The 56675-nt window shown below is 69.8% G+C and carries 49 protein-coding genes and 4 pseudogenes (2 of these 53 running past the window's edge); 25 read left to right on the forward strand and 28 right to left on the reverse strand.

Features of this window, described 5'->3' with window-relative positions:
• The 3 genes from ACFY0T_RS35550 to ACFY0T_RS35560 form a co-directional block, all read left to right on the forward strand.
• Positions 1–486, forward strand: partial view of an ABC transporter permease gene (locus tag ACFY0T_RS35550; RefSeq protein ID WP_388880227.1) — the final stretch only. Its footprint begins 525 nt before the window's first position; the window shows 486 of its 1011 coding nt (coding positions 526–1011); its start codon lies beyond the left edge, outside the window; the stop codon is at positions 484–486.
• Between the two features lie 27 nt (positions 487–513).
• Positions 514–1563 (forward strand): substrate-binding domain-containing protein, encoded by a 1050-nt coding sequence (locus ACFY0T_RS35555; RefSeq protein WP_388880230.1) that lies wholly within the window; start codon positions 514–516, stop codon positions 1561–1563.
• A 94-nt stretch (positions 1564–1657) separates the two neighbouring features.
• The gene (locus ACFY0T_RS35560) at positions 1658–2872 is read left to right on the forward strand and encodes a Gfo/Idh/MocA family protein (RefSeq protein WP_388880233.1); all 1215 of its coding nucleotides are present in this window, start codon (positions 1658–1660) and stop codon (positions 2870–2872) included.
• An 18-nt stretch (positions 2873–2890) separates the two neighbouring features.
• Here ACFY0T_RS35560 and ACFY0T_RS35565 read toward each other — a convergent pair whose 3' ends face one another.
• Both ACFY0T_RS35565 and ACFY0T_RS35570 read right to left on the reverse strand, forming a co-directional pair.
• Positions 2891–4447, reverse strand: coding sequence for a sigma-70 family RNA polymerase sigma factor (locus tag ACFY0T_RS35565; RefSeq protein WP_388880236.1), 1557 nt, complete (start codon positions 4445–4447; stop codon positions 2891–2893).
• Between the two features lie 109 nt (positions 4448–4556).
• Positions 4557–6008, reverse strand: coding sequence for a hypothetical protein (locus ACFY0T_RS35570; protein ID WP_388880239.1), 1452 nt, complete (start codon positions 6006–6008; stop codon positions 4557–4559).
• Between the two features lie 585 nt (positions 6009–6593).
• Here ACFY0T_RS35570 and ACFY0T_RS35575 point away from each other — a divergent pair.
• The gene (locus tag ACFY0T_RS35575) at positions 6594–6866 is read left to right on the forward strand and encodes a hypothetical protein (RefSeq protein WP_388880242.1); all 273 of its coding nucleotides are present in this window, start codon (positions 6594–6596) and stop codon (positions 6864–6866) included.
• A gap of 72 nt (positions 6867–6938) precedes the next feature.
• On the opposite strand, the gene ACFY0T_RS35580 is transcribed toward ACFY0T_RS35575, so the two are convergent.
• The 4 genes from ACFY0T_RS35580 to ACFY0T_RS35595 all read right to left on the reverse strand — a co-directional run bounded on the left by ACFY0T_RS35580 (position 6939) and on the right by ACFY0T_RS35595 (position 9292).
• Entirely contained in the window at positions 6939–7319 is a 381-nt protein-coding gene (locus tag ACFY0T_RS35580) for a hypothetical protein (RefSeq protein WP_388880245.1), read from the reverse strand.
• Positions 7320–7649: 330 nt separating this feature from the next.
• Positions 7650–8222 (reverse strand): YceI family protein, encoded by a 573-nt coding sequence (locus ACFY0T_RS35585; RefSeq protein WP_388880248.1) that lies wholly within the window; start codon positions 8220–8222, stop codon positions 7650–7652.
• 43 nt (positions 8223–8265) lie between these two features.
• Entirely contained in the window at positions 8266–8748 is a 483-nt protein-coding gene (locus ACFY0T_RS35590) for a MauE/DoxX family redox-associated membrane protein (RefSeq protein WP_388880251.1), read from the reverse strand.
• A gap of 331 nt (positions 8749–9079) precedes the next feature.
• Positions 9080–9292 carry a hypothetical protein gene (locus ACFY0T_RS35595; protein WP_388880254.1) on the reverse strand — a complete coding sequence of 71 codons (213 nt, stop codon included), beginning with the start codon at positions 9290–9292 and terminating at the stop codon, positions 9080–9082.
• A gap of 138 nt (positions 9293–9430) precedes the next feature.
• Between ACFY0T_RS35595 and ACFY0T_RS35600 the strand changes: the two genes are divergently transcribed.
• The 3 genes from ACFY0T_RS35600 (at position 9431) to ACFY0T_RS35610 (ending at position 12130) form a co-directional block, all read left to right on the forward strand.
• Positions 9431–9841 (forward strand): hypothetical protein, encoded by a 411-nt coding sequence (locus ACFY0T_RS35600; RefSeq protein ID WP_388880257.1) that lies wholly within the window; start codon positions 9431–9433, stop codon positions 9839–9841.
• A gap of 529 nt (positions 9842–10370) precedes the next feature.
• Positions 10371–11342, forward strand: a complete 972-nt coding sequence (locus tag ACFY0T_RS35605) for an ATP-binding cassette domain-containing protein (protein WP_388880260.1) — start codon at positions 10371–10373, stop codon at positions 11340–11342.
• Positions 11339–12130 (forward strand): ABC transporter permease, encoded by a 792-nt coding sequence (locus ACFY0T_RS35610; RefSeq protein WP_388880263.1) that lies wholly within the window; start codon positions 11339–11341, stop codon positions 12128–12130. The genes ACFY0T_RS35605 and ACFY0T_RS35610 overlap by 4 nt, the downstream gene beginning before the upstream one ends.
• On the opposite strand, the gene ACFY0T_RS35615 is transcribed toward ACFY0T_RS35610, so the two are convergent.
• The 8 genes from ACFY0T_RS35615 to ACFY0T_RS35650 form a co-directional block, all read right to left on the reverse strand.
• On the reverse strand, positions 12111–15278 hold the full coding sequence (locus ACFY0T_RS35615; protein ID WP_388880266.1) for an ATP-binding protein: 3168 nt from the start codon (positions 15276–15278) through the stop codon (positions 12111–12113). The genes ACFY0T_RS35610 and ACFY0T_RS35615 overlap by 20 nt on opposite strands.
• A 657-nt stretch (positions 15279–15935) precedes the next feature.
• The gene (locus ACFY0T_RS35620) at positions 15936–16727 is read right to left on the reverse strand and encodes an MBL fold metallo-hydrolase (protein WP_388880269.1); all 792 of its coding nucleotides are present in this window, start codon (positions 16725–16727) and stop codon (positions 15936–15938) included.
• 60 nt (positions 16728–16787) lie between these two features.
• Positions 16788–17585: an alpha/beta hydrolase gene (locus ACFY0T_RS35625; RefSeq protein WP_388880272.1), complete on the reverse strand. Its 798-nt coding sequence runs from the start codon at positions 17583–17585 to the stop codon at positions 16788–16790.
• Positions 17586–17603: 18 nt separating this feature from the next.
• Positions 17604–18434, reverse strand: coding sequence for an alpha/beta fold hydrolase (locus ACFY0T_RS35630; protein WP_388880275.1), 831 nt, complete (start codon positions 18432–18434; stop codon positions 17604–17606).
• A gap of 19 nt (positions 18435–18453) precedes the next feature.
• A complete protein-coding gene (locus tag ACFY0T_RS35635; protein WP_388880278.1) occupies positions 18454–19278 on the reverse strand; it encodes an alpha/beta fold hydrolase in 825 nt (274 codons plus the stop codon).
• Between the two features lie 95 nt (positions 19279–19373).
• Entirely contained in the window at positions 19374–22121 is a 2748-nt protein-coding gene (locus tag ACFY0T_RS35640) for an AAA family ATPase (protein WP_388880281.1), read from the reverse strand.
• A 154-nt stretch (positions 22122–22275) separates the two neighbouring features.
• Positions 22276–22497 carry a hypothetical protein gene (locus ACFY0T_RS35645; protein ID WP_388880284.1) on the reverse strand — a complete coding sequence of 74 codons (222 nt, stop codon included), beginning with the start codon at positions 22495–22497 and terminating at the stop codon, positions 22276–22278.
• 140 nt (positions 22498–22637) lie between these two features.
• Entirely contained in the window at positions 22638–22964 is a 327-nt protein-coding gene (locus tag ACFY0T_RS35650) for a transposase family protein (RefSeq protein ID WP_388880287.1), read from the reverse strand.
• Between the two features lie 110 nt (positions 22965–23074).
• Here ACFY0T_RS35650 and ACFY0T_RS35655 point away from each other — a divergent pair, with 110 nt between their 5' ends.
• The 4 genes from ACFY0T_RS35655 (at position 23075) to ACFY0T_RS35670 (ending at position 26178) form a co-directional block, all read left to right on the forward strand.
• On the forward strand, positions 23075–23668 hold the full coding sequence (locus ACFY0T_RS35655) for a YdeI family protein (protein WP_388880290.1): 594 nt from the start codon (positions 23075–23077) through the stop codon (positions 23666–23668).
• Between the two features lie 391 nt (positions 23669–24059).
• On the forward strand, positions 24060–24869 hold the full coding sequence (locus ACFY0T_RS35660) for a leucine-rich repeat domain-containing protein (RefSeq protein ID WP_388880293.1): 810 nt from the start codon (positions 24060–24062) through the stop codon (positions 24867–24869).
• 152 nt (positions 24870–25021) lie between these two features.
• Positions 25022–25456, forward strand: coding sequence for a hypothetical protein (locus ACFY0T_RS35665; RefSeq protein WP_388880296.1), 435 nt, complete (start codon positions 25022–25024; stop codon positions 25454–25456).
• Positions 25457–25692: 236 nt separating this feature from the next.
• A complete protein-coding gene (locus ACFY0T_RS35670; RefSeq protein WP_388880298.1) occupies positions 25693–26178 on the forward strand; it encodes a 2'-5' RNA ligase family protein in 486 nt (161 codons plus the stop codon).
• A gap of 19 nt (positions 26179–26197) precedes the next feature.
• On the opposite strand, the pseudogene ACFY0T_RS35675 reads toward ACFY0T_RS35670, so the two are convergent.
• Positions 26198–26389, reverse strand: a pseudogene (locus ACFY0T_RS35675) (ATP-binding protein); the annotation flags it as partial.
• 78 nt (positions 26390–26467) lie between these two features.
• Positions 26468–26612: pseudogene (locus tag ACFY0T_RS35680) on the reverse strand (IS110 family transposase); the annotation flags it as partial.
• A gap of 506 nt (positions 26613–27118) precedes the next feature.
• On the opposite strand from ACFY0T_RS35680, the gene ACFY0T_RS35685 reads away from it, so the two are divergent.
• From ACFY0T_RS35685 to ACFY0T_RS35695, 3 genes are all read left to right on the forward strand, one after another.
• A complete protein-coding gene (locus ACFY0T_RS35685) occupies positions 27119–29530 on the forward strand; it encodes a SpoIIE family protein phosphatase (protein ID WP_388880647.1) in 2412 nt (803 codons plus the stop codon).
• Between the two features lie 998 nt (positions 29531–30528).
• Positions 30529–30969: a peptidoglycan-binding protein gene (locus ACFY0T_RS35690; RefSeq protein ID WP_388880301.1), complete on the forward strand. Its 441-nt coding sequence runs from the start codon at positions 30529–30531 to the stop codon at positions 30967–30969.
• Between the two features lie 172 nt (positions 30970–31141).
• Entirely contained in the window at positions 31142–31387 is a 246-nt protein-coding gene (locus ACFY0T_RS35695) for a response regulator transcription factor (RefSeq protein WP_388880304.1), read from the forward strand.
• A 431-nt stretch (positions 31388–31818) separates the two neighbouring features.
• Here ACFY0T_RS35695 and ACFY0T_RS35700 read toward each other — a convergent pair whose 3' ends face one another.
• The 5 genes from ACFY0T_RS35700 to ACFY0T_RS35720 form a co-directional block, all read right to left on the reverse strand.
• Positions 31819–32400, reverse strand: coding sequence for a tyrosine-type recombinase/integrase (locus tag ACFY0T_RS35700; protein ID WP_388880307.1), 582 nt, complete (start codon positions 32398–32400; stop codon positions 31819–31821).
• The gene (locus tag ACFY0T_RS35705) at positions 32358–33212 is read right to left on the reverse strand and encodes a carbohydrate ABC transporter permease (RefSeq protein ID WP_388880310.1); all 855 of its coding nucleotides are present in this window, start codon (positions 33210–33212) and stop codon (positions 32358–32360) included. The genes ACFY0T_RS35700 and ACFY0T_RS35705 overlap by 43 nt, the downstream gene beginning before the upstream one ends.
• 2 nt (positions 33213–33214) lie before the next feature.
• On the reverse strand, positions 33215–34222 hold the full coding sequence (locus tag ACFY0T_RS35710) for a carbohydrate ABC transporter permease (RefSeq protein ID WP_388880313.1): 1008 nt from the start codon (positions 34220–34222) through the stop codon (positions 33215–33217).
• A 65-nt stretch (positions 34223–34287) separates the two neighbouring features.
• A complete protein-coding gene (locus ACFY0T_RS35715) occupies positions 34288–35631 on the reverse strand; it encodes an ABC transporter substrate-binding protein (protein WP_388880316.1) in 1344 nt (447 codons plus the stop codon).
• A gap of 96 nt (positions 35632–35727) precedes the next feature.
• The gene (locus tag ACFY0T_RS35720) at positions 35728–36747 is read right to left on the reverse strand and encodes a LacI family DNA-binding transcriptional regulator (RefSeq protein ID WP_388880319.1); all 1020 of its coding nucleotides are present in this window, start codon (positions 36745–36747) and stop codon (positions 35728–35730) included.
• A 181-nt stretch (positions 36748–36928) separates the two neighbouring features.
• Between ACFY0T_RS35720 and ACFY0T_RS35725 the strand changes: the two genes are divergently transcribed.
• Positions 36929–38278 carry a mucin-1 gene (locus tag ACFY0T_RS35725; protein WP_388880322.1) on the forward strand — a complete coding sequence of 450 codons (1350 nt, stop codon included), beginning with the start codon at positions 36929–36931 and terminating at the stop codon, positions 38276–38278.
• Between the two features lie 185 nt (positions 38279–38463).
• Here ACFY0T_RS35725 and ACFY0T_RS35730 read toward each other — a convergent pair whose 3' ends face one another.
• The gene (locus tag ACFY0T_RS35730; RefSeq protein ID WP_388880325.1) at positions 38464–40179 is read right to left on the reverse strand and encodes an IS200/IS605 family accessory protein TnpB-related protein; all 1716 of its coding nucleotides are present in this window, start codon (positions 40177–40179) and stop codon (positions 38464–38466) included.
• Positions 40172–40522: an IS607 family transposase gene (locus tag ACFY0T_RS35735; protein WP_388880328.1), complete on the reverse strand. Its 351-nt coding sequence runs from the start codon at positions 40520–40522 to the stop codon at positions 40172–40174. Before ACFY0T_RS35735 ends, ACFY0T_RS35730 begins: the two co-directional genes overlap by 8 nt.
• A gap of 275 nt (positions 40523–40797) precedes the next feature.
• Here ACFY0T_RS35735 and ACFY0T_RS35740 point away from each other — a divergent pair, with 275 nt between their 5' ends.
• Positions 40798–43854 carry a Tn3 family transposase gene (locus ACFY0T_RS35740; protein ID WP_388880331.1) on the forward strand — a complete coding sequence of 1019 codons (3057 nt, stop codon included), beginning with the start codon at positions 40798–40800 and terminating at the stop codon, positions 43852–43854.
• 185 nt (positions 43855–44039) lie between these two features.
• Here ACFY0T_RS35740 and ACFY0T_RS35745 read toward each other — a convergent pair whose 3' ends face one another.
• Positions 44040–44939: a helix-turn-helix transcriptional regulator gene (locus tag ACFY0T_RS35745; RefSeq protein WP_388880334.1), complete on the reverse strand. Its 900-nt coding sequence runs from the start codon at positions 44937–44939 to the stop codon at positions 44040–44042.
• Between the two features lie 197 nt (positions 44940–45136).
• Between ACFY0T_RS35745 and ACFY0T_RS35750 the strand changes: the two genes are divergently transcribed.
• Positions 45137–45571 carry a nuclear transport factor 2 family protein gene (locus ACFY0T_RS35750; protein WP_388880337.1) on the forward strand — a complete coding sequence of 145 codons (435 nt, stop codon included), beginning with the start codon at positions 45137–45139 and terminating at the stop codon, positions 45569–45571.
• 160 nt (positions 45572–45731) lie between these two features.
• Positions 45732–46568, forward strand: a complete 837-nt coding sequence (locus ACFY0T_RS35755) for an SDR family oxidoreductase (RefSeq protein ID WP_388880340.1) — start codon at positions 45732–45734, stop codon at positions 46566–46568.
• Positions 46569–46915: 347 nt separating this feature from the next.
• Here ACFY0T_RS35755 and ACFY0T_RS35760 read toward each other — a convergent pair.
• A pseudogene (locus ACFY0T_RS35760) lies at positions 46916–47661 on the reverse strand (site-specific integrase).
• 886 nt (positions 47662–48547) lie between these two features.
• Between ACFY0T_RS35760 and ACFY0T_RS35765 the strand changes: the two are divergent.
• The 4 genes from ACFY0T_RS35765 to ACFY0T_RS35780 all read left to right on the forward strand — a co-directional run bounded on the left by ACFY0T_RS35765 (position 48548) and on the right by ACFY0T_RS35780 (position 52404).
• Complete coding sequence (locus ACFY0T_RS35765) at positions 48548–49249, forward strand: hypothetical protein (RefSeq protein ID WP_388880343.1); 702 nt, start codon at positions 48548–48550, stop codon at positions 49247–49249.
• A gap of 630 nt (positions 49250–49879) precedes the next feature.
• Positions 49880–50095, forward strand: coding sequence for a hypothetical protein (locus tag ACFY0T_RS35770; RefSeq protein ID WP_388880346.1), 216 nt, complete (start codon positions 49880–49882; stop codon positions 50093–50095).
• Complete coding sequence (locus ACFY0T_RS35775; RefSeq protein ID WP_388880349.1) at positions 50083–50547, forward strand: hypothetical protein; 465 nt, start codon at positions 50083–50085, stop codon at positions 50545–50547. The genes ACFY0T_RS35770 and ACFY0T_RS35775 overlap by 13 nt, the downstream gene beginning before the upstream one ends.
• A 573-nt stretch (positions 50548–51120) precedes the next feature.
• Positions 51121–52404 carry a PP2C family protein-serine/threonine phosphatase gene (locus ACFY0T_RS35780; protein WP_388880352.1) on the forward strand — a complete coding sequence of 428 codons (1284 nt, stop codon included), beginning with the start codon at positions 51121–51123 and terminating at the stop codon, positions 52402–52404.
• 33 nt (positions 52405–52437) lie between these two features.
• Here the strand turns inward: ACFY0T_RS35780 and ACFY0T_RS35785 are convergent, their stop codons facing one another.
• Positions 52438–52818 carry a DUF488 domain-containing protein gene (locus ACFY0T_RS35785; RefSeq protein ID WP_388880355.1) on the reverse strand — a complete coding sequence of 127 codons (381 nt, stop codon included), beginning with the start codon at positions 52816–52818 and terminating at the stop codon, positions 52438–52440.
• 90 nt (positions 52819–52908) lie between these two features.
• Between ACFY0T_RS35785 and ACFY0T_RS35790 the strand changes: the two are divergent.
• A pseudogene (locus ACFY0T_RS35790) lies at positions 52909–53679 on the forward strand (uracil-DNA glycosylase); the annotation flags it as partial.
• A gap of 55 nt (positions 53680–53734) precedes the next feature.
• Here the strand turns inward: ACFY0T_RS35790 and ACFY0T_RS35795 are convergent.
• Positions 53735–54025, reverse strand: a complete 291-nt coding sequence (locus ACFY0T_RS35795; RefSeq protein WP_388880358.1) for a hypothetical protein — start codon at positions 54023–54025, stop codon at positions 53735–53737.
• A gap of 189 nt (positions 54026–54214) precedes the next feature.
• On the opposite strand from ACFY0T_RS35795, the gene tal reads away from it, so the two are divergent.
• Both tal and ACFY0T_RS35805 read left to right on the forward strand, forming a co-directional pair.
• Entirely contained in the window at positions 54215–55339 is a 1125-nt protein-coding gene (gene tal, locus ACFY0T_RS35800) for a transaldolase (RefSeq protein ID WP_388880362.1), read from the forward strand.
• Between the two features lie 2 nt (positions 55340–55341).
• Positions 55342–56583, forward strand: a complete 1242-nt coding sequence (locus ACFY0T_RS35805) for an NAD(P)/FAD-dependent oxidoreductase (RefSeq protein WP_388880364.1) — start codon at positions 55342–55344, stop codon at positions 56581–56583.
• A 9-nt stretch (positions 56584–56592) separates the two neighbouring features.
• Here ACFY0T_RS35805 and ACFY0T_RS35810 read toward each other — a convergent pair whose 3' ends face one another.
• Positions 56593–56675 carry the final stretch of a dihydrofolate reductase family protein gene (locus ACFY0T_RS35810; protein WP_388880367.1) on the reverse strand. 793 nt of this gene lie beyond the right edge of the window, so the window shows 83 of its 876 coding nt (coding positions 794–876); the start codon falls outside the window, past its right edge — the gene reads right to left on this strand; the stop codon is at positions 56593–56595.

The raw sequence follows: 56675 nt of genomic DNA on the forward strand, positions 1-56675 counted from the left end.
GGCGAGAAGGACGCGTACGTCCTCGGTGTGCCGCCTCTCGTGATCGTCTTCGCGGTGGTCGTCGTCATCGGCTGGCTGATCCTGAACCGCACCACCTTCGGCCGCCGCACGGTCGCCGTCGGCGGCAACGCCGAGGCCGCCCGGCTCGCCGGCATCGACGTCCGCCGCCAGCGCCTCTACCTCTACCTGCTGTCCGGACTGTGCTGCGGCATCGCCGCCTTCCTGCTGATCATCCTGTCCGGCTCCGGCCAGAACACCAACGGCAATCTCTACGAACTCGACGCCATCGCCGCAACCATCATCGGCGGCACGCTGCTCAGCGGCGGCCGCGGCACCATCACCGGCTCCGTCCTCGGTGTCCTGATCTTCACCACGATCACCAACATCTTCGCGCTCAACAACCTGCAGAGCGCGACCCAGCAGATCGCGAAGGGCGCGATCATCGTCGCCGCCGTCCTCGTCCAGCGCCGCACCGCCCACGAGTAAAGCGCCACGCCAAGGAGACACAGAAACATGGCACAGCAAGTGAACACCACCCGCAGAGGACTGCTCTTCGGCACCGCCGCCGTGTCGGCCGGCGCGCTGCTGACCGCGTGTACCTCCAACGAATCCAGCGGCTCCAAGGGCGGCGCTGCCGAACAGGCCCGCCTGGCCGACGACAAGGCCGGCAAGCACGTCACCATCGGCTTCGCGGGCCCGCAGGCCGACCACGGCTGGCTCAACGCCATCAACGTCAACGCTCGCGAACGCGCCAAGAAGTACAAGGACGTCACGCTGGAGATCACCGAGGGCTCGAACGACACGGCCACGCAGATCGGCCAGATCGAGACCCTCATCAACAAAAAGGTCGACGTCCTGGTGATCCTGCCCGCCGACGGCAAGGCGCTCACCCAGGTCGGTCTCCAGGCCATACGCGCGGGCATCCCCGTCGTCAATCTGGACCGGATCTTCGACTCCCCGCAGGCGTACCGGTGCTGGCTCGGCGGCGACAACTACGGCATGGGCCTCAACGCCGGCCACTACATCGGCGAGAAGCTCGAGGGCAAGAAGAACGCCCGCATCGTCGAACTCGCCGGACTCGACAGCCTCGAGCTGACCAAGCAGCGCACCCAGGGATTCGACGACGCCCTGAAGAACTACCCCAACATCAAGAAGGTCGCCCGCCAGGCCGCCGAGTTCACCGTCGAGTCCGGCCAGTCCAAGATGGCGGCCCTGCTCCAGGCCAACAAGCAGATCGACGCCCTGTGGAACCACGACGACGACCAGGGCGTCGGCGCCCTGCGCGCCATCGAGCAGGCCGGGCGGGTCGACTTCTTCATGGTCGGCGGCGCGGGAGCACTCTCCGCCTTCCAGGCGATCAAGGCCGACAGCAGTGTCCTCAAGGCGACCGTCCTCTACCCGCCGACCATGGCCGCCTCGGCCATCGACCTGGCAAGGGCGCTCGGACAGGGCAAGGGAATCGGCGGCATGGCCGAGTTCGAGATCCCCTCATCCATCACCCTCTACTCGGCCGTCGTCGACAAGGAAAACGTCGACCGCTACATGCCGACCGGGTTCAACTAGATCGCTCCGAGGACTCACACCCATCGTCGCCGAGGTTCGGGGCCGGTGCGCCGCACCGCGCCCGCCCCGACCGCGTCAAGGAGAACTCGCGCATATGGAATCCATCGTCGCCCGCAAGCCGCGACTCGGGATCGGCATGGTCGGCTACGCCTTCATGGGTGCCGTCCACTCGCAGGGCTGGCGCACGGCCGGCCGCGTCTTCGACTTGCCGTTCGAGCCGCATCTGACCGCGGTGTGCGGCCGAAACCGGCAGGCGGCTCGCGCCGCCGCGGACAAGCTGGGCTGGGCAGCCGCCGAGACCGACTGGCGGGACCTGATCGCACGCGACGACATCGACCTCGTCGACATCTGCACCCCGGGCGAGAGCCATGCGGAGATCGCCATCGCCGCGCTCGACGCCGGCAAGCACGTGCTGTGTGAGAAACCGCTGGCCAATACGGTCGAGGAGGCCGAGGCCATGGTCGCCGCGGCGGCACGCAACCCGGGCCGGATCGCCATGGTCGGATTCAACTACCGCCGTACACCCGCTCTCTCCCTGGCCCAGAGCATGATCGCGGTCGGCAGGCTCGGTGCTCTCCGGCACGTCCGCCTCACTTATCTCCAGGACTGGCTCGTCGACCCCGACTTCCCCCTCACCTGGCGTCTGAGGCGCGAGACAGCCGGGTCCGGCGCCCTGGGCGATCTGGGCTCGCACATCGTCGACCTCGCCCAGTTCCTGGTAGGCGAGCCGCTCGCCGGCGTCGCCGCACTGATCGAGACCTTCATCCCCGAGCGCCCCGTCCTGGCCGGCGCATCAGCGGGACTCACCACCTCCGCAGGAGGCGGCAACCGCGGCCAGGTCACCGTCGACGACGCCGCCCTCTTCACCGGCCGCTTCCCGTCCGGCACGCTCGCCTCCTTCGAAGCCACCCGCTTCGCCCACGGCCGCAAAAACGCACTGCGGGTCGAGGTCAACGGCGAGCTCGGCTCTCTCCTCTTCGACCTGGAGCGCCTCAACGAACTTCACTTCTTCGACGGCACCGCGCCCGTAGCCGAAGCCGGCTTTCGCCGCATCCTGGTGACCGAACCCGACCACCCCTACCTCGCAGGCTGGTGGCCCCCTGGCCACGGACTCGGCTACGAGCACACGTTCGTCCACCAGGCCCGCGACCTTGTTCAGGCCGTCGGCGACGGCACCCAGCCCTCACCGTCCTTCGCCGACGGGCTGCAAGTGCAGCGGGTGCTCACCGCTGTCGAGGAGAGCGCTTCCAAGGACAGCGTCTACACCCCTGTCTCCCCTTCCAAAGATGGAGAAGGACGTGCATCATGACCCACCGTTTCACCCTCTTTAGAGCTCTCCGTCGAAGAGGAAGATCAGAGACGTTGTGCTGTAGTAGTTGAGAGTGATCCCGATCGTCGGGGAGTGCGCTCCGTCCGCCAAATTCCACTCGTTGAGGCCAAGGCGTCTGCTGTTGTCGCCGATGGGGTTGAGGACCATGTCGCCGTTGTCCTGCGAGGCGCTGTAGTCCCACCATTGGCCGCGCGTGTCCTTACCGCAGTCGAGCTGTCGTACGACGGCGCCGTCGGGGAGCTGTTCGGGATATGTCAGGCACATCTTGCTCGCCGGGTTGCGGAGCTGCAGTCGGCCGACCTCATTGCGTACCAGTTCCCAAGTCTGACTGGCAGAGCCGTTGCAGGCGGCTTCGCGGGGCTGGGCTCCGAAGGCGCCGGTCGTCTCCATGCACAGGCCCGTGGACTTGATGCGCAGCCGGGTGGCGCCGTCCGCTTTCGGAAGCGTCGGCGTCGGCGTCCGGGACGGGGTCGGGACTGGAGTTGGGGTGTGGACTGGCCGGGTGACGCCGGGTGTTGGGCTCGAGGGTGACGGAGTGGACCGTGAGGGCTCGGGGGCGGTGGTGAGAGTCGGCGTGGGGGCGGGTGGCGCTGTCCGGAGGTCGTTTCCGTTGTCGCGGAGGAGCAGGAAGCCCCCTACGGCCGCCACTGCCGTGATTCCCGCCGCCACACTCGCGCCCAGCGGGTTCACTTTGACCTTCGGCAGGTGTGCCCCGGCGCTCCCCGCGCCGCTGGCCGCCGTTCCCGCCCCCGCCAGCCGGGAGGCGAGGTAGGCGGGGGCCGCCCACAGCAGCAGCGCGCCGGGCAGGACCAGACGCATGCGCTCATTGAGGTCGGTCAGTTCCAACATGGCGTGGGAGCAGCGGCCGCATCCGTCGAGGTGTCTGGCCAGATCCTTGTTGAGGCGCCGGCCGGGACGGCGTATCGCGGCCGCGAGGAGACGGCTGAAGTGCCGGCACTCTGGCTGGTCCGCGGTTTCGACGTACTCGATGTGCGCCGTGAGGTAAGCCTCACGCAGGCCCTCGCGTGCGCGGGCGGCCAGCGAACCGACGCCGCTGGGGCTGATGCCGAGTAGCGCACCGACCTGCTCAGCCGACTCGCCCTCGACGACGGTGTGCCACAGCACCGCCCTCCAGCGCTCCGGCAGGGAGCGGAAGCCACGGACGATCAAGGCGTCGTCCTCCTGACGGAGCACGTACTCCTCGCCGCCCTTCTCTGTAGGGGCGGTCTCCAGCCAGCGTTCGAAATCCGGTGACAGGTCGGTGCGACGAGCGGTGCTCGCCCAGTCAGCGGCGGTTCGGCGGACCACTGACAAGAGATACGGGCGCCACGCGAACTCGGGCCCCTGTCCGGCCCGTACCGCCTGCAGAGTGCGGGCGAAAGCCTCCGACGCCAGGTCCTCGGCGGTGTGTGTATCCCGGCAACAGGTCCTCGCGTAGGCGAGGACGGAGGGGCGGTGTCGGCGGTACAGCTCCTCCAGGGCCTGGTCCGCGCTGTTGCTGTGCAGCCCTGACGCCCGGACGGCGCGGGTCAGTTCGGCGTCAGATGCCGGCATAGGTGCGTCCCCCGGTGTTCGTTGGTCGTGTTGCGGGAGACAGTGTGGTGCCAGCAACAGGCCTTTGGAAAAGGTTATCGTGAAATAGGATCTTTTGTCGTGATCCTTGTTATCCGAAGCTCAGGGTGAAGAGCGAGACACAAGGTCCTGCATCGGTGCAGGTGACATCGATGTGCAGGGTGTGGACCCCGGTGTAGTCCTCGGCAAGGAAGATCTCGACGGTGCGTGGCTCGGGCGAAGCGCGGACCGCCAGAGTTGAGGAGGGGGTGGCCGCGTCATCGAAGCGAAGGCTGAGGTGGGTGTCAGGAGCGCTGGGCATGGCGGCCAGTTGAAGTCTGGCCAGCTTCTTCGGCGTTTCACCGAAGTCAATGTTGTCGAAGCGTAGTTGGCTGCCCGCCTGCAGAACCACGGAGCCATCGGCCACCGGGATCGCGCCCTGCTGCAGCGTGTACCCGTCGGCCCGTATTTGCTGGGTGGCATCCAGGCGTCGAGGCTCTGCGCTGGGTCGGCCGGCCTGTGGGACCGAAGTTGGTGAAGTCGTGGTCTTGATCTGATTGGTCGGCGATGGCGTGGGCGGGGAAGACCCCGGGGTACGCGTCAGGGGCGTCGGCTTACGTGCTTCGCTCCGGCCATGGGGAGTTCCGGTCGTGCCGTGGGTCGCGGCCGGGTCGGAGGCCGACGTCACCCCATCCGCGCGCTCTTCGGCGGGCGGACGTGTCAGCGCGTCGTATGACGCGATCGCCAGGCATGTTCCCACGGTCGCCGTGGCCAGGCGCATGGCGAACGGCCGGGCGATGTACGGGGTGGGACGGGACGTGCGGCGGCGCTCGGGCGGCGGCCCGGATCGCACTGCCTCGCGAAGGAATGCGGGCCGTTGGACTGGGGTCAGCAGGATTGTGCGGAGAGCGTGATACACCGGTCCGGGCCACCAGCCGAGAAGGAGTGGCGGGAGCTGGGCGCGAAGTTGGCCGTCGAGGTCGGAGAGGTCCTCGTATGCCTCGCGGCACACCGTGCAGTCCGCCAAGTGGTCCGCGACGTGCGCGCGGGCTCGCGTCGGCTCAGGGTCCTGCCCCGTTGATTCACTCTCGACCGAGGCGGCGAGGAGGGGGACGTACATGGTGCACTCGGTCGACGGGGCGACCGTCTGTTGGTGGAGCGTGAGGTAGTTGTCGTGCAGGTTCGCCCGCGCCCGGCCGGTGAGGGGTCCGTACTGCTCGCGTCTCATGCCCAGGCAGGCGATCGTCGTCGCCCTGCCCTCCCTCTCCACGATGCTGTGCCACAGCGAGGTCTGCCGGCGCTCCGGCAACATGCGGTATGCCTGGGTCAGCCGAGAGCGCTGGGTGAGCGACCAGGTGCCGCCGGTCGAGGCCCAGTGGCGGAAGTACGCATCGAACGGCCCGTCCGGCTGGTACGCCCACTCCCGTAGAGCCAGGTTGCGGGCGGTGGTCAGCAGATGGAGCCGCCAGGACCCGGCGGGAAAGGCGCCGCGGGTGGTTGCGTCGAAGACGTGCGAGAAGGTCCGCTCAACCAGATCGTCGGAAAGTCGGGGTCGTGGGCGCAAGTGCGCACATACGCGGTGACGGCACCCCAATGACGGACCACAATGGTCTGAAAGGCGCGTGCGTAGCCCCGATGGACCAGTGTGGCAAGCTCTGCGTCACCTCGGGACATAGGGCGGGACCGGAAGCGCTCCAGTGCGAACTGGGACGGCTCGATCAATCGGTCGAGCAGGGCTGTCCCCGGTCGGGGCATCGGGCGGGCTCCTATCCGTGAAATGTGACGGGCAATCAGGGCATGTGCAGGGGCCGCTGCGGCGCTTGCGGGGGACATGGAAGGGGCACGCCGCCACCCACTGAGTCCTGCTTGTTCGTGAAACGTCCTGGCGCGGCTCCTCTCGTCGGTCCCGTAGCGACCTTCACCAGGGTTTGGAGCGGGGCCGGCCTGAAGAGTCCCGCCGCTTTGCCGAGGCTTTACATTTCGTGGTGTTCGACGCCGTGGTGGCGCCCCCAGTGGTTCGCTGTCACACCCGCATCCGACGTCGTCCGGCCCAGACGTCCTGCTGCACTGCTCGACCTCGCGCACATGAGGGACCGCATGCGAGCGCAGGCAGAGTCGGGGTTGCATTCCGTATGGATGTGCTGTGAGGGTGACCGACGTGGGTGTGGCGAATCAGGCGCTTGTGGCCGCCCCAACGCAGCCGTTTCGGCGGGAGCTGACCGCGGCGACGACCTGCAGCAAGCCCGCCGAGCCGGTCGCGACCCGGCTTGCCGACGCTGCCGGCCGCCAGTGCGTCGAGGCGACGCCTTCGGTGGCAGTGACGCCCGCCCTCCTCCGCCAGGACGGCGGCGCGCACGATGTCGGAGTCTCGCCCGGCGGGTCAGGACGCCGGGCGAGACGTGCGAAGGGCAAGGACGGCTGAGGTCACCGCGGCTTCCTGCCCGGGGCGTTGGTGCCCCGGCAGGACCCGCCGTCCGTGCAGCGGTGGGGTTGATCATGAACTCCAGCAGGCCCAGCTGCCGGGGGTGTTGATGTCGGCGGCCCTGGAGAAGGCACTCTGCACGTAGGGGTAGGTCTGCGTGCGGGCGTCATCCATGCTCATGGAGACGTGCTTGCCGTTGGGGGGCACACAATGCCAGTCGCCTGACGTGGCGCCGTCGAGGCTGACCCCGCCGGTGTTGCCGATCGACTTGCAGTAGCCGTTGAGGTCGAGCCCGCCCTTCTGCTGGTAGGCGGGGGCCTTGGTCAGGGTGACGGTGGTGCTCGTGGCTCCGCGATCCTCGGGCAGAGCGGCGGTAATGTCGGTGGCCGTCAAGCCGGGTGGCGACCACGCGTCATAGGTCGTGCGGATCGCGTTGCCTTGGATACGCAGCATGATCACAGTCCGATTTGGACCATCGATATCTGCCAGAGCGAAGGACTGCCCACCCGAGTGCAAAAAGCCTGATCGTCGAACAAATGCGTCCTCGAACCGGCGGCCTGAGCGTGGCGGGTTGGTTTCAGGGCGTGTTTCCGGGCGAGGCCACGCCACTTGCGCTGCCAGGGATTGGGCGTTCTTGGGCTCGGATCTTGGCGCTTCGCCAGGACATCCCGAGGAGGCTGCCCGGCAGACCCGTGTGGCGCTCGACGGGCTGAAACGCAGGCGGTGGCCGGGCACCGGGCAGGTGGTCGGTGGCCTTCGGCCTCAAAGACCGCCGAGGAACGCTCAGGCGGCCGTTACGCCGGCCTCAAGGACGGCCTCGGTGTCGACGACGACATCGACCATATTGCTGACGACGACTCCGCCCCGGCCGACCACATCGTTCCAACTCACCCCGAAGTCATGGCGATTGATGCGGGTGGTGGCCGTGAAGCCGGCGCGTCGCCTGGGGCCGAGATCTCGGCCGTCCTCCCACCAGGGGGTATCCCACTGTCCCAAGTAGGTGACGTCGAAGGCTACGGGATGGGTGACGCCCCGCACGGTGAGATCGCCAGTGACCTCGAATTCGGTTGCGCTGAGCTGATGAACGCGTGTCCCGATGAATGTCCACGTCGGGTGGTGCTCGACGTCGAAGAAATCGGCACTGCACAGATGGGCGTCACGCTCGGGCTGACCGGTGTACACCTGGGTCGCGTCGATGGTCGCCTCGACGCGGGCCTTCTCCGGTGCGTGGGGGTCGACCTCCAGCCAGCCGTGCACGTTCTTGAACTGTCCGCGCACGTAGGTGACCATCATGTGCCTGGCGCGGAACTCCGCGCCGGTATGGCCGGGCTCGAAGAACCATTTAGTCGTGGCCATGTCGGGCTCCCCTGGCGCAATCGCCCCTCGCGCGGTGAGTTGATCAGAGTCGCAGCATGCGGCGCCAAGGGCCGAGGGCAGTGGTCGCGGGTCCCCGGTGTTCGTTTATGCCCTCGGCGATGAGGGACATGCCGACGCCCAGCATCCAGACGTCCTTGGCCAGCGGGATTCCCTGCTCAGTGGGGCGCAGGCTGCCTTCCTGGCGCATGCCCGGCGTACGCAGGTAGAGCCCGAGAGTGCCGCAAGAGAATGCGGTGAGCGCAGCTCCGGCGACAGCGGCAGGGACGACCGGCAGGAGCAACGCGCCAGCAACGGCGATCTCCCCAGTGGAGAGCAGCCGGGCGAACTTCTGGGCGTCGAGCTTGCCCAGGAAGGGGTAGGTGGTGGTGGCGAACTGCTGGAGTTGCTCAGCGGTGGCCTGGTCCGCGTCGCGTTTCGACAGTCCGGAGTGGAGGAAAAACGCACCAACGGTGAGCCTGAGTGGCAGTTGCCGCGCTGCGGAACGCCATACCGATTCGGATGCCACGCCGAGCCTCCCAATCCTCACCCCCGCCTACCACCATGCCACTGGTCCGAACCATGTCAAACGGGGAGTAGTCGCTGCCGGTGGCGCGTATCCGGGCGGGTGGCAGCACCGCAATCGCGACTACTTACACCTCCCAGATCGCTCTTGCCGAGCACCCGGGTACCTCCGATGCACCCTGTCGGGTGGCGGAACAAGAGCTGTCCTGCACGACAAACGTGAGCATCACAGCTGGTAGTGACCGCGCTTGTCAGCGGCCTGCACCTTGGCGACAGCCCTGGCGATCGGACGCGAGCACGAGACTGAGCATCCGATCGCGGCGTGAGACATCCGTTCAGCGTCTCCACACCTCTGGCCCGCCTTCGTGCCACTCGATCAGACGCGACTCGGCCACATCCAGCTCGTCCCAGCCGGTCAAACCAGCGCTCTGCAGCAACACGGTGAGGTCGTGGAGGCTGTACGCGGTGCCGACGATCCGATCGTCGATACCCACCTTGCGGCCACCGGTTTCAGACGGCGGATAGACGATCACGCGGCGCTCGGACATGGCACCAGCCTCACCCGCGGCGGGTGGCCCCGTATCCCGGCCGAGCTACATGATCGCGGACAGCAGATGTCACGGATGATCTGTGCGGCATGATGCCACAGGGCGGCCGGGGCGCCGCGCGTACCGAGGGGTGGGGACATGGGCAGACGCCTGATGCTCGGATTCTGTACGGCTCTTGTGGCACTGAGTACGGCTGCCTGCAGCAGCGACGACGACAAATCGGCAAAAGCCGCGCCCCCACCCCGGAGTGCAGCAGCCGACAACGCGGGCAGCAGTCCGGCGCAAGAGTGCACGAAGACAGTCCTGGCCGCGGTCGCCGATAAGACGTGGGTGGACTCCGGCCAGGTGACGAACGACACGGAGAGCCAGGAACGCAACGAGCGGGGGAGGTCCTTCGCCGCCGCCTACCTGGGCACCCCGGAGATGGACATCTTCATGAGGGCCGGCAGCGATGCCGTCAATGCCATGAACGGTGGTTCCACCGTCACAGAGGCCATCGCAAGCACAACCGGGCGCATCACCGAGGAGTGCGCCGCCGTGTACCCGTGACCCCACCAAGATCAGTCTTGCCCAATTGGGCAAGACTGATCTTGGGATAGAGGTGTTCCGCTTCGGGCGACGCCGTAGCTCTCCGGGTAGGCCATTGGCCGCCGAACTTGTGAGAGATCAGCATTTGCCCATCTTGGCCTGGGAGATTGCTGGTTACAGTCGATTTGCGGGATCTACGTCTGGGTCATGTCGCCGAAGCGTGAACAGTGTCCCTGGAAAGCGACGGTGATGGGTCGCGGTGGGGGCCGTGGCGGTGTTTTGCCACGATCAGGTCGGCCTCGCTGGCGCGGGGAGGTTTTGCTGCTGCCTGGCCGCGTGACGGAGCCGCGGACCGGGCAGCAGCAGACGGGTTGGTGGCGATGATGGCTTCGGTGCGTCTTCGTCGAAGGCGCCGGCGGGGCGCGGCGACAGCCGCGCTGAGGCCGCAACGGCAGGGAGGCCATAAGGCATTGCCCTCCGCCGCCCGGTTCCAGGGCGCTGAATGCATCCTGAAAGCGCGCTGAATGCGCCCTGCCGCAACCTCTGCGGCATGACGACAACGACATCGCACTCACTCGCCATCGCGGCCAAGGGGCTGCGCAAGGCCTACGGGGACAAGACGGTCCTCGACGGCATCGACCTGGCGGTGCCGGAAGGCACGGTCTTCTCCCTGCTCGGCCCGAACGGCGCCGGCAAGACCACCGCCGTCAAGATCCTCTCCACCCTCATCACCGCGGACGCCGGCGACCTGCACGTCGGCGGCCACGACCTGGCCGCCGACGCGCAGACGGTGCGGGCCGCGATCGGTGTCACCGGGCAGTTCTCCGCCGTCGACGGGCTGATCACCGGCGAGGAGAACATGCTCCTCATGGCGGACCTGCACCACCTCTCCCGCAGCGAGGGCCGCCGTACCGCCGCCGAACTCCTTGAGCTCTTCGACCTGGTGGAGGCTGCGAAGAAGCCCGCCTCCACCTACTCCGGCGGCATGAAGCGCCGCCTCGACCTCGCCATGACGCTGGTCGGCGACCCGCGGATCATCTTCCTCGACGAGCCGACCACCGGCCTCGACCCGCGCAGCCGCCACAACACGTGGGCGATCATCCGCGAGCTGGTCTCCGGCGGCGTCACCGTCTTCCTCACCACCCAGATGCTGGAGGAGGCCGACGAGCTCGCCGACCGCATCGCGGTGCTGAACGACGGCAAGATCGCAGCCGAGGGCAGCCCGGACGAGCTGAAGCGGCTCATCCCGGGCGGGCACGTGCGGCTGCGGTTCGCCGACCCGTCCGCCTACCAGTCCGCCGCTGTCGCCCTGCGCGAGGTCACCCGGGACGACGAGGCGCTGGCGCTGCAGATCCCCAGCGACGGCACCCAGCGCGAGCTGCGCGCCATCCTCGACTGGCTGGACTCGGCCGACATCGAGGCGGACGAGCTGACCGTGCACACCCCCGACCTCGACGACGTGTTCTTCGCTCTGACCGGCTCCACCAACGTCCCCAACCAGCCCAAGGAGACTGTCCGATGAGCGCCCTCTCCCTCGCCGTCCGCGACTCGAACACGATGCTGCGCCGCAACCTGCTGCACGCGCGGCGCTACCCGTCCATGACCCTGAACCTGCTGCTCACGCCGATCATGCTGCTGCTGCTCTTCGTCTACATCTTCGGAGACGTGATGAGCGCGGGCATCGGTGGCGGCGGCGCCGACCGCTCCGACTACATCGCCTATATCGTCCCGGGCCTCCTGATGATGACGATCGGCAGCACCGTGATCGGGGCCGCGATCTCCGTCTCCATGGACATGACCGAGGGCCTCATCGCCCGCTTCCGCACGATGGCGGTCTACCGCGGGTCGGTGCTCATCGGACACGTCGTTGGCAGCGTGCTGCAGGTGCTCGCCAGCCTGGTCCTCGTCAGTGCCGTCGCCGTGGCCATGGGCTTCCGCTCCACGGACGCCACGGCCCTGGAGTGGCTGGCGGCGTTCGGGCTGCTCGCGCTGTTCACCCTGGCGCTCACCTGGATCGCGGTCGGGATGGGCATGGCCAGCCCGAACCCCGAGGCGGCCAGCAACATGGCCATGCCGCTGATCCTCCTGCCGCTCATCTCGAGCGCCTTCATCCCGGCCGACACGATGCCGGGCTGGTTCCAGCCGATCGCCGAGTACCAGCCGTTCACGCCGGCCATCGAGACCCTGCGCGGCCTGCTGCTCGGCACCGAGATCGGCAACAACGGGTGGATCGCGATCGCCTGGTGCGTCGGCCTCACCGCGCTCGGCTACCGCTGGTCGACGGCGTTGTTCAACCGCGACCCGAAATGAGCGCGCGGGCTGCCTCCCGCAACTCGTCCCGCCCCAGGGCGGCGTACTCCGACACCGCGTCGGCGTACGCCGCCCTGGCAGCTTTCCCGGCGGCCCCGACCGCCTTCCGGGCCCGGTCCGCCGACATCGTCGGCTGGTAATCACGCAGCACCCGCAGCCGTTCGGCCAGCGCGATCATCCGTACGGCGGGATCGTCGCCGGAGGCGAGCCCCGCCATGCCAAGGGCGTGCAGCACTGTCCCGAGCACAGGGAGCTCCATGGGCGCGTGGGATGGACCGGAGAGCAGGGTCCGCAGCCCCTGCCGCAGCCGGTCGAGCTGCTCCGCGACCAGCCCGAGACGGCCTGCATGCGCGTGCGCCGTCACCGCCGCCGACTGGATCTGCAGCACCCACCGGTCGAGGAAGGGATCGCCGCTGTACATCGAGCCCGCCTCGGCCACTGCCACCACGGCGCTGCGCCACAAGCCGAGCCCGACCTCCGTCAGTCCGCGGGCGAGCGCGATCTCGGCGCGGCCGCCGAGGTCGGCGCTGTCGGAGTCGTCCTTCTGCGGGTTGTTGACGTCCTCCGCCTGCCGCAGCCAGTACTCGGCCTCGTCGGGGTCGCCGCACTGCAGGCAGGCGAGGACGAGGCCCCAGCGGACGCCGATGGAGTCGTGCTCGTCGCCGAGGCGCGGCAGTGCCTCGAGCGCAGCCTTGAAGTGCTCGTACGCGGCCTCGCCCTGCTCCGTCTGCAAGCACAACTGGCTCAGCCGGGAGTGGCCTATGACCTGCAGGAACGGGTTGTCGACCGGCGCCAGTGCGGTGATGGTCCGGCGAGCCGAAGCGAGCGCGCGGTCGATGTCGTGCTCGTACTCCCAGACGTAGGTGGCGACGCACTCGGCGACGCCGGCGAGCAGCGGCTGCTCGCTGTCGCAGAGCTTTTGCAGCACGCCGTAGTCGGGAGGCAGCATCTCGGGGACCGCGCTCAGCACTGCCGCGACGGCGCGCAGCAGCGTGTCCGGCGGGGCCGGGGGCAGCCGCCGGAGGGTGACGAGCTGGCGTACGACGTGCGGGCCGTAGCCCATGAAAAGGCTCGCCGTGCACAACACCGCGGCGGCGCGGGCGACTTCGACGTATTCGGGCTCGGGGTGGTAGTGCGACAGCGGCGGGCCGGTGTCCGTGGCGAGGGCGGCGAGGCGGAGGTAGTTGGAGCCGGTGGACCACAGGGCGGCGAGGACGGCGGTGAGGGCGGCGGTGGTGGGGCCGTCCGTACCGGCCAGGGCGTGTCGCAGGGCCAGCACGAGGTTGTCCTGCTCGGCCTTGATCCGCTCCCTGGCGGCAATGGGGTCTCCCCTGCTCGAGCGAAGCCGAGAGCTTGGGGAAGGTTCCGAGCGGAAGAGCCAGTCGTGGTACGAGACCCCGAAGTCCCGCGCCCAGGCGAGGAACCGGCCGACGGCCTCGTCGTCCTCGCCCGCCTCCGCACGCCGGGCCGCGCTGAACTCCCGTACGGTCTCCAGCATCCGGAACCGCACGCCGACCGGGGTGTCGGCGACGGTGAGGAGCGACTGATCGGCCAACTGCTCCAGCAGAAGCAGCGCATCCTCGCCGAGCACCTGCTCCGCCGCCTCGCCGGAGAAGCCGCCGGGGAAGACGGACAACATGCGCAGCGCCGCCCGGGCGTCATCCGCGAGCAGGTTCCAGCTCCACTCCACGACCGCGTACAGCGTGCGGTGGCGCTCCGGCACGCCCCGCACCCCGCCGCGCAGCAGCGCGAACCGGTCGCCGAGGCGGCGGGCGATCTCCGGCACCGAAAGCACCCGCACCCGCGCCGCGGCCAGTTCCACGGCGAGCGGCAGCCCGTCGAGGTGGCGGCACAGCTCGGCCACCGCGTCCGGCGGCAGCTGCACGCCGGGCCGGGCGGCCCGGGCCCGCTGGGTGAACAGCTCGATGGAGGTGTCGAGACCGAGCTCCGGCAGCGCGTACACCGCCTCCGATGTCAGGCCGAGGGGGGCCCGGCTGGTGACGAGCACCCGCAGGTCCTTCGAGGACGAGACCAGGGCCTGCACAAGGTCGGCGGCGCCCGGGACGACCTGCTCGCAGTTGTCCAGGACCAGCAGCGCGGACCCGGAGCCGAGCACGCCGAGGATGCCGGACACCGGGTCGTGGCCGCTCACAGCACCGGGCCGCCCCTCGCCCGCGCCGAGCGCGGAGGCCACCTCCGCGGCCACGTCCTCGTCCGCTGTGACGCCGGCGAGCGGCACGAAATACACCACGCGCTGCTCGGCCCGGCGGCTGACGGCGTGCGCGAGCCGGGTCTTGCCGAGGCCGCCGGGGCCGACGACGGTGACGGCGCGGGAGGCGCGCAGCAGCCGCCCCACCGCCGCAATGTCCTCGTCCCGGCCGAGGAGCTGATTCGGCTCGTGCGGTACGCCGTGCCTGACCGCAGGTGCCTCGCCGCGCAGCAGCTCCTGCTGTACGGCCTTGAGCCCGGCGCCCGGATCCGTGCCGAGCGTCTCGCGCAGCTCACGGCGGTACGCCTCGTACCGCATCAGCGCGGCGGACGGGCCCGCCGTCGCCGCCTCGCCGCGCAGCAGCTCGGCGAGCACTTCCTCGTCGCGCGGATGCTCCGAGGCGGCCACGGCCAGCGGCCCGGCCGCCTCCGCGTGTCGTCCGAGGCGGGCGAGCGCGAGCGCCTGCGCGCGTACGAGCGTGCCGCGGACGGGGGCGCGCTCGGTGCGCAACGCGGCTACGGGGTCGTCGGTGTCGCCGGCCCCGTCAGGAGTGCCCTCCCACAGCGCGAGCCCGGCCTCGGCCGCAGCCAGCGATCCCGCGTGGTCCCCCGCCCTGGCCCGGTCCGCGCTGGTGGCGGCATGCAGCAGCAGGGCGGAGCTGTCGACCCGGTCCTCGGCGAGTGTGAGCCGGTATCCCGTCGGCGTGCTGACGAGGACGTCGGAGTCCAACTGCGCCCGCGCCCTGGACACGAGGACCTGCACCGCCTTTCCCGGCCGCTCCGGCAACTCGTCCGGCCACAGCCCTGCCACAAGCCGCTCGGTGCTGCAGCCCGTGCGCAAGTCGCCCGCGAGCAGCGCGAGGAGACCGCGGAGCCGGGGCGCGGTGATCTCCTGTCCGCGATAGGCGACACGCGGCAGCAGGGTCAGATCGGTGGTCACCCGTGCAGACTAGCCAAGGCCCGGCCGCCGGAACTCCCGCCGCGGGCCGAACTCCCGCTGCGCGGGCGGCTGCCGCAGCCGCGCCGACCGTTCCTGCACCCGCGCCAACCCATTCCGCCGCCGTGTCCGCAGCCCGTGCCGCCGCGCGTGGGCCAACTCCGCCCGTAAGAGCACGTACCTGGTTGCGCGCTGCCGCCGGCACTGCGGGAGTCCAGTGTCTCGACGCCATTTCGGCGCGCGACCGGTCGCGCAGCTCCGGCAGCCGCAGCAGGTGATCGGCGAGCGCCGTGCCGCGGCGGCCCGTACAGCACCCGGTAATGGACCAAGTCCGGGTGCTGGGCCACGGCCGTCCGGATCGCCGCCGGATACGCCTTCTCCCGCGACCGACTGCCGGTCACAACCAGCTGCTCGCGCGCCCCGGCGGCAACGCTGACCATGGCCTCGACCAGGTCGGTCGCGCGGGTGAGCACCTGACCGGGCGATGCCCTCAGTCTCCGCGTGCGGTTGACGACGTCGGTGGCACCGAACCCGCTCGCGAGCTTACAGGGGAAGGCCTGCAGGCTCGTGACGATGATGCGCTCGGCGCCCAGTTCCCTGGCGGCGATGACGCCGGACAGGCGATCGCGCTGGCAGGAGCATCCGCACCGACGGCCACCGTCACACGCTGACGTCGACCCCCGTTCCCGCGGGCAGCCAGCGGAAGCGGTCCCGGATGTCGGCGGGAGCCGAGGCCAGGTGCCGTTCGATGGCTTCGCGGTTCTCGCGGAAGTGGTGCCAGCCCTCGTAGTGGATGGGGAGGGCGGTTCGCGGGGTGAGCAGACGGCACAGCTCTACAGCCTGAGCGGCCGTCATCGTGTAGCGGATCGGGCCCGTCAGCGGGAAGCGCACGCCGCCCATGTGCAACAGGGCGGTGCCCACGTTCAGACGGCGGGCAAGGTGTCGTACGCCGTCGTAGAGGACGGTGTCTCCGGAGATCCACAGCACGCCGTGCTGTTGTCCCTTCCAGTGGAGCGCGAAGCCGGTGACGTCCCCGGTGATCGGCCTGGACAGCGGCGGTCCGTGGCGGGCGGGGGTCGCGGTGATCTCGATCGCCGTGCGTCCTGGGGCCTGAAGGCGTGTGGTCGTCCAGGGCGCCAGGCCACGAGCGTTGCCGCCAAGGCGTCGTGCTCCGGACGGCGTGGTGAGTACGGCGTCTGCGGTCGGCAGCAGGGCGCGCCCGGCCGTGTCGAGGTTGTCGCCGTGGTGGTCGTGGGTGAGCAGGACAGCATCGACCGGCGGCAGATCCGCGACGGCGACGGCGGGGCCGGACGTCTTACGGGAGGACGTGCCCCAGCCGAACGAGTAGCGGCGCCCCGGCGGATCGAACGTCGGGTCGGTCAGCAGCCGCCAGCCGCCGACCTCGATCAGTGTGGTCGGACCGCCGATGTGGGTGACGCGAACGTCGGTCATGCGGTCATCCCTTCCGATGGCCCGGGACGGCGGGTATGACCGCCCCGGGCGTACTGGTGGCTATCGGGCGTGCGACAAGGCCCACGACAGCGCGTGGTCCGCGATCTCTTCCCAGCCCGGCGAGGCCGGCATCAGGTGCGGCTGCCCTGGATACACCTTGACCTCGGTGACGGTGTTCGACTTGTAGTGCTCGGCGTTGGACTGCTGGACCTTCGGCGGCATGAGGTGGTCCAGCTCGCCGGAGAGGAACAGCAGCGGTGCACGGTCGTCGTTGTGGTAGTTCACCCAGATGTCCTGGTGGCCGGGCTGGAGGTTGGCCAGCACGCTGTTCCACAGGATGCGGCCCGAGGCGGGGATCGCGTAACGCTCGTAGAGCGCCCGGGACTCCTCTTCGGGGAATGTGTTGGTGAAGGCGTAATGCCACTGTTCATGGGTGAGGCCGACCGCCTTGTGGTGGTTGGCGGGGTTCTTGAGCACGGGGAAGGTCGACTTCACCTGGCTCAGCGGGACCACCTTCACGCCTTCGGTGGGCGCGGAGTTGATGGCCACTCCGGCCGCGCCGAAGCCGTGGTCGAGCAGGACCTGGGTAAACGCCCCGCCCGCGGAGTGGCCGATCAGGACGGGCGGCTTGTCGAGCCCGCGGATCACGTTCGCCAGGCTCTCGACGATCTGCGGGGCAGTCACCTTCTCGATCGGGGCCGGGTCGGCGTTCAGGGACTCGACCTCCACCTCGAAGCCGGGGTAGGCGGGCGCGAGCACGCGGTAGCCCTGCTTCTCGTAGCGGTCGATCCAGTGCTCCCAACTGCGCGGCGTCACCCAGAAGCCGTGGATCAGGACGATGGTGTCCGGTGCGCTCATCGATGTTCCTTCCAGACGTCAACGGGTGGCGCGGTAAGCGGCCAGGATCTGGCGGACGACGATGTCGGGGTGCGACATCATCACGACGTGGGAGGAGCCCTTCACCTCGACGGTCGTGCTCCCGGCGCGCTTGGCCATGTAGCGCTGCACCGCGGCCGGGATGACGTTGTCGGCGGTGGGGATCACGTACCAGGACGGCAGGCTCTTCCAGGCCGGTACGCCGCTGCCGGACGCCAACCCGCCTACGCTGCCGGGGCGCTGGGTGGCCGCCATGAGCCGCGTCACGGAGGTCGGCAGGTCCTGGGCGAAGACCTCGTGGAACTTCGCCGGGTCGATGTAGCCGTCAGTGCCGGTGGTGCCGTCCGGCAGCGGGAACGGGCGGGTCACCAGCGCGTCCGGCAGTTTACTGCCCGGGAACATACCGGCCAGTTGCAGCGCGCTCTCGCCCTCGTCGGGCGCGAAGGCCCCGACGTACACCAGCGCCTTGACATGGGAGTGACCGCGCCCGGCGTTGGTGATGACCTCGCCGCCGTAGGAGTGGCCGACCAGGATGACCGGGCCGTCGATGGTGTCGACGACGCTGGAGACGTACGCCGAGTCGCCCGCCAGGTCGCGCAGCGGGTTCGCAGGGGCGATGACCGGGAATCCGGCGTTCAGCAGCCGGGCGATGACGTCGTTCCAGCCGGAGGAGTCGGCGAACACGCCGTGCACGAGCACGACGGTCGGTCTCGTACCGCCGCCCGAGCGGGCGGAGGCCGAGGCGGGGGCGGGGGCGGCGCCGAGCGTGACCGCTCCCGCCGCGAGCAGGCCGCCGAGAACGCGACGGCGGGGCTGACCTTCGGGAATCATGCGGTGGTTCCTTCCGGCGTCAGGAGTTGAGGAAGTCCAGCAGGTCGGTGCCGAGCTGTTCCTTGTGCGTGTCCGTGATGCCGTGCGGCGCACCCGGGTAGACCTTCAGCGTCGCGTTCTTGATGCGGGCCGCCGACGCCTTGCCGCCCACCTCGAAGGGCACGACCTGGTCGTCGTCGCCGTGGATGACCAACGTGGGCACGTCGAAGGCGTCCAGGTCGGCGCGGAAGTCGGTGGCCGAGAAGGCCGCGACGCATTCGTAGGCGCCTCGGTGTCCGGCCTGCAGGCTCTGACGCCAGAAGGCGTCCCGGATGCCCTGGGAGACATCGGCGCCGGGTCGGTTGTGCCCGAAGAACGGGCCGTCGGCCAGGTCGCGGTACAGCTGTGAGCGGTCGGCGAGCGACCCGGCGCGGATCGCGTCGAACACCTCGATCGGTACGCCACCGGGATTGTCGTCGGTCTTGACCATGAAGGGCGGTACGGCGGAGACCAGCACGAGCTGCGCGATGCGGGCGGTGCCATGCCGTCCGATGTAGCGGGCGACTTCGCCGCCGCCCGTGGAGAAGCCGACGAGCGTCGCGTCGCGCAGGTCGAGCGTGTCGATGAGGGTGGCGAGGTCGTCGGCGTAGGTGTTCATCTCGTTGCCGTGCCAGGTCTGGGAGGACCGGCCGTGCCCACGACGGTCGTGGGCGATGGCACGGAAGCCGTTCGAGGCGAGGAACAGCTGCTGCGCCTCCCAGCTGTCCGAGTTCAGCGGCCAGCCGTGGCTCAGCACGACCGGCCGGCCCGTGCCCCAGTCCTTGTAGAAGATCTGCGCTCCGTCGCTTGCGGTGACGTATGGCATGGAATGCTCCCGTCTGCAGGATCTGTCCGGTCGCCCAAGCCTCGGCCAGGACGGACGGTGCTCGAATCCCGTGGAGCGCGTAGTCGTGACCGCAGTCAGTCGTCCACCGCTTGGTGGAGCTGCCGCCGGGACGTCACGTCGAGCTTCCGGAAGATCTTCCGCAGGTGGTAGTCGACGGTGCTCGCGCTGATGTACAGCTGGGCGGCGATCTCGGCGTTGGTCGCACCGCCCTTGGCGAGGCGGGCGATCTGGAGTTCCTGCGGGGTCAGCGTGCTCGTCGTCCCGGCCGTCCCGCGCTGGGGGTGCGCCCCGGTGGCGGCAAGCTCCTGGGCGGCGCGCGCCGCGTATCCCGTGGCCCGCATGGCGTCGAACATCTCGACGGCCGTACTCAGTTGCTCGCGGGCATCCTTGCGGCGCTTACGGCGGCGCAGCCACTCGCCGTACAGCAGGTGGGCGACGGCGAGATCGGAGCGGGCTCTGGTGCCCGACAGCAGGGTGATCGCCTCGCGGTACAGCGGCTCGGCGTCCCCGACGGCTGCGAGCAGGGCGCTGGAGCGGGCCAGCAGGCCCAGGGCCCAGGGCGTGCCGGAGGCCGTCGCCCGGGAGGCCAGCGTCCCCAGTGCGGCCGTGGCCAGGACTCGGTCGCCGCAGCGTACGGCCGCCTCGACAAGGTGCGGGAGCAGCCGGGAATGCACCCCGAGCACGTCGTGCTCGATCAGCTCGTGCGCGACTGTGCGCGCCTTGGCGTAGTCGCCGCGGCTCACGGCCAGCACCACCATGCCGATGCGGGCGATGGACTCGACCGCGCCGATGCCGAGCCAGGTGCCGGCCTCCATCGACCCACGCAGAACGGCGTCCAGGTCGTCGCGCTCGCCGTGCCAGGCGAGCAGCTCGGGATGCCGGTAGATGGCCCACACGTCGTCGTTCGCGCCGATCGCCGCACGAATCTGGTGCCCCTCGGCCAACAGGTCGTCGGCAGCGGCCAGTTCGCCGAGATTGGTCTCGGACATCGTGGCGCAGTACAACGCGGAGTCCAGCTGCCACAGGGAACCGGTCCGCCGGGCGACGTCAGCCGCCCGCCCCATGACAGCGGTATGCGTTGGCTCATCCCACAGGATCATCGACATGGTGACGACGGGCAGATAGCCGCGCAGCACCTCCTCCTCGGGGGTGCCCGGGTCCAGCACCATGGCGCAGGCCCGCCGCAGGTGGGGTACAGCGCGTTCGTAGCCGTCGGTGACCAGGGCCGCGAACCCGCGCAACACGAGGTCGACGCCAGTCGCTTCACCGGTGCGCGGCACCAGCGTCTCCACGGCCCGTGCGATCTCGGCCGGCGTCGTATCCCGCATAAGGTGCTCCGCGGTGATGGCGCGGTCGATCGCCCTGAGGAGCGCCTCACGAGCCAGGTCCGGAGCACCGTCGGAGAGGAACTGGGCGGCACGCACGCACAGCGCCGGCGCCTGCGCGAACGAATCCGCGCGGCCCAGCGCGAGGCCCGTGGTCGCCCGGACCAACAGTGCCCGGCCCTGGCCGACATCGCCGAGCAGCTCCTCATCGATCCCGTCCAGCAGCGACTCCGCCTGCAGCGGCGCCCCGGCTCGCAGCGCTGCCTCGGCCGCCGCCAGCAGCCGCCCCGCTCGTACCTCGCCTTCCGGCGTCAGCTCAGCCGCCCGGGTCAGGAAGGTGGCGCGCGCGGCGTAGCCACCCCGCGCGCCCGCCCGGTCGGCCACGCTTTCCACCTCCGCGGCGACGGCGACATCCGTCCCGATCGCGGCCGCGGCGAGATGCCAGGCCCGCCGGTCGGTGTCGGCCGGGCGGTCAGTGACCTCCGCCAGCGCCTGGTGCGCTCGCCGTCGCTCAACACTGGTGGCGCCGCTGTACACAGCCGACCGCACCAGCGGATGGCGGAACTGTGCGGCGGCGTGCAGCACCACCAGACGCGCGGTTTCGGCAGGGCCGGAGGCCTCCGTGCCGATCCCGAGCCGCTCTGCCGCGCTCGTGAGGTACCCCAGGTCGCCGCCCGGCTCGGCGGCGGCGAGGAGCAGCCAGACCTGCGTCGGCTCCGGCAGCTCGCGGACCTGCTGGAGGTAGTGCGCCTCCAGCCTTCCGCCCACGGGCAGCGGTTCGGGCAGCGCGAGCCCTCCGGAGAGCTGGTCGGCGGACAGTTCCTGCCCCAGGTCAGCCAGTGCCAGCGGGTTCCCGGCCGTCGCGGCCACGATCCGCGCCGCGACGCGGGTGTCGAGCTGTCCGGGCACGGTCTCCCGCAGCAGTTCCAGAGCGAACTCGTCCTCCAGACCGGCGACTTCGGTAGACGGAAGGCCCGCGGGCGCGTCGAAACCGGTCCGCGCGGCGAACAGCAGGCCGACGCCCTCGGCGTGCACCCGCCGGCCTACAAAGGCGAGCACGCCCAAGGACTCCTTGTCGAGCCACTGGGCGTCATCGACGCAGGCCAGCAGAGGCCGTTGCTTCGCGGCCTCCGCAAGCAGCGTGAGCGTCGCGAGCCCCACAAGGAACTGGTCGGCGGCCGGGCCGTCGGCCAGTCCACAGGCCACCCGCAGCGCCGCGCGCTGGGCCGCGGGCAGCGCGCCAGGCTCCTTGAGGCCGTCCAGGAACGGTACGAGCAGACGGTGCAGCGCCGCGAAAGGGAACCCGGACTCCGCCTCCACACCCGCCACCCGCAGCACGCACAGGTCGGCGGCCTCCGCGGCCGCATGATCCAGCAAGACGGTCTTACCGATGCCGGCGTCACCGCGTAGGAGGACGACACCGCTCAATCCCTCACGCAGGCCCGCGACGAACCGATCGAGGGCTTCACGTTCCCTGACCCGCCCCTTGGGTTTCACGCCGACACCTTTCAGAAAGGTCGGGTGGCAAGGTCAACGGCAACGCGGTCCCCCCACGTACACTGCGCCCGCACCCTCCGCTGGTGCTGCCCATCCTGCATATGTCCGCCCCGACTTGCAGGAGGCTTGCACAAGTCATATGCCTCCCTCCGCTTCACCGCGGCTCCCCCATCAACCGGACCACGCTTTGTCCCTGCCAATGTGCAGCGACGTCGTACGCGATCTCGCACTCCTGATACGCGTCGTCGATGAGCTCGACCAGCGCCAGCTCACGCTCGAGCAGAGGCCGCATCCCCGCCAACCCGGGTCGCTCGATGAACCGGCCGTCCAGCCAGGGGAAGCCCGCGTTTTCGACGTGGATCCCGCCGACCACCATTCACCGGGGCCTCCTGCTGCACGGTGATTCGACACCAACGAGCTGTTCAGGAGGCCCCGCCCGTATGCGCCAGGCGCCCCACGACCACCCAATCGGGACTCCCGTTCGACGCCCATCACCCAAGATCGGAAAGAGAACAGCTACTGAAGCTGAACCCGCAAGCGGGCTGCGCGCGGACGCACGCCCCTGCGCGCTGCTCTTGACCGGCGAGGGCAGCCGGCCTCGCGGCACCACCAGCGGCGCTTGTGCCGGCGGAACTCCAAACCGCTCTCGCCGTAAGGGAGATCGCGCGGGCGGGTCACCGCCGAGCCCTTCACCCGGGTGGCGAACACCCCGCAGGCCGGGCAGGCCCTGGCTGTCTCGTCGGCCGTGACCAGGTGAACTCGGCGCCTTCCGTCGGCCAGCCGCTCAACCCGCGCGACGGATACCCCGTCGAGGTCGAGCAGCAACGTCGTATCGTTGAGCAAGCCCGTGGCTCCTGCATGATCGTTCTGCGTCGAGAACAGGGATGATCACGCAGGTCCACGGGCATCCTGCATCCGGGGCCGTGCCCGAATGCGTCACGACAATCGGCCGGGTGTGGTTCGCTGCTGGGGTGACTCAGGACTTGGAGATCGTCGCATTCGAATCCGCCGAGGCATTCCAGGCATGGCTCGGCGAGAACCACGCCGTCTCGTCCGGCATCTGGCTCAAGCTTCGCAAGAAGGGCCCCGGAATCGTCGCGCTGGACTACGCCCAGGCGCTCGACGTGGCACTCTGCTACGGCTGGATCGACGGCCAGAAGGCCAAGTTCGACGACCAGTGGTGGCTCCAGCGGTTCACCCCGCGCAAGCCGCGCAGCAAGTGGTCCAAGGTCAACCGGGACAAGGTGGCCGCCCTGATCGAGCAGGGCCGGATGCAGCCCCCGGGGCAGGCCGAGGTCGACCGCGCAAAGGCGGACGGCCGCTGGGAGGCGGCCTACGACGGCGCGAAGACCGCCACGGTGCCGGACGACCTCGCGGCGGCCCTGACCGCCGACCCGGCCGCGGCCGAGTTCTTCGAGACACTGGACCGGCAGAACCGCTACGCGATCCTGTACCGGGTCCAAGACGCCAAAAAGCCCGAGACCCGGGCGCGCCGGATAGAGAAGTACGTAGCGATGCTGGCCAAGGGCGAGAAGCTGCACCCGTAGTCCCGGAGAGGGACCGCAGCCGTGTAGTGCCCCGGGGGCCCGGCGCGCCTGCGGCCCCGGCCGAAGCCACCAAGTGCCCTCACTGAGCGTAACGAAACGTCAGAGGCCCTGAGCAGGCGCACCGCTCAAGATCGAAGACCCACGTTACTCGCGGCCTGCCCGTGTCCGTCATGTACCGGGTGGATGTCCCGCTTCAGCAGCTGGACCAAGCCTTCACCGATCCCCGGCCCTACGCGGGCATCGTCGACCGGCTCACCCTGGCGGGAACATCATCCAGACCAGCAGCAAAACGTATCGGCTCGCCCAGACCAAAGCCCAGGCCGACGCCAGCTGACCGTCTCGGCCGCATAATCGCCGGGACGGGCCGCCGCAACCTCCGTATCTTGGCGCCATGACGGACGAGGGAGAGCCGACGCTCTACGTGAACCGCTGGGACGACACATCGGACTCTGCCCCTGGTGGGCGCGGTTCATACCGAGACATCTGCTCGTGCTTCGACCAGTCCAAGCCGCATCCACGAGCCCGGGTTGGGTTTCACACCGAACGACAGGACACCTCAGCCCCGGGCTGGCAGCACCTACTGGAGCTGGTCGACGAGGCCGCCGACGACGGGCGGGAAGAGTTCCGCCCCCTTGTCGAACTCAGCCCGAAAGAGCGGCGGCAGGTCATCACCCTGCCGCCGAGCATCGCCAAACTCACCGCGGTCAAGCACTTCGTGCTCTACGGCAGCAACCTGGTCCGCATTCCGCCCGAGATCGGGGCCATGAGCAGCCTGGAGGCGTTCAGCCTCTATACCTCCTACCGGCTTCACTGGTTCCCCTACGAGATCACCCGGTGCCTGAAGTTGACCCGCAGTACGGTGAGCACTCGCGCGCTGTTCGGTAACTACAAGCTGCGACCGCCCTTCCCTCACCTTCGGCCGCCCCAGGACTCCGTCGCGGAACTCGATCTGGCAGACCTGGATCCCCAGCGCTGGGGCGCAACGGCCATTCACCACTGCAGTGTCTGTGACCGGCCGATCGAGCAGGGTGCACTCCATCAGGTGTGGGTCTCGTTGCGCGTGGCCACCGACGTGTTGCCCCTGCTGGTCAGTGCCTGCTCGTCGGCGTGTGCGTCCGCACTGCCCGCAGGCGCTGAGGGCTACATCCCTTCACCGCACCGAGGTGGGCGGATCAACCAGCCAGCGTCCGACTGGGACTGATCCGCGGTCCAACCCCCTCGGCCATGTGAGCGACTTCAAAACCCATCGGCGACGCCTCCTACGTAAAGATCACCGACGAGCAGGCAAGGTGAAGGCACTCATGGCGCTCCTGGCCGAATACAGCTCCAAGGCCACGCCCAGGCCGCCGCGTCTTGGAGGTCTACGACTCGGATGCCTATCTCGGCGACGACGCCATGGCTGCCGCCTGCCTGCGCAGCCTCCAGCCGGCCATCAACGTCACGTCACCATCCGCATTTGGGACATACCGCCGGCTCCACCCGCTGATGCCGAAGGCCACGCGCCATCAGCATCGAATCCGAAACCGGTTTCCTCGTCGTCAACCAGTCGGCCTCGGCGCGAGCGGGGAAATGACCCTGCCCCGCCCGGGTGTGAATGAAGGCCAGGCCTGGGCCAACCGCCAGGCAGCTGCCGACTACTACAACACCACCCTCGACCAGCTCGTTGACGACTCCCCCGACGGCCAGCTCACCGAAGCCTTGAACAACTGCCCGATCACCGAGCGCTACGTCCTCGACCTCGCCTACACCCGCGAACCCGAACCCGCCGACGAAGAAGACGACTTGTGACCGCCTCACCGAGGGCGAGAACGTACAGCCGCTATCGCCCGGCGGCAGGGGCCGTCCTCACCTGTTCTCACCTGGTGGGCGTTGGTGGGCGTAGAGATGGTGCTGAATGGGCTGCCGACCGCGGGTTCAGCCGCCTGCGGCGATAATTGGTCGCTGCCCTCTGGACCCACTGATACACATGTGCGATGGCAGGCGACGACTCCAGCGAGTTTCAAGCAGGGCAGTAGGGACTGATCGTGAAGGTCCCTGAAGCGGAACCTGCTGTTCGAGCATGGCGGGACCGGCTGGACCCCTCGGCCCGTGCGGGGGTCCCGGCTCACGTCACTGTGCTCTTCCCATTCCTCGACGAGAGCCGCATCCACAGCGACACCTGTGCTGCCATCGATGAGGTGATCAGGCGTCATAGGCCCTTCGAGGCCCGGTTCGAGAGCTGCGGGCGGTTCCCCGGGATTCTGTATCTCGCCCCCGAACCGGACGCATTGTTTCGCCGGCTCACCGAGGCGATCGCGGATCGGTGGCCCGAGACGCCGCCGTTCGGCGGGCAGTTCGAGGACATCGTTCCGCATCTGACCATCGCCCAGGGGCAAGACGATGACCTCCTGGAGGAGACCGAGGCCGATCTTCGCAGCCGGCTTCCCATCACTGCCCGCGTATCGTCGGTGGATCTCATGGTCCACGACGGATCGCGATGGCAGCAGCGGGCGTCGTTCCGGCTTCGCTGACGCCGCTGCCGGTCGTCGGTCAGCCGCCGCCCTGCTGGGCCCTGGCGTGCGCGAGGCGGTGGGAGTCGGTTCCAGTCTCGATGATGTTGCCGCCGAAGGTGAGCCGGTCGACGATCGCCGCGCAGAGGCGAGGATCGGTGAGGGTCTTCGTCCAGCCGCCGAACGATTCGTTCGAGGCGCTGGCCACCGAGGCTTTCTCCTCCCTGGACGTTTCGCCTCCAGGGGCCGAGTACGACGGCCCATCAGTGAGGGCAAGGGAACGGGGGCTAGTCGGTGGCTGGGGAGGGACGACTTGGTGGAGACGTCGGTCCCGGATCAGGGCCCACAGGACGTTGACCCTGCGGCGGGCGGAGGGCGATCACCGCCTGGGTACGGCGTTTCCCCTCAGCGCGCTTGCGGTCGTAGAAGGCCCGGGAGTTGGGGTCATAGCGGACGCCGGGGCAAGTTCACATCCCTCAGCATGAGACACGGCCCGTCACCAGCACGGGGGAACCGCCGACGAAGCCGTGCACCAACCCCGGACCCCAGCCCGCTTTGGCGTGAAGAGGCAGGCACGCTGATCAGCCGGGCTGCCCCGCTCATCGACAGTTCGGGACGGGCCCCGCGAGCGGACGATGACCTTGACCGCGGATCTGGTGAGCTGCCAGGTCGGTCGTCACTGCCCGCGCGGGCATGGTCGCGTGTGGCGCGGGTGGCAGGGCGGATCCCGGGTGGGACCGTGCGGGTGAGGGCCGCCACGCCGCGACACGGCGCCCGGCAGGCAGCTGGGCCTTGACCAGGTTCAATACGTCTCATGGCATCAGCCTGGTCTGCGCACCGGCGTTGGAGCAGCGAGTGACCCGCCCGGTTCTGAGTCACGCCAGTTGCCGGCCGCGTGCGAAGAACCAGGGGGAGAACATCGGTATCCGAGTACGAGGTGGTGTTCGGGGTGGACAAGCGGATGACGGTGCTCAGCGAGAGCGGGGATGATCCGTTCGCGCTGCACCGCGCCGCCTCGGCGGTGCTCGACGACCGGGGAACCGTGGTCGGCTGGAGCCGGCGGGCGCAGGAGTTGCTCGGCTACGCGGAGACAGCAGTGATCGGCCGTCCGGCGCTCGATGTCCTGATCGATCCCCGCGACCTGCCGGCCGCCAAGGACGCCATGGCGATGTGCAGGAGAGACGGAGGCTGGTTCGGCGTACTGGCGGTGCGGCATCGCAGCGGGCGGCTCGTGGAGATGGGTTTCAGGGCACGTGCGCTCCTGCGCGGTGACCTTGTCCGCGAGTGGTTCCTCGTCGGGGCGCCCGCGGCGGAGGTCCTCGAGTGGCAAAGGGACCGCGCGGTCCTGGACGGGTTGTTCCGCCGGTGCCCGATCGGTCTGGTCGTCCATGGCCCCGAGATGACGATTCTGCGGGTCAACCGAGCGGTCGAACGGTTCGTCGGCATCCCGGCCGCCTCATTTCGGGGAATGCCCACGGGCGCGCTGCTGGTCGCCGAGGATGCGCGGAAATCCGTGGACCGGGTGCGCCATGTGATGGAGACCGGAAGATCACTGGTCTCCACCGAGCAGTACGCCCGCCTGGAGCGGGATCCGACTCGAGAGCGGGCCGCGTCCGTCTCGGCCTTCCGACTGGAAGATCCCGCCGGCCGGATCCTGGGAGTGGCCGAGACGATCGAGGACGTCACCGAACGGCATCGGGCCCGACTGCGGCTGGCGCTCCTCGACAAGGCCGCCGCCCGCATCGGATCAACGCTCGATGTGGGAGAGACAGCCTGGGAACTCGCGGATGTGATGGTCCCTCACCTGGCCGACCACGTATCGGTGGACTTGTCAGAACCGGTGACGCGGGGCGAGGAGCCGGCGCAGACCTCCTCAGGACCTGTCGCACGCGTCGCGGTCCGCAGCGTCCTGGCCCAGGAGCCCGACCTGCCGCACCGGGAAGTGGAGCCGGTACAGTTCGCCCCCGGCTCACCGCAGGCCAGATGCCTGGCCGACGGGCGTCCCGTCCTCGAACCGGTCCTTTCGCCCGACTGGTTCTCCGCAGAACCGCGTCAGGGCGAGCACGCACCGGACCTCTCGGTCCATTCCCTGATCGTGGTGCCACTGGCCGCGCGCGGCCTGGTCCTCGGTGTCATGAGCCTGTGGCGATCGCGGCACCCCGAGCCGTTCGAGGCCGACGACCTCACACTGGCCCAGGAACTGGCCTCGCGCGCCGCCATCAGCATCGACAACGCCAGACGCTTCACCCAGGAGCAGCAGACCGCGTCCACCCTGCAACGCACCCTGCTGCCGAGGACGATGCCGCACCAGTCGGCCGTCGACGTGGTCCCTCGCTACCTCCCGGCCAGTACGGCCCCAGGCCTGGGCGGTGACTGGTTCGATGTCATCCCCTTGTCGGGGGCCAGGGTCGCACTCGTCGTCGGCGACGCGGTGGGGCACGGACTGCATGCCGCTGCCACGATGGGCCGGCTGCGTACCGCCGTGCACACTCTCGCCACCCTCGACCTGGCGCCGGACGAGGTCCTTTCCCGACTGGACGACCTGGTCAACCTCCTTGCCGCGGAACAAGAGACAGCCGACGACCCCGCGGGCGAGCAGGTTGTCGGCGCCACCTGCCTGTACGCCGTCTACGACCCCGTCTCCCGGCACTGCTCCTCGGCACGCGCCGGCCACCCGCTGCCGGTCGTGACCACACCGGACGGACAGGCCAGCCTGCTCGACCTGCCCCCCGGCCCACCGCTCGGCCTGGGCGGCCTGCCGTTCGAGACCCGCGAGATCGAACTGGCCGAGGGCAGCCTGCTCACGCTCTACACCAACGGACTCATCGGCGAACGTCACATCGACGTCGACACGGGCCTGCAACGGCTGTGCGCAGCGCTCACCCACCCCGCGGACCCCTTGGAGCAGACCTGCCAGGCGGTTGTCGACTCCCTCGTCTCCGCACAGCCCACCGACGACATCGCGCTGCTCGTCGCGCGCACCCGCGTACTGCCACCGCAGAACGTCGCCTCCTGGCAACTGCCGCTGCAACCAACCGCCGCCGCCCAAGCCAGAACGCTCACCACAAGCCAGCTCACCGAATGGGGACTGGAACACCTGGCGTTCACCACCGAATTGATCGCCAGTGAATTGGTCACCAACGCCTACCGCTACGCCAACGGTCCCGTGACCCTGCGACTCATCCGTGAACGATGTCTCGTCTGCGAGGTCGCCGACGCAAGCCACACCGCACCGCACCTGCGTCGCGCCCGCATCACCGATGAGGGCGGGCGGGGCCTGTTCCTGGTGGCGCAGCTCACCGAGCGCTGGGGCACCCGCTACACCCGCGAGGGCAAGACCGTCTGGACCGAACAGCCACTGCTCGGCCTGTAAATCCCGATCACGGCAGGGCGGAACCCGAGGCCGCCCGAAAGCGACACCTTGCCCGTGACGGTGTGACAGGTGATCCAGGACGGATCCAGCGCAGCAGCAAACCATCCCGCGATCCCGAATGCGGACTCCCCGGCTCGCCGCCCGTGCCGCCGGGGGCCTCGGCGATGGATGTGGCCTGCGTCCCACAAGACGGATGAGACAAGGCCGCACGGGCTGCGTATCGCATGACAACGAAACAGCAAGACGAGGCCTGATCCGTGCGGCTCAGTCTCCCGTCACGGAACCGTCCCTGGGAACACAAGACCATGACATGGCACGTACTTGGTTGAGGAGGACTGCCGGTGGGCCTCAACGACACCGAACCACAGCAAGCTCCCGGTTCAGGTCCTGATATTGCGCAGGAGATACAGGACTCCTTTCAAGCCGTGCTGGACGCCTTGGACGCCGCACGCGCCGACCTGTACGCGTTCGACGAGCAGCAGGGCGGGACGAGATCCCGCCCCCGTCCTGGGCTCGACACCGCGAACCTGGCCACGGACGCCGACTTCACTGATCCGACCCCGTCCCTACCCCCGGCTCCGTCCCCTCCCCCGCCCCGACGGACTCAACCGGTAAGTCATGGGCCCGACCCGGATCCGGATCGACCGCACGCCGTCCCGCCGCCTGTCGTGGAGCCACTGCGGACCGGTGGCCCACACCAGGTCAATGTTCAGCAGGATGTCGTAGTGGAGCCGCTGTGGCTGCGTGGGGCGCATCCGGAGACTGTTCCACCCCCGCCGACGGGAAGGCCGCCACAGGTGCGTGGCGCAGGCCCGACGCGCACCGCGCCGCCGGTGACCTTCCTGCCCCCGGCCCCCCAGCACAGGCGCGCGCGTCGCGGGACCGGTCCGCCCCTGGACGCCAGCCGGCCGACTACCCCCCAGCGCCCGGTCCCGCAGGCGGACCAACTCGGCGCCCCGCCCTCGGGGGCGTTACCGCCACCCGTCCGCTCGCACGCGATGAAGAGAAGTCAAGGATGGCGGCGCTTCACCGACCGGCGGGAAACCCGTGTCGCCGGAGTCTTCGGGGTCGGCGCCGTGAGCGGATTGATTCTCGCCTCCTCGCTGTTGGTCAACAACAACCCCATACCGAGGGAGGCCCCCTCCCCACCCTCTGGGCGGCTGGACCGGCCGCTGCCCGACGACCCGGCTCCCTCGCTCCCCGAGATCCCGGGCACGGGCGTACTGCGCCAGGGCGACAGCGGCCATGGAGTATACGAGTTGCAGGTACGTCTGCTCCAGGTGCCGAACATCTACGACGGCGGCGCGATCGATGGCCTCTACGACAAGGAGGTCCGGATGGCCGTGGCCAGATTCCAGAAGTGGTACGGCATCCGCGGCGACGAGACTGGCGTCTACGGCGACCACACTCGCCACGCTCTCATGTTGCGAACCAAGTAGGCAGCGGCAGCCATGCGATGGCCACATCGCGCCGACTCGGCAGTCCACGCAGGCGCACGTTTGCCGACCGGTTCGCAACCTCGAGACGAGCGGATGGAGTGCGTCACCGGCGCTCGCGACGCGGCGGCGCATCCGCACCAGGCGGTCGGCGGTCCGCCCAGGCGGGCACCCCGTGCGTCCCCTGGGCCCCGAGGCGGAGTTCGCGGCCGGCATCCCCGCGCCCGACCTGCTGACGCCCGGGGAGACGGAGGTGCTCCGGCTCATCTCTACGGGCGCCACGAACAAGGAGATCGCCGCCCGGCTCTACCTGAGCGAGGGCGCCGTCAAGAACCACATCTCCCGCGTGCTGAGCCGGCTGGGCCTGCGCGACCACCGGCCCCAGGCCGCGCTGTACGCCCGGGAGAACGGGCTGATCTGAGCCGCTTCGCCTGAGCCTCTTCGGCGGAGGACGGCCTCTCCCCCTATGCGGGGGAGGAAGGGCAGGCGGGCTCCTGCCGAGGGCGGCTGAGCAGGTACGCGACCACCGTGACCGAGCACAATCAAACCAGATGCGCCTTGATCCGCTAAAGACGAGCGCGAGGTGGAACGGGTCGGCGCCGTGGGTGAGGACCTCTTCGAGCCGGCGGTCGGCACGGAGCCGTTCAAGGGTGACGGTGAGGTCAGGTGGCCCGGGTAGTCCAGAGCGTGCTGGCCGGGCCTGGTTCGACGGCGGTCTTCTGGGTGATCAGCAGGTGGGGGTTGGCCGTGTTCGGCCAGCGGCTGCGCCGGTAGTCGCGTCGACGGTCACGTCCGTCCGCTCGACGGCCTTCCAGATCGCTTTGTTCGCGGCGGTCAGCCGCAGGTTCCACTTCATCGCACGAGTCCTTCCAGCCGCTTCGCGGCCAGCTGCTGCCCGGCCGCCGAGGCGTCCTCGCCCCGGGTCTGCTGGACGTGGATGTGCCGCATCGTCGTGGCGATCCAGGAGTGCCCAAGGACCCCCTGGATCGCGAGCAGGTCAAGGCCGCTGAGAGAGAGCTCGGATGCGCAGAAGTGCCGCAGGACGTGCGGCGTCAGTTTGCCGGCCCAGCCGGGCAGATGGGCTTTTGCCGCGGCCACCAGGCCGTTCCGCAGGGCGTCGTCGCCGACCCGGCGCGAGGAGCCGTCGGTGTTCTTGGGTTCGGAGGGGAACAGCGGGGCGCCGGGGCAGGTGTGCTCGTCGTCGAACTGACCCCATACGTCCCCGATGAACCACCGCAGTGTGCGGTCGGCGCCGTTGATCAGCGGCACCATCCGCTCACGTGGGCCCGAGCCGCGGGCACCCTTGCCGTGGCGCACGTGGAGCGTGCCGAAGCGGCCCGGGTCCCACTTGATGTCGGCCAGGTCGCGGGCTGCTTGCCGTGGAGCGGCCCTCAGCCCTTGACGGCGGAGCTGGCGACGCCTTGGACGAACCACCGCTGGAAGAAGGCGAAGACGATCAGGACGGGCAGGACGAGTAGGACGCCGAAGGCGAGGATCTGGCCCCAGTCCGGGGGCAGCTGGGCCTGGAAGACGCTCATCTCCAGGGGCAGCGGGCGTACCGAGGGGTCGGAGACCATCAGGACCGGCCAGAGGAAGGAGCCCCACTGGGTGAGGAAGGTCAGGATCGCCACGGAGGCGAAGGCCGGCTTGGACATCGGGACGATGATGGCGAAGAAGGTGCGCCAGGGGCCCGCGCCGTCGAGACGGGCGGCTTCCTCGATGCTCGGCGGGATCGAGCGGAAGAACGTGTGGAACTGGTAGACCGAGAAGGCGTTGGCGATGAACGGGACCGCCTGGATGAAGAGCGTGTTGCGCTGGTCGTTGAACATGTAGAAGAGCGGGACGGCTACCGACTCGAACGGGACCAGCATCAGCAGCAGGATGAGGGTGAAGACCGCGTTCCGGCCGCGCCACTTCAGCCGTGACAGCCCGTACGCCGCCATCGAGTTGACGAACAGGCCGCCCGTCACCACCACGAATGCCAGCAGCAGTGAGATGCCCATGAAGCGCCAGAAGTAGCCGGTGCTGTCGGAGTTGAGGCTGTCGAGGACGGCGGTGTAGTTGTCGAAGGACAGGTGGGTGGGGAGGAAGCCGGACAGGCCGTTGAGCACTTCGTCGGACGGCTTGAGGCTGCCCATGAACAGGTAGAGGACGGGCAGCACGAAGATGAACGCCAGCACGCAGAGGACGGCGTAGTCGAGGAAGCGGCGCAGGGGGGTGCGGGTGAGGCCCGTGTTGGTGCTCATGGTCAGTCCTCGTTGTCGGGCCGGACGACGCGGCGCTGGATGAGGGTCAGGGCGACGACGATCAGGAAGAAGACGACGGTGATCGCGGATGCCTGGCCGACGTTGTTCTGGTCGAAGGCGGTGGTGACGGCCTGGTACATCACGGTGCGGGCGGCGTCCTCGTTGAGGCCGCCGCCATCGATGAGGACGTAGACCTGGTCGAAGACCCGGAAGGAGAGCACCGAGGTGAGCATGGCGACGAAAACGAGGGTGCCGCGGATGCCGGGCAGGGTGACGTGGCGGAACTGCTGCCAGCGGCTCGCGCGGTCGAGTTCGGCGGCTTCGTAGAGCTCGGTGGGGATCTGCTGGAGACCGGCGAGCAGGATGACCATCTGGAAGCCGACGCCCTGCCAGATGGACAGCACGATGATCGAGGCCATCGCGGTCGCGGAGTCGCCGAGCCAGTCGAAAGCGCCCCAGTTGCCGAAACTCACCGCGTGCAGTGCGGAGTTGAGCATGCCCTGGTCGCTGCGGGCGAGGATGAGCCGCCAGATCACGGCGACCAGCGCCATCGGGAAGACGACCGGCATGAAGAAGAAGGACCTCAACAGGCCGATCGCCTTGAGCTTGCGGTTGAGCAGGATCGCCAGCCCGAGGGCGAGGCCCGTCTGGACGGGGACGACGACGACGGCGAAGGTCAGGTTGTTCAGCAGGGCCCGCAGGAAGGGACCGGACAGGTCGGGGTCGGTGAACAGCCGGCGGTACTGCTCCAGGCCGAAGAAGGACGGCGCGAGCGGGGAGCCGAGGCGGACGTTGTAGAAGGAGAGGACGACGGCGTAGCCGAACGGTATGCCGACGAAGGCGATGAGCCCGGCGACGGCGGGCGTGGACATGAGCAGTCCGTGCAACCCGTCGCGGTTCTTGCGCCCGGGGCGCACAGGGCGCGCCGGACGCACGGGCTTGACGGCGGTCACGGGCGGGGCCTTCTCCCGGGCGTGGGGCGCGGCGTGCGCCGGTTCGACGGATGTCACGGATGGGTCCTGTTCCCGGCCAGGGGCGGGCGCGGCGTGCGCGAGCCCGCCACCGGCCGATCGTCTTACGGGATCTTGTAGCCGGCGTTGTCGGAGAAGTCCTGGTCGATGGCGCGGGCGGCCTTGGCCAGGGCGCTCTTGGGGTCGGCGCCGCCGTAGATCGAGTTGAGGGCCTCACCGAACTTGGCCGTGATGGTGGGGTATCCGGCGGTCACCGGGCGGGTGACGGCGACGCAGGACTTGGTGATGTCGCTGTCGCCGCAGGGCTGGGCGAGCTGGTCGGCGAAGAACTGGAGCGGGCCGCCCTGCTTGTACAGGGGGGACGCGGCGAGCGCGGACTTGGTGGCGGGCGGGGCGCCGTTGGCCGTCGTCATCGCTGTGACGTTGGTGTCGTTGAGGAGGTAGTCCATGAACGCGCCGGCGGCCTTGGCGTTCTTGCTGTCGGCGCCGATGCCCCACGCCCAGGAGCCCTGGCCGGTCTTGGGGCCGTTGCCGAAGTCGGGCAGAGGCAGGACGACGAGGTCGTCATCGAGGGCCTTGCTGTAGGTGGGGTACATCCAGTGGCCGACCCAGCTCAGGGCGACGCGGCCCTTGGCGAAGGCGTTGCCGTCGGTGTTGGGGTCGACGTAGGTCTTCCAGGACTGGAAGGTCTTCAGGGCCGAGACCACGGCCGGGGTGTCGAGGGCGCCTTCCGCCTTGCCGTCCTTGAGCAGGGAACCGCCCGCCGACCAGACGATGGGGGCGAAGCCGTAGGTTCCCCACTCGGTGGTGAGCCCGTTGTTCTCCTGAACGTCGAGGGTCTTGCCGTCGGAGTCCTTGGCCTTCAGTGCTTTGAGCGCGGCGGTGAACTGCGCGGCCGTCCAGCCGTCGGACAGGCTGGTCGGGTACTTCACGCCGGCCGCGTCCAGCAGCTTCTTGTTGCCGTAGATGCCCAGGCCGGAGTCGTACATGCCCAGGCCGTAGTGCTTGCCGCCGATCTCGCCCTGGGACTTGATCGCGTCGGTGGCGTTGGCCATCGTCTTGGAGGAGACGTAGTCGTCGATGGGGGCGAGCTTCTTGTTGTAGACGAAGTTCGCCATCGTCGGGCCGTCGAACTCCATCACGTCCGGCAGCTCGGAGGCGCTGGTGGCGGTGATGGTCTTGGTGTAGTCGTTGCCGGGTATCAGCTTCAGCTCGACCTTGATGTCGCTCTGCGAGGAGTTGAAGGACTTCACCGCGGCCTGCACGGCGGCGTCCTCGCTCTTCTGGCCCTGGTGGGCCCAGACGCTGATGGTGCCCTTGCCGCTGCCCGCCTCCGCGGAGGCGTCGGTGCCGCCGCCCCCGCCGCAGGCGGCCAGCGCCGCCAGGGGCAGGGCGAGAGCCAGGCCCGTACAGGCTGTGCGGCGGTGCCTTCTGCTGGTCGAGCTCATGGTTATGCCTCCGTGCTGTGGCGAGGGTTCGGGGTGCGGAAGTGCTGTGGCGGGCGTGGGGGTGTGGGGCTCAAGGGCGTGGGGGGAGGGTGGCGGTTACTGCGGTCCGCGCGGACGGGGCGGGGCGGTGGTCTCGCGCAGGACGAGGCGGATGGGCATCTGGACGTGCCCGGCTGGCTCGGCGTCGGGTTCGTCGAGCTGGCGCAGCAGCAGCCGCGCAGCCTCGGCGCCCTGCTCGGCGACCGGCTGGGCGACAGTGGTCAGGCCGACCACGTCGGCGAGTTCATGGTCGTCGAAGCCGACGACGGACACGTCCTCCGGCACCTTCAGCCGGTGGCGGCGCAGGGCGCGCAGGGCGCCCATCGCCATCTCGTCGGACTGCGCGAACACGGCGGTCGGCGGCCGGGAAGCGGCCAGCAGCTCGGTCATCGCACGCTCACCGCCCTCGACGGTGTAGTCACCGTCCGCCTCCAGAGCCGGGTCGTGCTCGATCCCGGCGTCGGCCAGGACGTCCAGGTATGCGTTGCGGCGCTCGATGGGGGTGGTCCAGTGCAGCGGCCCGCTGGACCCGCTGATCATGCCGATGCGGCGGTGGCCGAGGTTCACCAGATGCCGTACGGCGCTCTCGGTGCCGGCCCGGTCGTCGATGCCGACGACGGTGAAGCCGGGCCGCGTGCCGCCGACCGTGGTGGCCAGCGGCACCCCCAGTGAGCGCAGCGCGGCCGACTCCTCATCGTCAGGAATGAGCAGCGACAGCACCGCGTCCACTCGCTTGCGGACCGGCAGCCTGGTGAAGAAACGCTTGCGCGTCTCCGGCGAGCCCAGGTTGTACAGCAGCACGTCGTACCCAGCGGGGCTGAACACCTGCTCGGCGGCGTCCAGCACGGTGCCGAAGAACCACCGGCCCACGTAGGGGACCAGTACGCCGATGGTGTAGGTGCGGCCGCTGGCCAGGCTGGAGGCGGAGCGGGAGGCGGTATAGCCGAGTCGGTCGGCGACGGCCTTGATCTGGTCCCGAACCTCGTCGGAGACGCCCGGCCGGCCGCGTAGGGCGCGGGACACGGTGGACGCGGAGACGCCGGCGGCGCGGGCGACGTCGTTGATGCTGGCCGTCACGGGGCGATTCCTCCCGTTGGTTTCACGTCGGTGTGATCTGTGGGTGACGTGACCGTAAACCCGGCCTCGTTGTTGCGCAAGCGTTTGCGTTCATATTTACTTGGGTCGATTCCAAAGTGAGTCCGTTTTGATCGATGGTCAGCGCATGCGTTTGGGCGCTGTGAGCCGACAGGAACTGTGCATGCGATACGCCCCGCCCGGCCTCTGCGTGAACGACTTCGCCCTGCTGCGGGATGAGGACGGCACGTACGCGGTGCTGCATCTGCAGGGGCCCTGGACGGCCGAGTTCGACCATCTGCGGATGGAGACCTCCTACGGCCGGGCCACCTCCACCGACCTGGTCGGCTGGCAATCGCAGGGCACCGCCTTCGGGGTCGGCCTGCCCGGCCGCTTCGACCAGCAGGCCGTGTGGACCATGCACCCCATCCGGCACGGCGACGGAATGGCCATGTTCTACACCGGGGTGAGCGGGCTGACGCCGGGCGGCTGGCCCCTGCAGACCGTCGGCCTCGCCTACTCCGACCGCACCGACGGCACCGGCTGGCGCCGCCACGGCACCGCGCCGGTGGTCGAGGCGGACCCGCGCTGGTACCGCACCGGCGAGAAGATGGCCTGGCGCGACCCGTTCGTCGTACGCGACGACGAGACGGACGGCTGGGTGATGGTCGTCTGCGCGAGCGACGCCTCCCTCCCGGTCGAGGTCAGCGGCTGCGTCGCCTGGGCCACCTCCGACGACCTGGAGCACTGGACCGTCCAGCCGCCGCTCATCTCACCCGGCGACGTCGACGAGTTGGAGTGCCCGGTCCTGGAACGTCTCGACGACGGAAGCTGGCTGCTGCTCGGCTCCATCGGCGCGACCCGTGGCTTCGAGTCGTGGACTGCCCCGAGCCTGCGGGGCCCCTGGACCCGTCACGGCCCTCTCGGACCGACCGGCTCGTACGCCCCTCGCGTCATCGCCGCGCCCGACGGCTCCCGCGTCGTCGTGCACACCACGCCCCGGCAGGTCGGCCTCACCGACACCGGGGACCGCTGCCGCGGCATGCTCGCCCAGCCCAAGTCCCTTGTCATACAGGAGAGTTCGGCGCCCCGCCTGGAATGGTGGCCCGGCCTGAACCCCTGGCTCGACGAGGAAACCGACCGCCCCGCCCTGCACGCGGTCGGCGACATCGGCATATCCGGGCCCGTCGAGATCACCCTGCGCACCTACACACCGGACGACGGCCGCCCTGCCCTCGCTGTCGGCTGCGACGGCAAGAACCTCTGGGTCACCGGCCCCGACGGCACCCGGCTCGGCGAGACCATCCTGGCCGAACCCGCTGCCACCCTGCGCATCCTCACCATTGGCGAATACGTCGAGGTCTACGCCGACAACGTCTTCGCCCTCACGACCCTGTGCTACTCCGGGCGCCCCGCCCCGTGGACAGCCGTCACCGAAGAACGCAGCCGTATGATCGCGGTCCGCCCGATCCGGCTGCCCGACCCCCACCGCGATGATGCCTCGGCCATCTGGCCCGGCCCCACACCCCAGTGACGCACGGAGGTCCGCTCACGGATCGCTCCTACGACTGAGTCCTGTACACGCCGTCAGCCCGGACAGAAGGCCGAAAGTTTCGACAGTGACTCACGACACGGACCACACCCCGTACACGACCCCCGAGTACGACGGGTGACCCCTCGTGTACGACCCCTGCCTGATCCTGTGGGCGCCGACCTTCCTCACCTCACGCGGGCGGTGATCTCGACGCCCGCGTCGACGGCTTCTACCACCGGGACCGGCGCTACCTGCACACCGTTCCTAGAAACTGAGCGGGAGTCCTGTTGCCAGAACCCATGCTCAGCCGAACGCCCCGAACGGTGTTGGGCGTTCTGGTCCCCCGCGTTCGCTCCGCATCCGGCGCGCACGGATCGTGTCCGTGGTCCGGGGACGCGGGGGCGGGTTTCCTCGCGCCCTCGGGTGCCCGATGGGGCCTGGGCGGTCCGATGCCCGGCACCATCGCTCTGGTGGTGCCGGGGCGGTGCCGTCCGTCGCCGGATCGGGTGCCCGAGGGCGCGCCTTCCGTTCGCCACGGCGGCCGCGTCGTGGCGAGTGGTCTTTCTGGTGTTGCTGGTGAGGGGCTTCTGCCAGTGCTGGGCGCCCCACTTCGAGGTGTAGGCCGGATCCACGGCCACGATCGCGAGACCCTGTTCGGCGGCCATGGAGACGAGGCGGGCCTTCAGCTTGCCGGTGGGCATGCCGGAGATCAGCTGCCTAAACCGCTTGCGGCGGCCGTGCTTCTCGCGGGTCTTCTCCGCCGCGAAGTCAAGGTTTTCGATGGCGATCGCGTTCACGCTGCAGGCGCGTGCCCAGTGCAGCAGGCGGGTGAGGGCGTGCCGGATCTGCGCGTCCCGGTGCTGGGCCGTGCCGGTGAGGTCGTAGAAGAAGCGGTGCGGGTCGCCGACCGGGTTGGCGTGCACGTCCAGCTCGTAGGCGGCGAAGTGGTCGGCATTGGTGTCCACGCCGATCATGCCGTGTGCGCGGGCCGCCTCCAGCGGGATCGTCTTCACGGCCGGCCGCTGCCAGGAGGCAGTCAGGTACCAGCGGCCGCGCTGCACGTCCAGGTGGATGTGGTAGGCCACCGCGCGGTCGGCCTCGACGCGGTCGGCCCACTCGGCGCCCCGGTGCGCGAAGCCGACCCGGCAGGCGAGCACGTACCGGCCATGTGGGGCGTTGGCGTGCCCGGCGAGCGGGGCGGGCAGCTTGATGCTGACCTCGCCGTCGGGGGTGACGCGGACGGTTTCGTTGCCGAACCTCTTGCCGGACTCGCCGTCCGCGGCCAGGAACCAGCGCTCGGCCTCCCACCGCCGCCGCCACTCGGCCTCGGTCAGCTGGGCGGCGTCCAGGTGGTGGCGGGTGTTGAGCAGGCGCCGGCCGCCCCGCACCACATGCACGCGGCCCGCCTCCCGCTCGGCGCCGGCCTGCTCGAGGCGGTGCTCAAGGACGTGCAGGCGGCGGGTCTTCGCGTGCCACTCCTGCCGGGTGCGGTAGCCGCCCGGCGCCTTCTCGGCGCCCTTCTCCCCGACCGGCTGGGACAGCCGGTGCATCAGCGTGCGCACGCCCGCTTCCAGGGACTGGATGTGCGCGAGCTGGCAGCGGCGGGCCAGCGCCCACTGGTCGTGCGTGGCCTTCGTGATGCTCCCCGCCCAGCGGGAGGACGACTCGTTGGTCAGCTCCCGCTTGCGCACCGCCCACGTGTCGGTGGAGTGCTCCAGCCCGTCCCGGCACCGCACGGCCAGGTCACGGGAAGCCAGCCGTCCCAGGTGCTCGCCCACCAGCCGCAGGACCTTCTCGTCCTGCGGGGTGAGGTGCTTGAGCCGGTCACGGATCGCCACACCGGTGGGGCCGAGGGCGACGAACGGCGCATCGAGGGCGCGCAGCTGCTTCTTCTCACTCACCGGCGGCGGCCGCTTCCAGGGCCTTCTTCGCCCGGTTCCGCGCCGAGCGGCGGCCGTACAGGCGGGCGCAGAACGACGTCAGCACCTCCACCATGTCCCGCACCAGGTCTTCCTCGACCTCGCCGTCGTCCAGCGCCACCAGCCGCCGTCCGGACGCCGACAGCGCCGCCTCGACCAGTTCGGTGTTCATCCGCCCCAGCCGGTCCTTGTGCTCGACCACAACCGTGGTCACCGCCGGGTCAGCCAGCAGGCGCCGGATCTTGGCACGCGAGCCGTTCAAGCCCGAGGCGACCTCCGCCTCGCACCGCACCACCCGGTGCCCCGCCTGAGCCGCCCACCGCACCAGCCGTGCCGCCTGACGCTCCAGGTCGGTCCTCTGATCGGGGGGGGGAGACCCGGGCGTACAGGCCCACGCCCCCGATGGCCAGCGGAGCGGCGTTGGCCTCCACGTTCACCAGGATCGTGCGCGAGCCCACCCGCTCGGCGGGCACGGGGTCTGAGGAACATCCGTGTCAGATCGTGCGCTAAGGGTTCGCTGGGCAGTTTGGTGCTTTGACCTGGGGTGATTGAGCGTCGGAGCCTTCGTGGGTCGTTGTTGTCGATCTTCGGAGAGCTGTTGTGGCGGTCGAGTTCCTGACGGACGAGCAGGCGGCCCGGTACGGGTCGTTCCACGAGGTGCCCTCACGGGCGGAGCTGGAGCGGTACTTCTTCCTGGACGACGCGGACCGGGAGGCGGTGCGGGCCAAGCGCCGGGCCCACAACCGGCTCGGGTTCGCGGTCCAGCTCACGAGCGTGCGGTTCCTGGGCCGGTTCATGCCAGACCCGCGGCAGGTGCCGGCGGAGGTGGCCGAGTACCTGGCCGGGCAGCTGGAGATCGCGGACGTCTCGTGCCTGAAGCTGTATGGCGAGCGGGACGGTACGGCCCGTACGCACGCCGGGGAGATCCAGGAGGCCGGGGGCTGGCGGGACTTCGCCGAGGTCCGCGAGGAGCTGGCGGGCTGGCTGGACGCGCGGGCATGGACGACGGGGGACGGGCCGAAGGCGCTGTTCGACGCGGCGGCGGGGTGGCTGCGCGAGGGGCGGGTGCTGCTGCCGGGGGCGAGCCGTCTGGCGCGGCTGGTGGGCTCAGTGCGGGAGGCGGCGAACCAGCGGTTGTGGGACACGCTGTACGGGATGCTGAGCGTGGGGCAGCGGGCGGTGCTGGACTCGCTGCTGACGGTGCCGCCCGGCGAGCGGGTGTCGGAGCTGGACCGGCTGCGGCGCGGTCCGGTGCGGATCTCGGGCCCGCAGATGAAGCGGGCGCTGGAGCGGGCGGTGGAGATCGCCGCGCTCGGGATGGGCGCCCTGGACGTGTCGGGTATACCGCCGCGGCGGCTGGCGGAGTTGTCGCGGTACGGGGTGGACGGCAAGGCGTCGCTGTTGCGCCGGCACTCGGATACTCGGCGGCTGGCGACGCTGCTAGCCACCACGGTGTACCTGACGTCGCGGGCGGTGGATGACGCGCTGGACCTGCTGGAAGTTCTGATCGCGACGAAGCTGCTGGCCAGGGCGGAGCGCGAGAGCGCGAAGGAGAAGCTGAAGACCTTGCCGCGCGTGGAGCGGGCGTCGGCGAAGCTGGCGACCGCGTTCCAGGTCGTGTTCGACACTACCTCCGAGCAGGTCGACACAGACACGGGGGAGATCGCGCCGCCGAAGGTGGCGAGCCTGGAGGCGATGTGGGCGGAGATCGAGCGGGTAGTGCCCCGGCACGAGCTGGCCGCGGCGATCGCCGCGCTGTTCGAGCTGACCCCGCCGCTGGACTCCGACGCCGACGAGGCATGGCGGGCGATGCTGGTCAACCGGTTCGGCACCGTCCGGCCGTTCCTAAAGCTGCTGGTTACCGTGGTGGACTTCGACGCCACCCCCGAGGGCGACGCTGTGCTGAACGCGCTGCGGTCGCTGCCGGAGCTGATGGGCCGCAAGAAGGTCGGCCCGGCCGAGATCGACACCGGCCTGCTGACCGGGTCGTGGCGGCGCCTGGTCCTGGCGGCGCCGCACCTGGAGCCGGGCACGGTGGATTGGAAGGCGTACACGTTCTGCGTCCTGGAGCAGCTGCACCGGATGCTGCGGAGCAAGCAGGTGTTCGCCAAGAACTCCTCCAAGTGGGGCGACCCCCGGGCGAAGCTGCTGGCCGGTGAGGTGTGGCAGCAAGCCCGTCCGACCGTGCTGGCCTCCCTGAACCTGCCCGGCGAGGCAGACGGGCACCTGGCGGCGCGGGCCGCGCTGCTGGACGGCACCTACCGGGAGGTCGCCGGCCGCGTCCCCGCCAACGCGCAGATCGTCTTCGACGACGACGGGCGGCTGCACTTCGCCGCCCTGGAGCCGGAGCCCGAACCGGCCTCCCTGCTGGACCTGCGGGCGGCCGTCAACGCGATGCTGCCCCGGGTGGACCTGCCCGAGGTGCTGCTGGAGGTGTTCTCCTGGACCGGCGCCGACCAGGCGTTCACCTCGGTGACCGGCGGCGAGGCCCGCCTCAGAGACCTGCACGTCACCATTGCCGCGCTGCTGGTCGCCCACGGCTGCAACGTCGGCTACACCCCGGTCCTGGGCGGCGCGGACGCGCTGAAGTACGGGCGGCTGTCCCACGTCGACCAGACGTATCTGCGGCTGGCGACCTACCGGGCCGCGAACGCCGCCCTCATCGGCCACCAGGCGTCCATCGGCCTCGCCCAGAGCTGGGGCGGGGGTCTGGTCGCCTCGGTCGACGGGATGCGGTTCGTCGTCCCCGTCCCCAGCGTCTACGCGCGGCCGAACCCGAAGTACTTCGGGCGCCGGGGCGGCGCGACCTGGCTCAACATGATCAACGACCAGGCCGCCGGGCTCGGCGGGAAGGTCGTGGCCGGCACCCCGCGCGACTCCCTGTACGTGCTGGACGTCCTCTACGACCGCGACGGCGGCAAGCGCCCGGAGATGATCGTCACCGACACCGCGAGCTACAGCGACATCGTGTTCGGCCTGCTCACCCTGGCCGGGTTCGCGTACGCGCCGCAGCTTGCCGACCTGCCGGACCAGAAGATGTGGCGCATCGACCGCGCCGCCGACTACGGCGCCTTCCAGGACGCCGCTCGCGGCCGGGTCGACCTCGCGCGGATCGAGCGCCACTGGGAGGACATCCTGCGGATCATCGGCTCCATCCACACCGGGGCCGTGCGCGCGTACGACGTGGTCCGCATGCTGTCGCGCGACGGGCGCCCGACCCCGCTCGGCGACGCGATCGCCCACTACGGGCGCATCTCCAAGACCCTGCACATCCTGCGCCTGGCCGACGAGCCCGGCTACCGGCGGCAGATCAAGAGCCAGGCGAACCTCCAGGAGGGCCGCCACTCCCTCGCCCGGAAGATCTTCCATGGCCGGTCCGGGCAGCTCTACCAGCGCTACCAGGACGGCATGGAAGACCAGATCGGGGCCCTGGGCCTGGTCCTAAACGCCTTGGTGCTGTTCAACACGCGGTACATGGACGCCGCGGTGAGCCAGCTGCGTGCGGACGGCTTCGACGTCCGTGACGAGGACGTGGCCCGCCTCTCGCCGTTCGTGCGGCATCACGTCAACATGCTCGGCCGGTACTCCTTCCAGCTTCCCGACCTGCCCGGCGGCCTGCGTCCGCTGCGCGATCCGGACGCCACCGACGAGGAATGACCCGGTCCCGCGCCGCCGGATGGGAGGACCCTGGAGCTATGGCCAGGAGGTACGTCCGGCGGTGCGCATAACGAGATCTCCGACAGAGCCTGGAATTCCCCAGCCCCGGTCACCGGGCTGGGCGACATGGACTCCGCCGGTGGCCGCAGGCGGGGTGGAGCGGTTCTTCGGGCAGGTGTAGCCCGTCAGGGCTGCCGGGTCGACGGTTTGCTCGTGGATTGCGCGTTCTGCTCTAGTCCGGTCGTGGCGGACCAGCTGGCGAGCAGCTTGAGACCGTCCTCGGCGGCGGTTTCGGGGGGCGCGCTGTAGACGACCACGCTCAGGCCGCTATCGTCCGGCAGGCTCATGGTCTCCTGATCGAGTTCCAGGTCGCCGACGAGCGGATGGTTGAGGCGTTTGGTGCTCTCGCGGAAGACATGCACGTCGTAAGATCCCCACATCACGCGGAAGGTGTCGCTGCGGGTGGACAGTTCGCCGATCAGGTTCGACAGTTCCCGGTCGTAGGGGCGTTTCCCCGCCTCGGCGCGCAGCGCACCCACGGCGAAGCGGGCCATGCGCTCCCAGTCGGTGTAGAACCGCCTGGCTGCTGGATTGAAGAACGCGAACCGGGCGACGTTCGCCCCGCAGGTCGGGTCGGCGTACATCTCCGAGTACAGGGCCCGGCCCAGCGGGTTGGCGGCCAGCGTGTCGAGGCGGTTGTTCATCACGTATGCCGGCATCCCCGGCATGCCTTCGACGATCCGCGCCACGCTCGGCCTCACCGTCGGCCGGACCTCCCGCTGCCGTGCCCGCGCCCCCGGCGCTGGCCCGGCAGCGCGGGCGAGGTCGTACAGGTACATGCGCTCGGTGGCATCCAGCCGCAGGGCCTGGGCAAGGGCGTCCAGCACGCTGTCGGAGACCCCTTGGAGGTTGCCGCGCTCCAGGCGCGTGTAGTACTCGACGCTCACCCCGGCGAGCGTGGCGACCTCTCCCCTGCGCAGTCCGGGCACCCGCCGCTGACCGTAGGTCGGCAGACCCGCCTGCTCGGGGGTGATCTTGTCGCGTCGGGAGCGGAGGAAAGCGCTGACTGCGTCCCGGTTGTCCATGACGACAGGGTAGGCAGGCCACGCGAGCGGTGGGGGACCCTGCCAGTACCCCTCACAGCAGAAACTCCCCCGTCACGACCTTCTGCCGTTGCATGGTGCGTGCCCCAGTCCTCTGGGGCCCGACCGGTGCGAGGACGCATGTGCCCCCGGGCCGGCCGACCTTTCCAGTACCGGAACAAAACTGAAGGGCACGCAAGATGAGCAACCAGATGAAGACGCTGGCGGAGAGCCCCGCGCAGGTCGTGCGAGGGCTGTATGACGCGCTGAGCAAGGGCGACGTGCCGGGTGTCCTGGCCAAGCTCGCCCCCGAGGTGATCGTCGACGAACCGACCCAGCTCCCCTACGGCGGCGTGCACCAGGGCCGCGAGGTGTTCGTGCAGTCGATCCTGGGCGCGATGATGGGCTACGCCAACATCGCCATCACCGATGCCGAGGTGTTCGAAGGCCCGGCCGGCGTCATCGGAAGGCTCACCGGAACGCTCACGGCCCACACCACCGGTGAGGAGTTCCCGCTGACCATGGTCGAGATCCACCAGGTCGAGGACGGCACAGTGCGCAAGATCGACGTCTACACCAAGAACCCCCACGAGCTCGCCGCGTTCTACGCGCGCGCCGAGGCGGGCACCCGCTGACGACGGCACCTCGTCAAGATTCCGGCCGAGTTGCCTCACGGCAGCGCGAGCAACTCGGCCGACTCATCCCCAGCCCAGGCCCAGGCCGTCGCATCGATGACCCCTGTCCGCATCAGCGACACCGCGACCAGCCACGCGCACCACACAGCGAAGGAAAATCATGACCACCACCTGGTTCATCACCGGCACCTCCTCAGGCTTCGGGCGACTGCTCACCGAACACCTGCTGGCCCGTGGCGACCGCGTCGCCGCCACGCTCCGTCGGCCCGAGGCTCTCGATGACCTCCGCGCCGAGCACGGCGACCGGCTCTGGACCGCCCAGCTCGATGTCACCGACACCGAGCGAGTGCGTCGCGTCGTCGACGAGGCGTTTGAGACCCTCGGCACGATCGACGTCGTCGTCAACAACGCCGGCTACGGAGTTCTCGCGTCCGTCGAGGAGGCGTCCGACGAGCAGATCCGGCGCGTCATCGACACCAACCTGCTCGGCTCGATCCAGGTCATCCGTGCCGCCCTCCCGCACCTGCGCGCCCAGGGCCGAGGCCGCATCCTGCAGGTGTCCACCGCGGGCGGTCAGACGACCTACCCCGGCCTGGGCTACTACCACGCCTCCAAGTGGGGCATCGAGGGGTTCTGCGAGACCGTCGCCCGCGAGATCGCGCCGTTCGGCCTGGCCCTGACCATCATCGAGCCGGGCGCGACCCCCACCAGCTTCGGCACGTCGCTGGACATCGCACCGCCCCTGCCCGAGTACGAGAACACCCCCGCGGCCGACACCCGGCAGGCGTTCCTCGGCGGCCACTTCCCGGTGCCCAACAGCGCAGAGAAGCTCACGGACGTGATGATCGACCTCGTTGACTCCGGCGCGACCCCGCTCCGCCTCCCGCTCGGCCCCGACACCTACGAAGACGTCCGCGCCGCCCTCACCGGCCGGCTCGCCGAACACGAGGCTCATCGCGACGTCGCCCACTCAGTGGCGGCCACAACCGCCCGGTGACCCAAACCCGCGTCAGTAGCACCGACGATGAGTGACTACGCGGGTTCGCCGTACTCGGCGATGTATGCCGCGCGGTTCTCCGCGATGATCGCCCGGCCGCCCTCTGCGGTGAGGTGGTCGACCGAGGAGACGGCCGGCATCTGCCGCCCGTCGACGTTGGACGTGATCAGTGCGATCCGGCGGGCCAGTTCGGCGACGACGCTGGGAGCCGACTCGACCGGCGCGGGCCCCGGAGGACCTTGGCCGACTGTGCCCCTGGCGGCGTGGGCGCTCAGAGCGGCGGCGAATGGCGGTACGCGTCTGGCCGTGGTGTGGTTCCACGGTAGGGCACACCGCTGACAGCAGGGTCAGCGGCGCGCGTCGCCGGGGGCAAGCAGGCTGGTCAGCTCCGAGATCGCCTCGGGGGACGGCTTGAAGTAGCGGCGGACGTTCTCCGGCTTCTTGTGCCGCGACTTCGCCATCAGCATCAGCAGGGAGGCGCCCTGCTCGCCGAGCTGGGTCAGGGCGGAATGGCGGTACTCGTGCAGGTCCCAGCCGGTGCCCGGCCCGCGTACGGCGGTGTGCTCGTCCGGGCGCCCTTGGCCTTGACCGGGCAGCGGCGCCCGGCGAAGTCCAGGTCCTCGATGTTCACACCGAGGATCTCCTCCGCCCGCCCGGCGGTCTCATAGAGCATCCGCCACAGCGTCTTCTCCCGAAGATGTACCTCGCGCCGGGCGATCAGCCGGTCCACGGCTATCTTTGAGCGGGCCGGGGTCTCGGAGTCTGGCACCGCCAGCCGCGTCGCCCAGGCCGGGACGGACGGCCCGTCGTAGCCGTGTTCCTCGCACCAGCCCAGCCACGACAGCACCGACGCCCGACGCGCGTTCCAAGTGTTGACCGCCGCGGTGCCCCACAGCAGCTCCAGGGCCTCGCCGATCTCGTCGTCCGCGACCGACCCGAGCGGGCGGGCCTCACCGATCCGCTCGGCCGTCTTGCCGACGCTGGTCGAGTAGCTTCGGACCGTGTTCGGGTTGCCGAGCGAGTCGAGGAAGGCGTCCGCCGCCGCACGGACGGTCAACGTCTTCCCGGCCGGCAGTTGCACGACGGTGGGCACCGCTTCCCCCTTGCCGCAGATAACAGGGCCGCTTCACGTACGGCCCGGAGAACGTCATCGCAGGTGACGAACCAAGCTCCCGCAGATAAGAGGGCGTTATCTGTGGGACGACTTCAGACCGGCCCTGCCGCCGACGACCCACCGGCCGCCCACCAGGGCCGACGAGGGCTTAGCGCACGATCTGACACCGATGTTCCTCAGACCCCGGCACCGGCAGACTTCCCTCACGGAACCACCGCCGCGCCGTCTGCGGGTGCACCCCCTGGGCCCTCGCCCACTCGGTCAGATTCACGCCCACGACAGTACGGCCCACTCACTCATGGGTGCTAACGATCGCTCATATATCGCTAGAAAGAGTGCAGTTCTCACCCTGCACGTCACCGTGGACGGCGTCCCCCTCGTCGCCGGGGGCGGCACCCAGTCGGCCGAGCACGCGGCGTTCGAGACCATCGTGGGCAGCGTCGGGCAGAGCACCCCCGACCTCGCCGTGGTCCTTCGCAGGGAGCGCCGGGTTGAAGCTGAGCCCGCAAGCGGGCTGCGCGCGGACGCACGCCCCTGCGCGCTGCTCTGTGCTTGCGCGCCGCCTCGGATGCGGGTGTCTGGGTGCGGATGACTGGGGAGTTACCCATGTAACGCCGCCGATGGTGTGGCGGGCACAGCAAGCTGCTCGGTGAACGAAGAAGGCGGCCTGAGGTGTACCGCACCCCCTGAGCCCCCGATTCCCGCTCGGACTAGGTGCGTGCTTGGAACAACTGGAGAGATGATGCCCCTGCCGCAGCACGAACTGCCCACCCTGTTCCAGGCAGAACTGGAACGACAGTGGTCGCCAACAGCGCAGGCAGCGGCGCGCGGACAAGGGGAAGTTCCTTTCCACGGGAGGGAATCGATGGCGGACGAAAGCGTGCGTCCCGAGCTGCTCAAGACCACCAGCAAAGAAGGCGCGAAGCTCCTGTTCGAATTGGGAGCAAAGCAACTTGGCGCTCAGCACGTCGCCCGGGTAACCGCACAGGAAACGACTAAGTATGCGGCAGTGGTGGCAAGCCAGAAGGGAGCCGAGGCCGGAGTCAGCGGCTTTCTCGCAGTGAATCAAGCGGCAGCCCAGTACGCCACCAACGTCGCCGCCAGCCAAGCCACTGCGCAAACGTGGGCCAAAGTGGCTGGCCCCGCCGCAGGCGCCGTTGCTGCACCCATCGCAGAGTGGATCACACTGAAATGCGACGGGCAGGAGCATAGCGGCACCGACTACGCGGAGGCCGGAGTTCGCGGACTCGTCTCGGGAGCGGCCGGCGCGGCAGCCACCGCAGCAACCAGTGCGGCGATTACCGGCTTGGCAACGAGCGCGGCGGCCGGCGCGGCAGCGGGATCCGTGGTGCCAGGTCTTGGAACCGCGGTCGGCGCCATTGCCGGTGCCGGGGTCAGCCTGGGTGTCAACTCCTGGATGAAGGAAAAGAAGGTCCTTGAGCGTATTGCCGACACAGCGGACGACGTAGCGACCGAACTTACCGACCTCATCGATGGCGCCGTCGATGGCGCATACGATCTGGCACGTAGGAGCTGGAAGCGCGTCCGCCTGGCATTCGGAGGCTGAATCACGGTTTCGCCAGAGAGGCGACAGGGCGGTTGGACCGAACCGGTGCCCTCCCCCCGGCACCCCCTCGCCAACGTGGTCCCACCTGATCAGCACGCCCAACCCCCGGCAAACTCCGGAACGTTACTCGCAGCCTGCCCGTGTCTTTCATGGACCGGGTGGGTGTTCAAGGTCGCACCGTGGATGGGGCGCTCACGTGCACGAAGTCGCCGTACACAGGTCCCTCGGGATGCGAGCGGTGTGGGGTGCCGTCCTGGGCGCGGCACTCGCCGGGAAAGCGACGGCCTGCGACTTCCTTCCATGCCCGCAGGACACCATCAGCCGCCCTGCGCCAAGCGGAGCCACGCACTGGGGTCCTGGTCCGCCTGGGACCAGTGAAGCCCGAGTTCTGGGGCGGCCAACCAGACGCCCTGCCAGTCGATTGGCCGGCCCCGGCGCGAGGGCACGGACAAAGGATTCCTCCACACCCGCCTACCGGAATGTCGACGTCCAGGAAGAGCGGAAGCAACCTCAAGCTCTGCCCGGTCCGTTGGCAACAACCGCGTCGCCCTGGCCGACGCCCTCGATGCTCACCAAGAGCGCACCGCAGCAAGGCCGAACGCACCGGGGGCCGGCAGTTCGATCAGCTCGATGGCTATCCCGGTGCTGGCTGTACTCGAGCTGGATGCCAGCACCGCGCAGGTCGCCTGGCTGACGTTCCTGGGCCAGCTCCCTCCCGCGCTGCTCGCCCTGCATGCCGGTGCGCTCGGCGATCGTCACTCCAAGTGGCGGCAGATGATCACCGCGATCTGGTCAGTGCCGCGGCGTTGGCAACCGTCCCTTCGGCGGCCGCCATGGACGCGTTGACGCTGCCTCAGCTCATGGTCGTCGCCGCAGTTCAAGGCGCGGCGGGCGTGCTGCTGCGCGGGGAACTCCCGCCGGGCGGCAAGTGCGATCTCAAGACCCTGGCCCTCGAGTCCGGCGTCACCCGGACCGGCTTCTACCCAAAGAAGAACCGGGACGGCACTACCCGGCCGGGCCCCTACCAACATCTTGCCGAGGAGTTCGAGCGGCGCCTTGTGGCTCTGCAGCAGGCCGGGCAGACCGTCGACCCGCGGATCGCACAGATCCAACGGCTCAAGGCCCAGGTCGCCGAACTCAAGGAACATCTCGCCAACCGGGACGAAGTCGTGGCCGAACTCCCGCGTTCAAAAGTCTCGCGGTCTCCCGGCTCGCCGCCCAGCACGACGATATCCAGCGCCTTCGAGAACAAGCCGCGGCAGTTGACAACGTCCGCCATCTTCCGACCAGCCGGGTAGGCCAAGCGCCGTACGGATCGTGCAGCTGAGTCTCGCCCCGGCCCCGCGCGATGCCGCGCACGGTACACCCGCTGTTCGCCTGGTGGAGCACGAGTCACTTCGTGCATGCTCGCTCCTCAGCTCCACTGCTCGTGGATCTTGTGACGCGGCCCAGAGCTACATGCTGCGACGGGTGGCCAGCCCGTGTGGAGACGGCCTGGCGGGCTTGGTGCACTTCGGCGAGCCCGGTGATCTCCTCGATGGTGCGGGAGCTGGTCGTCCCGGCGATGGTTTCCCGCGCGTAGGCGGTGTCTGTAGCAGGCCAGGGATCGCGAGCCGTGCCTGCCCACTCGCACCCTTGCAAAACCGCTCCGCTGCTCGTGTCCCCAGGGACCGCACACGGCGAATGTCGAAATGCCGTCTGTGATCACAGCGGCAGACCGGCGTAGTAGCGTGTGGCGGCCGCGCGGGAACTGCCGCAGCCTGGAGAGACGGCCCCGGTGGTGAAGTGCGCCGGATACGCTGGCTCTCTGCGGCGTGGTCTGACCTGGCGCGCTCGGCTGCGCGGTGTGGAATTTGCGGAGGTGGCCCGTGGTGGACGAGGCCATTCCGCTCAGGCTGCTGGCGGATGTCACGGATGCGCTGAAGGCGGGCCGGGGCTGGGAAGGCAGCCTCCACAGGCTGGCGGAACTCCTGGTCGAACAGCTCGCGGACTGGTGCGTGATCGACCTGCTCGACCAGCGGGACCGGGCCCGCCGGGTCGTGGTGGCGGGCCGGGAGACGGGCCCGGACAGTCCCCGTCCGGGAGAGTCGTCGCGGTTGCTCCCGCCGTGGCCCCAGCATTCCGCCGCGCCGCTGGCCCAGGCCCTGCGCCGGGGCGCCGCCGTGCTGATCCCCGACGTGCCGCCGCCCGAGCGGGCCGCGGATCCCCTGGAACGCGCGCAACTGGAGTTGCTGGCCCGGCTGGGTGCGAATACCGCCATCGCCGCTCCGCTGGACGTCGGCGGCCGCCCCTTCGGCGTGATCATCGTGACGCGTAGCAAGGCGAGTCGGCCCTTCACCGAGGCCCAGGTCGCCCTGATCGGGAACATCGCGCATCAGGGGGCGCTCGTCGTGGAGAACGCCCGCCTGTACCACCAGCAGCGCGACATCGCGACGTACCTGCAGCGCTCCCTGCTGCCGGACACCCTGCCCGCAGTCCCCCCGTTCGGGCTCGCCGCCCGGTACCACCCCGCGCGTACCTACGCGGAGGTGGGAGGCGACTGGTACGACGCGATCGTGCTGCCGGACGGGACCTTCACGGTCGCCGTCGGTGACGTGGCTGGGCACGACGTGCGGGCCACAGCCCGGATGAGCCAACTGCGGCACATGCTCCGCGCTCTCATCCTCGACCGGCCAGGCCCCCCGGACGACGTGGTACGCCGTCTCGACCAGGCGCTGGAAAACCTTCACGAGCCCGACGTCACCGCCACGCTCGTCTTCGCAGTGGTGCGCCCGTCGGTTGCCGGTCCCTCCTCGATCACCTGGGCAAACGCCGGGCATCCACCCCCGCTGCTCGTCCCCGCACACGGCCCGGCACGCTTTCTGAGCGGCGGCCGCGGCCTCCCGCTCGGCGTGGATTCCGGCGTGCCCCGCGAGGTGGCGGCCAGCGAGCCGCTCACCGCGGGCAGCCTCTTCCTCCTCTACACCGACGGCTTGGTCGAACGGCGTGGCGAGGACCTGTCCGCCGGGCTGGAGCGGCTCGGGCGTGAGGCGGTGAGCCTGCGCGACCTTGCGCCGGACCGCTTCCTGGAGGAGCTGGTGGAGCGGGTCGCCCCGGCTCGCGAGGACGACATCGCTGTTCTGGCACTGTGCCACGCCGCCTCCGCATCGTGCTGAACGCACCGAACGGGCACGGCGGATGACATACCGTCATGTCTTCGCGCCGCTGCCGTGGGAGAGCCGGTCGGCCAGCACAGCGGCCTGGCTGTGGTCAACGTCCCGGGTGGCGGTCAGCAGGGTGACGCGGCCGCGGCGGGCGAGGTCATCGAGTTCGCGCAGGGCCTGCTGGTGGTCGGGGTCACGCAGTTCGGCGAGGTAACGCTTGCGGAACTCCTGGTAGCGCTCCGGGTCGTGGGCGTACCAGCGGCGCAGTTCCGTCGACGGGGCGACGTCGCGCAGCCACGCGTCGAGGTGGGCGTCGTCCTTGCGCAGACCGCGCGGCCAAACCCGGTCCACCAGGACCCGGACGCCGTCCTCGGGCGAGACTTCCTCGTAGATGCGGTGGTATCTGATGTCCTTGACCTTGGCCATGATGTCCTCCAAGGGCAGATCAGTGGCGCCGGCCGCCCGGATTCCGGCCGGTGGCCCCATTGGTACGGCTACCGTGAAAGCGGGTGGGCCATGCCTGACCCACCAGACGCACCCGACGCTGAGGCTTTCCCCGTCGATGCGGCTGCCCGCTCCCGCACGCTGACGGGACTGGACGGACAGGTGGTGCGCTGCCGGGCTTGCCCTCGCCTGGTGGCGTGGCGGGAGGAGGCCGCCCGCATCAAGCATCCGGCGTTTCGTGACTGGGCGTACTGGGGGCGGTCGGTGCCCGGGTTCGGGCCTGCGGACGCTGCTCTGCTGGTCACGGGGCTGGCTCCCGCGGCGCACGGCGCGAACCGCACGGGCCGGATGTTCACCGGCGACCGGGCGGGCGACCTGCTCTATGCGACGCTGTACGAGCTGGGCCTGGCTTCCAGGCCGGCTTCGGCCCGCCGGGACGACGGACTGGAGCTGTACGGGGTCAGAGTCACCGCACTGGTGCACTGCGCGCCGCCGGGCAACCGCCCCATGCCGGGTGAGCGGGACACCTGCCGCCCGTGGCTGGCGCAGGAGTTGCGGTTGCTGCGTCCGAACGTGCGGTCCGTCGTCGTCCTGGGCGCCTTCGGCTGGAAGGCCGTACTGCCGGCCCTTCAAGCGGCGGGCTGGAGTGTGTCCCGGCCCCGCCAGGCGTTCGGCCATGGCGCGCGGGCAACACTGCCGGTTGACCGTCGCGGCCCTGCGGTGACCCTGTTCGACTGCTAGCACGTGAGCCAGCACAACGCTTTCACCGGCCGGCTCACCCCGGCGATGCTGCGCGAGGTGCTCGCCGAGGCCGCGCGGGCGGCCGGCCTTCCGGCGAGCAGGAGCGCGCCCGGTCCAACAAGGCCGCGGTGGAGCGGGCGGCGCTCGTGCCGCGCTGTCAGTGCGCGAGCCGTCGCCGCAACTCCTCCAGGTAGCCGTCGTATGCCGCCTCGACGTCGTCCAGGTCGATCAGTGGGGGGAGGTCGATGACGGGCTGGTGGTCGAGGAGGAACGCGGCGGTCTCGCGGACGGCACGCTGTTCGGCGTCGTCACCGGCTCCCAGCGCCTCCATGACGGCGGGAGTGGCCCGGAACTCGACTTCGGCCGTCTGGGTGCCGCTGCGGATGGCGACCAGGTACGCGTGGTCCCCCAGCGGCTGGATCTGGAACTCCACTGGCACACCGTCCATACCGGGACTGTACCCAGCAAGGGGTGAGTCCGCGCCGCCTGAAGCGTGCCCGGGGAGCCGTTTGCGGGCCGCCGGGTCGCGGGCGGACGATGGAACGACATCAGGCTCTGCCGCGGGCCGCGGACAGGCAGCGGGAAGAGGGATGGGGACCGTGTTCTCCGGCCGGCGGCGGGGAGGAGCAGCGGTGACATGAATTCCCTGGACGCACTGAGCGATGCCGGCGTGTCGGTCTGGTTGGACGATCTGAGCCGGGAGCGGCTGGTGTCGGGGAGCCTGGCCGAGCTGGTCGGGCGGGACCGGGTGGTGGGGGTGACCACCAATCCGACGATCTTCGCCAAGGCGATCACGAGCGGGGAGGCGTACGACGCCCAGATCCGTGACCTGGCGGCCCGCGGCGTTGAGGTGGGTGAGGCGCTGCGGGCGCTGACGACGTTCGACGTGCGGTGGGCGTGCGATGTACTGCGCCCGGTCTACGACGCGACGGGCGGCGTCGACGGGCGGGTCTCGATCGAGGTCGATCCCCGGCTGGCGCACGACACGGCGGCGACGGTCGCCGAGGCGCGGGCGCTGTGGTGGCTGGTGGACCGGCCCAACCTGTTCGTGAAGATTCCGGCCGCCCGGCAGGGCCTGGCGGCGATCGCCGAGTGCCTGGCCGAGGCGATCAGTATCAACGTCACGCTGCTGTTCTCCCTGTCCCGCTACGACGAGGTCGTTCAGGCGTTCCTGGACGGGATGGAACGCGCCCGCGCCGCGGGCCGGGACCTGGCCCGGATCGCGTCGGTGGCCTCGTTCTTCGTCTCCCGGGTAGACACCGAGGCGGACGCCCGCCTGGACAAGACCGGCACCGCGCGGGCGGCCCGCCTGCGCGGGCAGGTGGCGATCGCCAACGCACGGCTCGCCTACCGGCACTACGAGCGGGTGTTCTCCGAGCCCCGCTGGAAGTTGCTTAAACAGGCGGGGGCCCGTCCGCAGCGGCTGCTGTGGGCCTCCACCTCCGTCAAGGACCCCGCCTACCCGGATACGCGGTACGTGACCGACCTGGTCGCACCGAACGTGGTGAACACCATGCCGGAGGCCACGCTGCGCGCGGTCGCCGACCACGGGCAGGTGCCCGACGACTCGGTGCGCGCCCACTACGACGACGCGCGGCGGGTACTCGGCGAGCTGCAGGCGGTAGGCGTGGACTGCGACGACCTCGTCCAGACCCTAGAGGACGAGGGCGTGGCGAAGTTCGACGCCAGCTGGGAGCAGCTCGCCCGGCAGCTCGCAGACCAGATGCCCATCCGTCCCGCCACCCGCGAAGGAGGGAGCTGACCATGGCCGCGGACAACGCGTGCGTGATCGTCGGTGCAAGCCTGGCCGGGGCGAAAGCCGTGCAGGCACTGCGCGAGGAGGGCTTCGACGGCCCGCTGGTCCTGATCGGCGAGGAGAGCGAGCGGCCGTATGAGCGGCCGCCGCTGTCGAAGGGCTACCTGATGGGCAAGGATGCACGGGAGCAGATCTACGTCCACCCGCCCACCTGGTATCCCGAGCACGACATCGACCTGCGCCTGGGAACGGCCGTGACGGCCGTCGACCCGGCGGCGCACGAGGTGACGCTCGCGGACGGCGACCGGGTCGGCTACGGCAGGCTGCTGCTGGCCACCGGCTCCTCCCCGCGCCGCCTGCCGGTACCGGGCGCCGAACTGGAAGGGGTGCTGTACCTGCGCACAGTGGCGGACAGCGACCGGATCAAGGACGCCTTGCAGTCGGGGTCCCGGGCTGTGGTGATCGGCGGTGGCTGGATCGGCCTGGAGACCGCGGCGGCCGCCCGCACCGCCGGGCTGGAGGTCACGGTGCTGGAGCGGGCCGAGCTGCCGCTGCTGCGCGTGCTGGGCCGCGAGGTGGCCCAGGTCTTCGCGGACCTGCACCGCGACCAGGGAGTGGACTTGCGGTCCGGCGTGCAGGTCGCCGAGATCACCGGCAGCGGTGGCGCAGTGGACGGGGTGCGGCTGGCGGACGGCACCCGCCTTGCCGCTGACATGGTCATCGTGGGCGTCGGCATCACGCCGAACACGGGGCTGGCACAGCAGGCGGGCTTGGAGGTCGACAACGGCGTCCGTGTCGACGAACACCTGCGCACCTCCCACCCCGACATCCATGCCGCCGGTGACGTGGCGAACGCCTTCCATCCCCTGCTGGGCAAGCCTGTCCGTGTCGAGCACTGGGCCAACGCCCTGCACCAGCCCCTCACGGCAGCCCGGGCGATGCTCGGCCACCAGGACGCGGTCTACGACCGGGTGCCGTACTTCTTCACCGACCAGTACGACCTGGGCATGGAGTACGCCGGATACGTCCAACCGGGCGGCTACGACCAGGTCGTTTTCCGCGGCGACGTACCCGGGCGGCGGTTCATCGCCTTCTGGCTGGACGAAGGGCGGGTGCTGGCGGGCATGAACGTCAACATCTGGGACGTCAACGACCAGATCCAGGCTCTCGTCCGCGTCGGCCGCCCAGTCGACACGGGCCGTCTCACGGACCCCGACATACCTCTCGAATCCGTCCTGCAGCGCATGTAGCCGACAGGGTCACTGCTGGTCGGGGTCCTGGTTGTGGGTGAGCCGGTAGCGCAGGAACAGGTACGAAGCCCGCCGCCGGATGCTCACCGTTT

This window comes from Streptomyces sp. NPDC001530 (genome assembly GCF_042894545.1).
Taxonomy (GTDB): domain Bacteria; phylum Actinomycetota; class Actinomycetes; order Streptomycetales; family Streptomycetaceae; genus Streptomyces.

Excerpts from the sequence above, each read along its gene's own strand:
- ACFY0T_RS35555 (WP_388880230.1), top strand. The coding sequence starts at position 514 with ATGGCACAGCAAGTGAACACCACCCGCAGAGGACTGCTCTTCGGCACC.
- ACFY0T_RS35560 (WP_388880233.1), top strand. The coding sequence starts at position 1,658 with ATGGAATCCATCGTCGCCCGCAAGCCGCGACTCGGGATCGGCATGGTC.
- ACFY0T_RS35565 (WP_388880236.1), bottom strand. The coding sequence starts at position 4,447 with ATGCCGGCATCTGACGCCGAACTGACCCGCGCCGTCCGGGCGTCAGGG.
- ACFY0T_RS35580 (WP_388880245.1), bottom strand. The coding sequence starts at position 7,319 with ATGCTGCGTATCCAAGGCAACGCGATCCGCACGACCTATGACGCGTGG.
- ACFY0T_RS35585 (WP_388880248.1), bottom strand. The coding sequence starts at position 8,222 with ATGGCCACGACTAAATGGTTCTTCGAGCCCGGCCATACCGGCGCGGAG.
- ACFY0T_RS35595 (WP_388880254.1), bottom strand. The coding sequence starts at position 9,292 with ATGTCCGAGCGCCGCGTGATCGTCTATCCGCCGTCTGAAACCGGTGGC.
- ACFY0T_RS35600 (WP_388880257.1), top strand. The coding sequence starts at position 9,431 with ATGGGCAGACGCCTGATGCTCGGATTCTGTACGGCTCTTGTGGCACTG.
- ACFY0T_RS35605 (WP_388880260.1), top strand. The coding sequence starts at position 10,371 with ATGACGACAACGACATCGCACTCACTCGCCATCGCGGCCAAGGGGCTG.
- ACFY0T_RS35610 (WP_388880263.1), top strand. The coding sequence starts at position 11,339 with ATGAGCGCCCTCTCCCTCGCCGTCCGCGACTCGAACACGATGCTGCGC.
- ACFY0T_RS35620 (WP_388880269.1), bottom strand. The coding sequence starts at position 16,727 with ATGACCGACGTTCGCGTCACCCACATCGGCGGTCCGACCACACTGATC.
- ACFY0T_RS35625 (WP_388880272.1), bottom strand. The coding sequence starts at position 17,585 with ATGAGCGCACCGGACACCATCGTCCTGATCCACGGCTTCTGGGTGACG.
- ACFY0T_RS35630 (WP_388880275.1), bottom strand. The coding sequence starts at position 18,434 with ATGATTCCCGAAGGTCAGCCCCGCCGTCGCGTTCTCGGCGGCCTGCTC.
- ACFY0T_RS35635 (WP_388880278.1), bottom strand. The coding sequence starts at position 19,278 with ATGCCATACGTCACCGCAAGCGACGGAGCGCAGATCTTCTACAAGGAC.
- ACFY0T_RS35645 (WP_388880284.1), bottom strand. The coding sequence starts at position 22,497 with ATGGTGGTCGGCGGGATCCACGTCGAAAACGCGGGCTTCCCCTGGCTG.
- ACFY0T_RS35660 (WP_388880293.1), top strand. The coding sequence starts at position 24,060 with ATGACGGACGAGGGAGAGCCGACGCTCTACGTGAACCGCTGGGACGAC.
- ACFY0T_RS35685 (WP_388880647.1), top strand. The coding sequence starts at position 27,119 with ATGACGGTGCTCAGCGAGAGCGGGGATGATCCGTTCGCGCTGCACCGC.
- ACFY0T_RS35690 (WP_388880301.1), top strand. The coding sequence starts at position 30,529 with ATGAAGAGAAGTCAAGGATGGCGGCGCTTCACCGACCGGCGGGAAACC.
- ACFY0T_RS35705 (WP_388880310.1), bottom strand. The coding sequence starts at position 33,212 with ATGAGCACCAACACGGGCCTCACCCGCACCCCCCTGCGCCGCTTCCTC.
- ACFY0T_RS35715 (WP_388880316.1), bottom strand. The coding sequence starts at position 35,631 with ATGAGCTCGACCAGCAGAAGGCACCGCCGCACAGCCTGTACGGGCCTG.
- ACFY0T_RS35725 (WP_388880322.1), top strand. The coding sequence starts at position 36,929 with ATGCGATACGCCCCGCCCGGCCTCTGCGTGAACGACTTCGCCCTGCTG.
- ACFY0T_RS35745 (WP_388880334.1), bottom strand. The coding sequence starts at position 44,939 with ATGGACAACCGGGACGCAGTCAGCGCTTTCCTCCGCTCCCGACGCGAC.
- ACFY0T_RS35750 (WP_388880337.1), top strand. The coding sequence starts at position 45,137 with ATGAGCAACCAGATGAAGACGCTGGCGGAGAGCCCCGCGCAGGTCGTG.
- ACFY0T_RS35755 (WP_388880340.1), top strand. The coding sequence starts at position 45,732 with ATGACCACCACCTGGTTCATCACCGGCACCTCCTCAGGCTTCGGGCGA.
- ACFY0T_RS35765 (WP_388880343.1), top strand. The coding sequence starts at position 48,548 with ATGGCGGACGAAAGCGTGCGTCCCGAGCTGCTCAAGACCACCAGCAAA.
- ACFY0T_RS35770 (WP_388880346.1), top strand. The coding sequence starts at position 49,880 with ATGGCTATCCCGGTGCTGGCTGTACTCGAGCTGGATGCCAGCACCGCG.
- ACFY0T_RS35775 (WP_388880349.1), top strand. The coding sequence starts at position 50,083 with ATGGACGCGTTGACGCTGCCTCAGCTCATGGTCGTCGCCGCAGTTCAA.
- ACFY0T_RS35785 (WP_388880355.1), bottom strand. The coding sequence starts at position 52,818 with ATGGCCAAGGTCAAGGACATCAGATACCACCGCATCTACGAGGAAGTC.
- ACFY0T_RS35795 (WP_388880358.1), bottom strand. The coding sequence starts at position 54,025 with ATGGACGGTGTGCCAGTGGAGTTCCAGATCCAGCCGCTGGGGGACCAC.
- tal (WP_388880362.1), top strand. The coding sequence starts at position 54,215 with ATGAATTCCCTGGACGCACTGAGCGATGCCGGCGTGTCGGTCTGGTTG.
- ACFY0T_RS35805 (WP_388880364.1), top strand. The coding sequence starts at position 55,342 with ATGGCCGCGGACAACGCGTGCGTGATCGTCGGTGCAAGCCTGGCCGGG.